Source organism: Mycolicibacterium austroafricanum, from assembly GCF_000612725.1.
Lineage (GTDB): Bacteria > Actinomycetota > Actinomycetes > Mycobacteriales > Mycobacteriaceae > Mycobacterium > Mycobacterium austroafricanum.
Genome location: NZ_HG964454.1, coordinates 20,109 through 77,779 on the forward strand (window position 1 = coordinate 20,109; position 57,671 = coordinate 77,779).

General features: G+C 63.2%; 38 protein-coding genes, 2 pseudogenes and 1 other annotated feature (1 of these 41 only partly in view). Of the genes and pseudogenes, 7 read left to right on the top strand and 33 right to left on the bottom strand.

Annotation, left to right across the window (positions count from 1 at the left end; translation table 11 throughout):
* The 3 genes from BN976_RS17215 to BN976_RS17225 all read left to right on the top strand — a co-directional run.
* A partial coding sequence (locus BN976_RS17215) for a hypothetical protein (protein WP_235622066.1) occupies positions 1-555 on the top strand: 555 nt, incomplete at its 5' end.
* A 231-nt stretch (positions 556-786) separates the two neighbouring features.
* On the top strand, positions 787-1,341 hold the full coding sequence (locus tag BN976_RS17220; RefSeq protein ID WP_036372440.1) for a hypothetical protein: 555 nt from the start codon (positions 787-789) through the stop codon (positions 1,339-1,341).
* A 236-nt stretch (positions 1,342-1,577) separates the two neighbouring features.
* Positions 1,578-1,859 carry a hypothetical protein gene (locus tag BN976_RS17225; protein ID WP_036372443.1) on the top strand — a complete coding sequence of 94 codons (282 nt, stop codon included), beginning with the start codon at positions 1,578-1,580 and terminating at the stop codon, positions 1,857-1,859.
* Between the two features lie 26 nt (positions 1,860-1,885).
* On the opposite strand, the gene BN976_RS17230 is transcribed toward BN976_RS17225, so the two are convergent.
* From BN976_RS17230 to BN976_RS17270, 8 genes are all read right to left on the bottom strand, one after another.
* Complete coding sequence (locus tag BN976_RS17230) at positions 1,886-2,584, bottom strand: hypothetical protein (RefSeq protein ID WP_036372446.1); 699 nt, start codon at positions 2,582-2,584, stop codon at positions 1,886-1,888.
* Positions 2,584-3,573 (bottom strand): DNA-binding protein WhiA, encoded by a 990-nt coding sequence (whiA, locus tag BN976_RS17235; RefSeq protein WP_036372448.1) that lies wholly within the window; start codon positions 3,571-3,573, stop codon positions 2,584-2,586. The genes BN976_RS17230 and whiA overlap by 1 nt, the downstream gene beginning before the upstream one ends.
* A 15-nt stretch (positions 3,574-3,588) precedes the next feature.
* Positions 3,589-4,224, bottom strand: a complete 636-nt coding sequence (locus BN976_RS17240; RefSeq protein ID WP_036372449.1) for a hypothetical protein — start codon at positions 4,222-4,224, stop codon at positions 3,589-3,591.
* An 80-nt stretch (positions 4,225-4,304) separates the two neighbouring features.
* Positions 4,305-6,239, bottom strand: coding sequence for a DEAD/DEAH box helicase (locus BN976_RS17245; protein ID WP_036373117.1), 1,935 nt, complete (start codon positions 6,237-6,239; stop codon positions 4,305-4,307).
* The gene (locus BN976_RS17250) at positions 6,236-7,000 is read right to left on the bottom strand and encodes a hypothetical protein (protein WP_145977961.1); all 765 of its coding nucleotides are present in this window, start codon (positions 6,998-7,000) and stop codon (positions 6,236-6,238) included. Before BN976_RS17250 ends, BN976_RS17245 begins: the two co-directional genes overlap by 4 nt.
* 5 nt (positions 7,001-7,005) lie before the next feature.
* Positions 7,006-7,794 carry a hypothetical protein gene (locus BN976_RS17255; protein ID WP_051558465.1) on the bottom strand — a complete coding sequence of 263 codons (789 nt, stop codon included), beginning with the start codon at positions 7,792-7,794 and terminating at the stop codon, positions 7,006-7,008.
* Entirely contained in the window at positions 7,791-9,062 is a 1,272-nt protein-coding gene (locus BN976_RS32115; protein ID WP_051558466.1) for an E3 binding domain-containing protein, read from the bottom strand. The genes BN976_RS17255 and BN976_RS32115 overlap by 4 nt, the downstream gene beginning before the upstream one ends.
* Positions 9,063-9,148: 86 nt before the next feature.
* A complete protein-coding gene (locus BN976_RS17270) occupies positions 9,149-9,661 on the bottom strand; it encodes a hypothetical protein (RefSeq protein ID WP_230022543.1) in 513 nt (170 codons plus the stop codon).
* Positions 9,662-10,246: 585 nt separating this feature from the next.
* Between BN976_RS17270 and BN976_RS17275 the strand changes: the two genes are divergently transcribed.
* The 4 genes from BN976_RS17275 to BN976_RS17290 are packed head-to-tail and all read left to right on the top strand — an operon-like array spanning position 10,247 to position 14,916.
* On the top strand, positions 10,247-13,018 hold the full coding sequence (locus tag BN976_RS17275; protein WP_036372454.1) for a DNA polymerase: 2,772 nt from the start codon (positions 10,247-10,249) through the stop codon (positions 13,016-13,018).
* A gap of 43 nt (positions 13,019-13,061) precedes the next feature.
* A complete protein-coding gene (locus BN976_RS17280) occupies positions 13,062-13,472 on the top strand; it encodes a hypothetical protein (protein WP_036372456.1) in 411 nt (136 codons plus the stop codon).
* Positions 13,459-14,241: a hypothetical protein gene (locus BN976_RS17285; protein WP_036372458.1), complete on the top strand. Its 783-nt coding sequence runs from the start codon at positions 13,459-13,461 to the stop codon at positions 14,239-14,241. Before BN976_RS17280 ends, BN976_RS17285 begins: the two co-directional genes overlap by 14 nt.
* Before the next feature lie 45 nt (positions 14,242-14,286).
* On the top strand, positions 14,287-14,916 hold the full coding sequence (locus BN976_RS17290; protein WP_131805294.1) for a hypothetical protein: 630 nt from the start codon (positions 14,287-14,289) through the stop codon (positions 14,914-14,916).
* Between the two features lie 15 nt (positions 14,917-14,931).
* Here the strand turns inward: BN976_RS17290 and BN976_RS17295 are convergent, their stop codons facing one another.
* The 25 genes and pseudogenes from BN976_RS17295 to BN976_RS17410 all read right to left on the bottom strand — a co-directional run.
* Positions 14,932-18,063 (bottom strand): type I restriction endonuclease subunit R, encoded by a 3,132-nt coding sequence (locus BN976_RS17295; RefSeq protein WP_036372462.1) that lies wholly within the window; start codon positions 18,061-18,063, stop codon positions 14,932-14,934.
* Between the two features lie 3 nt (positions 18,064-18,066).
* Positions 18,067-19,290 (bottom strand): restriction endonuclease subunit S domain-containing protein, encoded by a 1,224-nt coding sequence (locus BN976_RS17300; protein WP_062656855.1) that lies wholly within the window; start codon positions 19,288-19,290, stop codon positions 18,067-18,069.
* A pseudogene (locus BN976_RS17305) lies at positions 19,287-20,192 on the bottom strand (HsdM family class I SAM-dependent methyltransferase); the annotation flags it as partial. The pseudogene BN976_RS17305 and the gene BN976_RS17300, both read right to left, overlap by 4 nt.
* Before the next feature lie 67 nt (positions 20,193-20,259).
* Entirely contained in the window at positions 20,260-21,174 is a 915-nt protein-coding gene (locus BN976_RS33600) for a hypothetical protein (RefSeq protein ID WP_145977962.1), read from the bottom strand.
* A gap of 119 nt (positions 21,175-21,293) precedes the next feature.
* Positions 21,294-22,558, bottom strand: a protein-coding gene (locus tag BN976_RS17310) for an IS3 family transposase (protein WP_109489618.1) whose coding sequence is annotated in 2 segments (ribosomal slippage) — positions 21,294-22,252 and positions 22,252-22,558 — 1,266 coding nt in all. Because the reading frame shifts where the segments join, the coding sequence is not laid out codon by codon here.
* Positions 22,125-22,256: a sequence feature (AL1L pseudoknot), on the bottom strand. Its footprint overlaps the gene before it by 132 nt.
* 51 nt (positions 22,559-22,609) lie before the next feature.
* Entirely contained in the window at positions 22,610-24,475 is a 1,866-nt protein-coding gene (locus BN976_RS33605) for an NACHT domain-containing protein (RefSeq protein WP_145977963.1), read from the bottom strand.
* Between the two features lie 46 nt (positions 24,476-24,521).
* Positions 24,522-27,893 (bottom strand): DUF499 family protein, encoded by a 3,372-nt coding sequence (locus BN976_RS17325; protein ID WP_036372468.1) that lies wholly within the window; start codon positions 27,891-27,893, stop codon positions 24,522-24,524.
* Positions 27,894-29,096, bottom strand: a pseudogene (locus tag BN976_RS17330) (hypothetical protein); the annotation flags it as partial.
* 68 nt (positions 29,097-29,164) lie between these two features.
* Positions 29,165-30,955 (bottom strand): SIR2 family protein, encoded by a 1,791-nt coding sequence (locus BN976_RS17335; RefSeq protein WP_084182319.1) that lies wholly within the window; start codon positions 30,953-30,955, stop codon positions 29,165-29,167.
* A gap of 54 nt (positions 30,956-31,009) precedes the next feature.
* Positions 31,010-33,136, bottom strand: a complete 2,127-nt coding sequence (brxL, locus tag BN976_RS17340; RefSeq protein ID WP_084182320.1) for a BREX system Lon protease-like protein BrxL — start codon at positions 33,134-33,136, stop codon at positions 31,010-31,012.
* 10 nt (positions 33,137-33,146) lie between these two features.
* Positions 33,147-35,639, bottom strand: coding sequence for a BREX-1 system phosphatase PglZ type A (gene pglZ, locus BN976_RS17345; RefSeq protein WP_036372471.1), 2,493 nt, complete (start codon positions 35,637-35,639; stop codon positions 33,147-33,149).
* Positions 35,636-39,115, bottom strand: coding sequence for a BREX-1 system adenine-specific DNA-methyltransferase PglX (gene pglX, locus BN976_RS17350; RefSeq protein WP_036372474.1), 3,480 nt, complete (start codon positions 39,113-39,115; stop codon positions 35,636-35,638). Before pglX ends, pglZ begins: the two co-directional genes overlap by 4 nt.
* Complete coding sequence (gene brxC, locus BN976_RS17355; RefSeq protein WP_036372476.1) at positions 39,115-42,573, bottom strand: BREX system P-loop protein BrxC; 3,459 nt, start codon at positions 42,571-42,573, stop codon at positions 39,115-39,117. The genes pglX and brxC overlap by 1 nt, the downstream gene beginning before the upstream one ends.
* 6 nt (positions 42,574-42,579) lie before the next feature.
* Complete coding sequence (locus tag BN976_RS17360; RefSeq protein WP_036373136.1) at positions 42,580-43,179, bottom strand: DUF1788 domain-containing protein; 600 nt, start codon at positions 43,177-43,179, stop codon at positions 42,580-42,582.
* Positions 43,166-43,789: a DUF1819 family protein gene (locus tag BN976_RS17365; protein WP_036372477.1), complete on the bottom strand. Its 624-nt coding sequence runs from the start codon at positions 43,787-43,789 to the stop codon at positions 43,166-43,168. The genes BN976_RS17360 and BN976_RS17365 overlap by 14 nt, the downstream gene beginning before the upstream one ends.
* An 86-nt stretch (positions 43,790-43,875) precedes the next feature.
* Positions 43,876-44,073, bottom strand: coding sequence for a helix-turn-helix domain-containing protein (locus BN976_RS17370; protein ID WP_036372480.1), 198 nt, complete (start codon positions 44,071-44,073; stop codon positions 43,876-43,878).
* Positions 44,074-44,232: 159 nt separating this feature from the next.
* Positions 44,233-44,643 (bottom strand): hypothetical protein, encoded by a 411-nt coding sequence (locus BN976_RS17375; RefSeq protein ID WP_036372482.1) that lies wholly within the window; start codon positions 44,641-44,643, stop codon positions 44,233-44,235.
* Positions 44,640-46,781, bottom strand: coding sequence for a site-specific integrase (locus BN976_RS17380; protein ID WP_036372485.1), 2,142 nt, complete (start codon positions 46,779-46,781; stop codon positions 44,640-44,642). Before BN976_RS17380 ends, BN976_RS17375 begins: the two co-directional genes overlap by 4 nt.
* Positions 46,778-48,598, bottom strand: a complete 1,821-nt coding sequence (locus BN976_RS17385; RefSeq protein WP_036372489.1) for a hypothetical protein — start codon at positions 48,596-48,598, stop codon at positions 46,778-46,780. The genes BN976_RS17380 and BN976_RS17385 overlap by 4 nt, the downstream gene beginning before the upstream one ends.
* Positions 48,599-48,600: 2 nt before the next feature.
* Positions 48,601-50,091, bottom strand: a complete 1,491-nt coding sequence (locus BN976_RS17390) for a site-specific integrase (RefSeq protein ID WP_235622067.1) — start codon at positions 50,089-50,091, stop codon at positions 48,601-48,603.
* Positions 50,036-51,724 carry a DUF1156 domain-containing protein gene (locus BN976_RS32725; RefSeq protein ID WP_084182321.1) on the bottom strand — a complete coding sequence of 563 codons (1,689 nt, stop codon included), beginning with the start codon at positions 51,722-51,724 and terminating at the stop codon, positions 50,036-50,038. The genes BN976_RS17390 and BN976_RS32725 overlap by 56 nt, the downstream gene beginning before the upstream one ends.
* A 43-nt stretch (positions 51,725-51,767) precedes the next feature.
* Positions 51,768-55,175 (bottom strand): helicase-related protein, encoded by a 3,408-nt coding sequence (locus tag BN976_RS17395; RefSeq protein ID WP_235622088.1) that lies wholly within the window; start codon positions 55,173-55,175, stop codon positions 51,768-51,770.
* Positions 55,176-55,240: 65 nt separating this feature from the next.
* Positions 55,241-55,420, bottom strand: coding sequence for a helix-turn-helix domain-containing protein (locus tag BN976_RS17400; protein WP_036372492.1), 180 nt, complete (start codon positions 55,418-55,420; stop codon positions 55,241-55,243).
* A gap of 164 nt (positions 55,421-55,584) precedes the next feature.
* Complete coding sequence (locus BN976_RS17405; RefSeq protein WP_036372493.1) at positions 55,585-56,001, bottom strand: hypothetical protein; 417 nt, start codon at positions 55,999-56,001, stop codon at positions 55,585-55,587.
* Positions 55,998-57,671, bottom strand: partial view of a hypothetical protein gene (locus BN976_RS17410; protein ID WP_036372495.1) — the 3' portion only. 471 nt of this gene lie beyond the right edge of the window; only the last 1,674 of its 2,145 coding nucleotides appear in the window; its start codon lies beyond the right edge, outside the window; its stop codon occupies positions 55,998-56,000. Before BN976_RS17410 ends, BN976_RS17405 begins: the two co-directional genes overlap by 4 nt.

A 57,671-nucleotide genomic window follows, 5' to 3' on the forward strand; every position in this document is an offset into this window, starting at 1 on the left:
CCGGTTGCCGCTCCCGCGCCGGCCGCGCAGTTCCCGGTCGCACAGGCCCCGGTCGCACAGTTCCCGGTGGCCCAGCCCGCCGCTGCGCCCGTCGCCCAGGCGCCGGTCGCCAACGGGAATCTGGTCCCGTCGGCGGCGCCGGCCATCGGCACCATCCCGACCGGCTCCGGCGGAGGCATCCCCGACGAGCACTTCAACAAGCCGATTCTGTTCCGCTTGCTGTCCCTCGCCTCCCGCGCCAGCAAGTACGAGAAGGTCGACGTGCTCGCCCCGACGGTCGACTACATCGTGCTCGACCCGGCCACAGGCACCTTCGAGCAGGTGCAGAACGTCACCATCATGCAGAAGAACATCCGCAACGAGCTGGTGACCTGCTTCCAGCGCGGTGAGAGCGCGGTGACCGGTGTGGCCATTCAGGTGCCCGGTTCCAACGACAACGCCGCCAAGGTGCTGCGCGCCCTCGACGACACCAACTCGGGCTACGGTGCGCAGCAGGCGACCGCCTACCTGCGCGACGCGGCGATCACTCAGTTCGGTTGGTGGACCGCCGGCTGAGCGCTCCAGCGTCAGACTGCCCAACAACGGCCCGCACCGGCAACGGTGTGGGCCGTTGTGCTGTGCGGCCTGTGTTTCGCGCCGCCGTGGTGAAGTCGCCATGTGGAGCGAGGATTGACGAGCGAGCGCCATCGATGCATGCAGTGATGCCGATAGTGTTGCGTGCCGCGACTCATGCCTCGGCGTTCTAGCATCCCGGGGATCATCCGCCAAGGAAAGGCACACCCGACCATGAGCGCTCCGCAGAGCCCCACCTACTTCCGACCGGTCAATGCTGACACCGGAGAACTGACCCTGGCGGTGTACTTCACCGCGCCGCTGTTCGATCTGCTGAGCGCCTACGAGAACGACCCCAACAAGCAGACCGATGAGCTGGCCGCCGACGTCCGAGACGAGCTGGACCGCCGCGGAATCCCCATCCGTCCCACCATCGCTCACGGCCGTCTGCGCATCCTGCAGGAGACCGAGCCCGACGAGTTTGGTTTCAAGCGCAAGCCGATGGTGCACTCCACCGTGATCGCCTACCTGACCGACGCCGAGCCTGACGATCCGCGGCTGGCCGAGCTGGCGGCAGGATTCCGGGGTGAGCGTCTCGGGGCCACGGTCAGCTTCGAGATCCCCACGACCGACAGCGAAGCCGCTGCTGCCGAACGTGCGCGTGCCGAAGCCGAGGCTGCCAGCCAGTACCGGGCCCGGGCAGATACCGAACGCGCGGCTGCCGCCGAAAAAGATGCGCGCACCACAGCCGATCCGTTCGCCGACGATATGAGCGACCTGTTCGATTGACTACGTCGCTTGGACAACCCATCCAGCGACAGTGGCCGCACCCCCGACCAGATCGCTGCTGACACACTGCTGCACCGGGCCCAGGAACTGGAACGGGCCGGTCGCAACAATGAGGCTCAGGATCTTCGCGCGTCGGTGCACCGGCTGCGGACACCGCCGCCATCACGGTCATCCATGACCAGGACGTGACACCGCGGCGCATGGCGACCACAACACCATCGAAAGAGAGAGCACCCATGCGGCTGTCGAAAGCCCGAATCGAACGCCTTGCGCTGGCAGCGGCGATGTCAGCCGGCGCCGGCGGCGCCGCCACCACAGTCGTACCGGGCCTGCACCACTGGCCGCCGAGCGCAGTCGCCGCGGCCGTCGCAGTGGCGGTGGCCGCCGCCGGGGCGCTGCGCAAGCTGCTCACCGTCGCTTTGGTCGCCGTGGCGTCGACCGTGGTGATCGTCGCAGCTGACGCCGCACTCGGCGGAAAGCTGCGCAGCATGCTCGACATCAGCTCCCTGCTGGGCTGACGGCACACGCACCGCGGAACAAAACGTCAGTGTGCGCCCACCGCGCCCGGCAAGCGGATGCAGTCACCGAGAAGCCGCCGCGTCGATGCTGGAGCGCCCATTGTCAGTAGCAGATCCCCGACTGCGCGTGACTTGCGCACCTGCACAATCTCCACGGTGTGCGCGTCGGCCGCAATCTGGCCCCGGTGCGCGGTGATGCCGCAGCGGCGCAGATAGGCAACAAGCCAGCGTGCCGTGGATGGTCCGGGGCACGCCAATGACACTCGCACGCGGACGTCACTGCGACCGTCATCGGCGGCGGTCACGCTGACCTGCCCGCGGGCCAGAAACGCCGCGCGTAGAACCGCTGCGCCCTCGGAGTAGGTGCAGGTGTTCGGATCCAGGTTCAGATCTGGGATCGTCTTGCCGGCGGCGTCCAAGAGACCGACCCGGCGCGCCAGGTACGCCCCGCCGCGCACCACCTGTACGCGCGACAGGTGGGAACCGGCCACCACCACCGCTGTCCCGTGGAGACCGTGCAGGGCAACGATTTCCCCGCGCAAGCGGACTGCGGCGGTGTGGGTCCCGAACACCGCGGTCACTGCGGTGAGGCCGGACCACGACTGCACGCCGCCGCCGAAGCGCAACATCGCCGATGTCTCGGCGTGGCGGGCCGCCAGCGGTACAGTCGAGTTGATCGGCACGGCTGCCAACTCGTTGGCGACCATCCGCGTGACCGCACTCATCAGGGCGCCCCGGCCGTGACCAGGTTGATGTCCTTGAGGCATCCCCGCGCCGGCGCGTCGGTATCGGCGCTCACTTTGTCGGCCAGCGCCAGGAGTCGGCGCAACCGTCCGGCCACCGCGTCCTTGGTCATTGGCGGGTCGGCCAGCTGGCCAAGCTCTTCCAATGAGGCGGTGCGGTGACTGGTGCGCAACCGGCCGGTGTAGATGAGATGCTGCGGCGCGTCGGGACCGAGCACCTGCAGCGCTGCTAGCACACGGTCGACGGTGACAGCCGCGGCCCGCGCCGAGCGGCGCATGTTTGCCTCGTCGAGATTGGCCATCCGCGCTGCGGTCGCGTACATCTCGCGCTGGCTGACCCGGCGCTCCCAGCTGATGCGAGCCTCGTTGGCACCGACGAGGGTGAGCATCCGACCGATGTCGCCCTCATCGCGCAGCGTCACATGCGACATGCCGCGGGATTCGCGGACCAGGGGCTGCAACCCGATCCGGCGGGCACAGCTGGCCAGGGCGTAGGCGGCCTCGGGGCTGGGGCATGTGATGTCCAGTGCGGTGTTGCGGCCGGGGCTGTGCAAGGTTCCGGCAGCCAGGATGGCGCCACGCCATACAGCGATGACCTCGCTGATCGAGCCGCCGACCACCGCCGGGGCGAGCCCGGCCACCAGCCGCCCACGCCGGTCGACCATGCCGCACTGGTGTGCCAGCAGCGTTCCACCGTCTTCAACGCGGACGCGGTAGAACGCGGAGCGGCGCAGCCCGCTCCCGCTGTGCATGGTGACACCAGCGAGGTGGCCGTGCACAGCTGCAATCTCGCGGCGCAGGTGGCGGGCCAGTGCGCTTGTGGTGGTGACGGCTTCGACGACGAGACCGTCGCGGGCGACGCGCAGGTCAGCGGACAGCCGCAGAATGGCGGCAAGCTGAGCGGCGCGGCTGCCCGGCAAAGTGACCGGTACGCGGGCCAGCTCGTCATGGAGTTCACTCGTCAGAGACATATCGGACTCCTTCTGCTAGGCCACGGACCGGCTGAGCCGGCCGTTGGAGGTGAGGGGGAGGTCGACGCGAGCGCGCCCTGTGACAGCAGAGTGTGCGGGCGTTATCGGTGTCGGGGGCATCGGTGCAATCGGGTATTCCGGCATGCGTGCAGCTGGGCTCGCACCGCTTTCGACCTCATCGAGTGAGCGCCACAGGGCGGTGTCGGCTTCCCGCGGCTCGGCGTGCAGGGCGACGCGGTGCGCGGCAATGGCACGTGCAAGTACCGCCGCGGCGGCGTTGCCGAGGTTGTCGGAGCGGTGCTGATGGTGCAGGTCCAGCGCGATCTGGCAGGACAGCATCACCGCCTCCGACGACGAGATCCTCTTGCGCATGGTGGTCAGGTCGTCGCTGCCGTCGGCCAGAAGTGCAGCGCGCGAACGCAGCTCGGTGTTGACTCCGCGAGCGGCGATCAGCACCTTCTGGGCGACCTGCGGATCGGTGCAGAACCCGTCCACGGTGTCACGCTGTATCCGCCAGCACAGGGCGTGCAGAGCATGTCGCAGTTCGGCGGCACTGCAACTGCGGATCCAGTCCAGGTCGGTGAGCTTGGCGCGGAATGCGTCCCCGCCGTTGTCACGCCGGGTGCGAGCAGGTTCTGGGAGTTCGGTCATGTGTCGGTCTTTCTGTGAGATGTCAGCGGGTCAGCGGTGAAAGGGGAAGCGGTACAGCGGTTGAGCGGTTGTGTAGTGGGTCAGGAAACAGCGTCGGCAGTGGGGAAGTGGGGGAACCAGTGATCGGCCTGGGCGAGCGCGAGCATGTCGGACAGGTCGCGGCGGTCCAGAGTGTCTGCGTCGGGAACACCGAGCGCGCGAGCCAGCGACACCTGTGCCGGGCTGGGTTCGCTTCGAGCGGCATCGCGCAGGGCGCCGGGAAACAGCGTCTGGGACAGTTTGTCGGCGCTGGCCAGGTCGAACCCCTGCAGGTAGCACCGCGGTCCTGGTTCGGCCCACTGCCCATCGACACCGATCCAGAACATGCGCCGCGCCGTGGTGTCGTAGAACCCGCACGCCCAGTCTTTGCCAGGCACCGTGCCCTGCACGCCGCGCATGTCGGCAAGGATCAACACACCTTTGGAGCCGTCGCTGTGATACACCGGGCGGACCATGCCGCGCGGGTGTGCGGTCCACCGGATCGTCGCGGTGCGCACCGACCACGTCGAATCAGTGTGCCGACGCTTTGGAAGGTCCTGCGGCACACCGGAGACCGGATCGAAGGTCCGCAGCGGGTCCACCCGGTGGGTGTCGCACTGGCAGCCGCACCGGCACAACCCGAATGCCAGCGTGCATTCACAGGTGCACGGCACCGAGGAAACTTCGGGTTCGATCGGTGACCCGCCGGTCGGCTCGTCACCGCAGGCGCACTGGCAGGCGCATCCCTGCCCGGTGCACGACAGCACACAGCTGGTGCCCGCGCACGGCTGGGCGCACCCACAACCCAGGCCCCGATCCGTTTCCTCGCGGACCTCAGCGTCGAGCCTGGTCTTGACGATCAGCCCGAGCGATCCGGCACCGACCAGATCGATCACGAGGGCGTTCTCTTTGACAGTGCCGTCTTCGAACGTGTGCGGCCGCAGCGCACGGCCCACGCACTGCACCAGGCGAGGCTGGCTGCGTGTGGGCCGCGCCAGTACGACGACCTCGCACCGGGGGAAGTCCGCGCCCTCGGTGAGCACATCGACGGTCACCAGAACCTGTGTGGCCCCGGCGCGGAACCGCCGGTAGATGCCTTCACGGGCGCGCACCGATGTCGGGCCCACCACCACTTCGGCGGTCAGCCCCTGGGCTACCAGCGACTGCGCGAGCTGCTCGCAGTGCAACATCGACGCGCCGAACACAATGGTGGAGCGACCCCCGGTGCGGGTGAGGACAGCTTCGACCGTCGCATTGAGCGTGGTGTCACGCAGCATTGCCTCTTCGGCGGATTCATCGGTGATCTCACCGCTACGGCCAGTCGTCAGCGTCGAGGAGTCCAGCCCGACATCGACGGTCACGCCTTCGGGACGAAGCAGGAAACCGTTCTCGATGGCCCATGCCAGATCTCGTTCGAACACCACCTCCTGCCACACCATCCGCAGCGGTGGTTCGCCTTTACCGGGATCGTTGCGTGTCATCGTCGCGGTGAACCCGGCCCGGCGCCCACCCATCGCGGCGAAGTGGTCGAGCACATTGCGGTAGGTGCGTGCCACGGCGTGATGGCATTCATCGACAATCACGAGGTCGCGCGTGCCCAGCCGCGTCAGTGCCGTGGCGCTCTGCAGGGACTGCACTGTCGCCGAGACGATCTGGGCATCCGCATCACCGCGGTGTGGGCCGCCGATCTTGGCCGGCACGGGACCGGACGGGTTGACGGCGCACACTGCATCGGCCATCTGCTCGATCAGCTCGTTGCGGTGTGCCACCAGCAGCACCCGTCCACCGAGCACGACATCGCGACGGGTCAGCTCGGCGATCACAGTGGTCTTCCCCGACCCGGTGGGCAGGACAACGGCCGGACCGGGAACCCGGCGGCCGAACGCCTCCCACACCGCATCGGCGGCTTCGATCTGGTAGTGCCGCAGGGCCCGCGGGGTGGCCGCTGATGGGGGCGCCAGTGGATAATTCGACGGCACCTGCAGCGTGGAGGTCATGGGCGCCCCCACGATCCGCAGCTGAGCACGTAATCGCCGCCGGTGAGGTAGAGCCCGTCAGTCGCGGCGACCGTGAGGCCGCCGGGCGCGGACCGATCCACCGCCGCTGCAGCGGTGATGCCGCGACGGACGCCGAAGCGCGCAGCTGCGTGAGTGCCGGATCCGGCGGGCTCGACCACGGGGAGACCGCCGAGCGAGCGGACCAGTGAGGCGTACGCATCTCGAGCCATTTCCGGCGCCGACGCCGGCAATGTCCGCCGTACACCGTGCAGGCCATCCAACACTGCTCGCCGAACCTGGATCGCGCCCAGCAGGTAGGGCAGCAGCTCAGACTCCGATTCGACCAGCCCGTTGCGCAGCGCCTGACCAAACGTCAGCGGATCGGCCGTGGTCGGTCCCGTGTCGGGGTAGGCGACCGGACCAGCCGTGCGTACCGCCCAGCGTGCGGTGCCATCGGGCATCGCCAGGTTGGTGGCGATGTCGATGCTGCGGTAGTAGTCCTCGGTCGCGGTTGCCGCGTCGAAGGCCAGCCACAGCTGCTCGGCGTCGGCCAACGTCGTTGCACCGTCGGAGAACCCGAACTCGATGGCCGTCCCGGTGCTGGATTCGGCAGTACCGCATACAGCGGTGGGGTGGCCGTCGGAGCCGAACACCAGGTCGCCTGTACTCAGCGACGACAGCGCGACGAATCCGCGGGGAGTGGGTACCGCCGTGACGGTCGATCCGGAAGAGTCCGGGGCGCACACGGCGGCAGGTGTCATCGCGGTCACAGAACAGGTGCAGGCAGATGGTCCAGCCAGGCTGGCGGTCCACCGATAGCCACCGCGGCGGTCGCGACCGCCAACCGGATCCCGACTGAGCCGCGCAGCATCGGGGTGACGGTCCCTCCGCCGCGGGAAGTCCACGGGCAGACGACGGTCGCCAGATGATAGGCGGACAGCGACTGCCGCGTGTGCACGGTCAGAACCCGGCTGGTGTTGTGCTGGCGCACCAGGTGGTGCAGCAGCCGGAAGTCAGCGGCTTCGATGCGCAGGCACGTCAGCATGACCTCACCCCACCGCGGGCCGTACAGCTCCTCGAACACCGCGGCGCTGACAGCCAGGCGGCGCAGACGCGAAATGATGCGGGTATCCGTGCAATCCGAGGAGCAGTTCCATTCCTCGTCGGCGTTGGTCAGCGTCAGGATCTCCAGCAGTGCGTTGGCCACCGTCAGATCCCGCGAGGTTCCCAGTACGGCGCAGCGTAGGCACGTCACGCCGCTGGTCGGGTGCTGATGGGGGTGCTCGATGTAGTCGACATGGCCGCGCTGGATACGCGCAGCGGTGCGCCGTGCCAGCGCGAGGGTGTAGTCGATGATGAGCTGCATGTCCAGGACGGTCTCGGTGACGGTCTCGGTCAAGCCGGCCAGTGCAAGCGGTCCCGGCTCGATGAGGGGAGCGATGCGGACCGGGACCATGCCGAGCGCGTTGTCGTCGCTGTCGAGCGGCGAGAGCAGCGGCGGCAGCTGGGGGAAGTGTGCGGTCATGTCGATGTCCGCCAGCGTCGGAATGCTCACAAGGCCACCGTCGCGATCGCGGAGACGGTAACCAGCAGAACGGCCCCGTCACCGGTGAGTTTGAGCGACGCGTTCAGCACGGCCAAGTTGGGCAGCACGTTCTGGGCCATTCCCACGAGGTCGTCGGTGGATTCGATGAGGAGCGCGTGACCGCCGCTCAGGTCGATCGGCACCTGCAGTTCCACACTGGCACCTGCCGGTGCGGGTGACGGGATCGGCGTCGCCCGCGGAGCAACGGTTTCGGTGACCGGAGCAGGGGCAGGCACCGGCGCAGGCGCCGGAACGGGAGTCGGAACGGGAGCGGGAGCCTCAGCGCTCGGGGCAACCGTTTCGGCCGCAGCGGCAGGTTCCGGCGCGGGGGCGACCGGAGCAACCGGAGCAACCGGGGCAACCGGAGCGACCGGAGCGACCGAATTCGGCTGCGAGACAGGGCTCTCGGTCACCGCCGCGGCCTCCGGTGCCGGTGCTGTGGCCGACTCGGTGTGCGTGGGCTCCGGTGCAGCCGTCGCCTGGACGTCAGCGGCGCGTGCGGCGATCGCCGCCTCGACGTCGCGGCGAACGATGCGCCCACCGCGGCTGGTGCCGGTGATCTGGGACAGGTCGATGTTGTGCCGCTTGGCGTAGGCGATGACAGTATCCGAGGCGTTGGGGGCAGCTGCAGCTGCAGGTGCAGCTGCAGGGGCCGCCGCTGGTGCAGCTGCAGGTGCTTCGCCGGTGACGGGCGCAGGAGCAGCAGCGGGGACAGGTGCGGTCGGTGCGACCGGGAGCGGGTGCGCACCGGGGACTACGCCGGCGACGACCTCGCCGACAAACACCTGCGGGGCGACCGGCAGGGCCACCGCGGGCGTCACCGGGGCCGGAGCCGGGACGGACGACACCGGCGGCGCGTCAGGCGATGCGGGCAACGACACCGCCGCTGCCGCGGGAGCCGGTGTGCTGGCGGCAATCTCAGCCACCGGAGACAGGGCGGTGTCGTGGATCTGCGGCGCGACCGTCAGAGGTGTGCGATCCGGAGCAACCGGCGCAGGAATCGGTGCCGGTGCAGAGGCCGTGACCGGCGCCGGGACCGGAGCGGGGACAGACGCGGTCACCGGTGCGGCCAGTGCCACGGCAGGCACGACGGGAGCCGCCACTGCAGGCGCTACTGCGGGCGCGACGGGGGCCGCCACCACGGGCGCGATGGGAGCGATCGGCGTGACCGGCGCAAGTGCCGGCGGATGGGAGACGTCGGCCAGAGGGGGCGGGGCGACGGGGTGGACAGCGGTCATGGTGTACGGGCTCCTTGGGTTACTGGTGGGTGTGTCAGCGGTGAGAAAGCGGTAGAGCAGCGGTTTTTGAGCGGATGCGGAGGTGGTCAGCCGGTGTAGGTCAAGACGATTGACGGCTTTCCGACACTGACCATCTCGGCGTAAACATCGGGGTAGTTCTCCTCGAGGTCGGTGTAGGACAGTGAGCGCGACCCTGCCTTCGTCGCGACGGTGAAGCCGTCGTAGACGCCGGGGCGTCCGCCGGGGTGAGCGGTGTCGGCGACCGCTGCCAACAGCGCGGCCCGAATCTGCTTGAGCGTCTGCTTGCACGCGGCCTCAACGGTCGCCAGGGTCAGGCCCTGCTGCGCCGCTGTGCGCGACCTCGCGGCGACGGCCGTCACCAGCGCTGCCAGCTCACCGCCGGGATCAGCGGATGCGGCGAAGGCATCGGCCAGTGCCGCGGTATCCGGTACCGCGGATGGTGCGCTGGCGGGAACCTGGGCGACCGGTGCGTTCGAAGAGACAGCCGGGGAGTTCGACGCCATGTGAAACGGCGGCGGCGGGGGCAGCGTGACGGTCGGTGCGACCGTATTCAGCGGTGCCGCTGTGGTGAGAGTCATTGGTGCTCCTGTCGGGGTGTCAGCGGACGGTGCCGTCGGACCGGTAGCGCGTCCGCAGCTGTGTGAAAACTCATCAACATCCACGGTTACGACACCGGCATCTTGCGCCGTCGTTCAGAGGCTAATGCCATTACCGATGCACGTGCAACAGAACATGCAACGTGATCTTTGTACCCCCGGCGTGCGACACCTTCGATCACTTCGCGCGTGAGCTGCGAAAAACGCCAGAACATGTTGAGGATAACCGGCGTAAACCCAGGTAAATGTCACTTCTTTCGGCGCCGCCGGAGGGGTTCGTCTGCGTGTGAGCGCTTGTGTGGCCGATCTAGCTGCGAAAACAGTTGACTGTCACGTCCTTGTATCACTGGATTGCTGCGGCAACCAGCGCCCACGGTCACCGTGCCGGCGTCGAGGGTCCGCTACCGCGGCGCCAACCAGGTGCGGAGCGCGTACCCCGCTCGGGGCGTATCGCCTCCCGCGCGCGAGCCGGCTGAGAAACATGCATCGGAGTGCATCAATCGCGTGCATTCCGCGTGTCGTGCACAACCAACCGTCGACGTCGGTGCCCGGTGTTTAACTGCCGCGGTGTCCGTCGAACCCGCCGTTCCCACCGTGAATCTGCCCCGCGTCAACGCCGCGCAGTTTCAGCTCTTCGACTACAGCGTGTTCGCGTTCCTGGTGACCGACGACGATGCAATGGCCCGCTGGATCGATCACCTTTGCTCGGCTGCCCCCGGCACGGTGGCCGCGGACATCGAGACGCGGGGCCTCGACGCGAATAAGTTCTCCATCACCTGCGTATCTGTCGCATTCCAGCTCGGCGCCGACACCGTGGCGCTGCTGCTGGACCCCTTGCGGCGGTCGCATCATCGCAAGCTGCTGGCCCGAGTATTCGATCACGCCGCCCGCCTGGTGTTTCACGGTGCCAGCTTCGACATCGCACCCCTCTACGCGCACCGGTTGATGACGCGCGAACATATCCGCAAGCTCGGCGACACGCTGGTTGCCTCGCGGATGGTCGACACCAACGCGAAAGCTGGTCGTGCGCTGGAAGACCTGGCGACGGTGTTTCAGCTTCTCGACGACAGCCGCATCACCATGGACAAGGTCTTCGATGCGCGCGGGTTGAAGAAGGCCGATGGCTGGTGGAGCACCGACATCGACACGCCCACCTACGCCATGGGCGCAATGAGTGACACCGTGGCCACCCTGCGTCTGTGGGGTGAGCCGGGTGTGCACGGCCACGGGATCATGGCCCACGCCGCGCGATACCTCACGACGGCACAAGCCGGTTTCGGTGGCAAAGGCCGACTCAACTCCGCCGACGCCGAACAGCTGGTAGAAGACATCCAGCGCGTCAATGCCATTGTGCTGGAACGCAGTGCACGCGGCTACGCCGTCGACACCGAATTTCCTCAGCGCTACCGCGAGCAGACCGAAGCCACGGCCATCGCAGCCGCGCACACGCTCAAACAGGCGGGCATCCGTGCGGGCAACGGACGCGACTTGGTGAATGTGCTGGCCGCCCGCGGCGAGATCGACGCCACCATCTGGCCCCGCACCGACACCGGTCAGCTTAAGTCCGACAAGGAAGCGCTCAAGCACATCACCGACGAAGACTCCGTCCTGCACTCAGAGCTGGCGACCGCCCACCGCATCGTGGCCAACAGCGAGAAGGTGCGCGGCTACGTCGATAAAGTGGTCGCCAACGCCCGCCCCACCGGACGACTGCATCCCGAGATCAAGATTCTGGGCGCCAGCGCCACCGGGCGCATGTGCCTGCCCACCGACCAGCGGCTGCTCACTCGCCGCGGCATTATCGGCGCCGACGACATCCGGGAAGGCGACCACACCCTCGACCACCTGGGCCAGTGGGTGAAAGTCCGTGCGGTGCACCGCTACACCGAAGCGCCGATCGACAGGCACACCCTCAGCGACGGTACACAGCTGTCATCGACACCTGAGCACCGCTGGCTGTTGCACCCGCCCCGCGGATCACTGGTGTTGGCCCCGATGGACGCCGCCGGCGCCCACCACAGAGTGCAGGTGCGCCCTGATACCACCGCACCCGCGGCGTTGGCCCACCACGTCAACCCGGCGGCCTGTCCGGCATGCGATCACGCCTACCGCTTCGGCGAAGTCATCTCGGTGGAAGGCCGGGCTGAATCTCTTCTGCGCCGGGCTGGTTTTACGCCGATACTGGCCGCTGTCGGCGCAGCGGCGGTGCCGTGTGTCGATCCGCACCCCACGGCAGCATGGCTCTACTCTGCGGGGGAGCCGGAAGCGGCGCCACTGCTGGAGGTTCTGTCGTTCGACCTGACCCACTGCTACGCGTTCTTGTGTGGGCTCACCAGCCATGTCGGTCCCGATGATCATGACGTTCCCGTGCGCGTTCCGGGCGGAGCATTCCTGGATGCGGTGAAGCTGGCGGCATACCGCCTCGGCATTTCGATCGGGGTCATGGCGGATCAGGAGAGCTGGATGGTGCGCATGAGCACACCCTCCCCGGCGACGCGCATATCCACCGAGTCCATCGCACGTGATGACGTCTGGTGCGTGACAACGACTTCTGGGACGTTCACTGCGTGGGGAGCGCACGGCCCGTACCTGACCGGAAACTCTGCCAGCAAGCCTGAGATTCAGCAGTTCCCCTCCGAAGCGCGTGGTGTGATCCTGGCCGACCCGGGTGCACAGTGGATCTCGGCGGACTGGAAGTCGATTGAACCGGTAGTGCTGGCCACAGCGTCAGGGGACCACGGGTTCCTGGCAGATATGCGCGCCGGCAAAGATCCGTACGAGCCGGTCGGCGTCATGGCCGGCATCGACCGCAAGATGGCAAAGCGCAAGATGCTGGCCGACATGTACAGCCAGGGACACAAGGCAGCGGCGCTGCAGTTCGGCTGGACGCTGGAGCGTGCGAAAGAGGTCGCCTCGGCGATCCGCAACAGCCTGCCGATCCTGTACGCACTCATCGACGCGCTCAAAAAGCAGTCCGAGTACACCGGGTCGGTGACCACGCTGAGCGGTCGCGTCGTCGACCAGCGGTTCCGCTTCTGGGAGAACGGCCAGATGATGCAGGACATCGCCAAACGCATTGCACCCAACCACTTCTGTCAGGGATCAGCGCTGGACGTGATGCACTACTCGATTCTGGAGCTGGATCGCCGCGGCTTGTCCGACCATGTGCATCTGTGGATGCACGACGAAATCGTGGCCGACGCTGAGATCCAGCAGGAGCTGATCGAGGTCATGTCCACACCTCCGCCGTTCCTGGAGGCCGTTGCGCAGCAGTACGGCATGGAGGCGTTCCTGGCCGTCGACGTCAACCCGCTGGGGTCTCGGTGGCAGTACGTGTGATGCACCCGCCGGCAAACCGATCAACGGAGACGAGGAGCTGAACATGCAATACATCCTGGACGCCAAGAATCACGTGAAGCAGCTGCAGGAGCTGCAGCTGCGGTGGGCGGATTCGAGCCCGGAAGCCACCGCCGCGCTGGAGCGTGCGCGCACCGCCGCAGTGCTGCGGGTGCTGTCCCGGCAGGGCGCCGCTGCTGACGTGCAGCACGACATACGGGTCTGGGTGCAGGAACGTTGGACAGTCGACCGCGAGCGTGCCGCTGAATTCTATGTGGAGGCAGATGAGTCCGGCTGGTTGGACGCCGTGACCTGCGGCGACGGAGAGCACAAAAGCGCACTCGAGACTGCGCTCATCCTGCTCGAAGAACTGTGGCTCGATGTCGTGCTCGAGACAGACACGTGGGCGCAGCGAGTGCTGGCGTCACGCAGGGGGGACAACGATGCTCGGGTGTGACCCACTCACCGCACTGCTGGGTGCTGGCCTGGATCCACGGTCACCGCAGGTGGTGTGGAAGCGCTACCTTCGGGCCCTGGCCGAATACGGTGCCGCCGTGCGGATGCTGGGCCCAGATGTGATGCTCGCCGACGGTATCGACCCGGTAAGTGCGTCCGCATTGGTCGAGCTGGCGAAGCGTTACCCGCCGGGGGAGCCCATGCCGGTCGAATCGGCCGGCGTGCTGGCGGCGATGGGCCAGCTCGACGTGACCGGAGAGCGGATCAATGCTCGAGTCGCGGCGTACTTCCGCCATATCACCAAGGTCGTTGGAAAGGAACTGGCGGAGCCGCTGTTGAGCAGCGGGGCGATCACGGCCTCGGCGGGAATCCATGTTGCGGGTTCGCATCTGGTCGCGGTGCTGGTGCACGACGCCGAGCAGTTGACACTGTGGCGCACGTGGGCCACTCAGGTCAGTGGCGACCTGCGCGAGATGCACACCGCGCCAACCCTGGTCCTGTCCACGATGCCCGGGGGAGGCATCTATCTGTTCCGTACACCGGCGACTGCCGGTCCGGACAAGGGTGCCGATACACGGTTCGAACCCCTACCGGAGCTGCAGATGATGGTCGGGGGCTGCCTGGTCACCGCCGGTGACGTCACGGTGCCGATCCCGCCGACACGGATGTTCGGTCATCACGTGATGCGGTTGGGCTCCTGCCGCGCATTGCCCGCCTGGCTGGAGTCGATGCTGCGCACTCACGGCGCGCCGGCCGAAACCGCGGCGTAGGGCCGCACGGACGCAGCGCAAACCGGTCCGGTGTACCGTTCGCCGGTGACCAGCACCGCCCGCCTCCTCGCCCAGCATCCCGTTCCCGTCTGGCAGATCGACACCGAGAACGAGTTCAAGATCAGCGCAAACGCCGCCCTCTCCGCGCTCGAAACGTGGTCCATCGCGGTGATGATCGACTCAGCTCCGGACGAAGGGGATCACTGGGTCACCTTTCGCGGGGTGCCGCTGGCGCGGCTCGCGGACGTGCTGCGCAACGGAATCGATGTGACCCCGACCGATGCTCCCATCTTCTGCACCGACGGGGTCGACAAGGCATTCGAGTACGCGCGGCCGGTCGGAGGCGGGACCGGTCCGGGGCTGATTCTGGCGCTGCGTGGTCCCCACCTCGAGCGCACCTTCCGGGACCTGGACGCCGATGCCTCACCGGCCGAGATCGCCGAGACCCGCGAAACCTACCCGCACCCGGCCGGTAACCCGGGTGGGCGCATCCGGTTATCTCGGCTGGCCGACCAGACCACCCCGGGCTACGAAGAGGCCTACGGCTACTGGATCCCCGGCAACGCATGCGAAGCGTTGATCAGCGTCTGCGTGCTGGGACAGGGCACGGGGGTCGACGAAGCGGTGGCCGCCGCGTTGGCGGCGGGCCAGGCGGATCCGATCGCGGCGGACTGATCCTGGCCGCTGTTGTCACGTCTCGGCGCTGGCTGCACCGCTCTCGTCGGCGACCACCCGGTGAAACCACTTCGCGATGTCGGAGATCAGGCGGACACGGCCGGGGGCGTTGGTGAAGAAATAATCGCTCATCTTCTCGTGGGCGCCCTGGTTGTCGGCCACCGCACCGGTCACCGCATCGTCGAAGTCCGGTGACTCCACAAACTGCTTGGTGGAGTTCACTTTCGCCTGCTGCACCAGCGCGGCATCGTCGAGCAGCGACCGCAGCAACGCCTCCAGGAACGACACCTTTTGGGATTGGGTGAAGTCTTCGGAACCGAACAGGTCGTTGAGCCGGTCGAGCACCTGCTGGAACGCCACCATCGTCGGGTCGCGTGTCTCGCCGGACCCGACGCCGGTCATGCCGGTCAGGCCGATGCGTGAGCCGAGGCTGATGTCGGTCTTGCCGCGGTCGATCTGCTTGACCTGCTTGAGGACCACATCGGACAGGTCGATCGCCGCGGTGTAATTTTCCGGCCGAATCTTGGGCTCTAGCAGACGCAGATAGATCTGTTTCTTCTCCAGCGCAGGGTCACCGTAATTGATGATCTGGCTCATGAAGTCATACAGGCGCACGAACGAACCGACATCCTTGCGAAACAGGTCCAGCTCAGCCAGCGCCGCCTTATCGCCCTCGCCGCCGTTGTCGATCAACGCCGACTGATACAGGTCCGCGAATCGTTTGCGGCCAGGCTCTACCGCCGCCGACAGCTTGCCGTGCTGGCCGCGGAAGTGTGCATCTACGCAAGCGTCGATCTCATCGGGGGTGTAGATGGCGGCGGTGTCGAGCTTGGCTGACAGGTCGTGCACCAGGTTCGGGTCGGTGGTGGTCTCCAGGTAGGCGTCGGTGTAGTACGGCTCGAAGGCCTCGCGGATCGCGGCGGGCTCGTTGACGAAATCAACAACCTGAGTCAGCGCAGCGGTCTTCTGGATCCCCGACGGGGTGCGGTAGGTGCGGTTCAGCCGTGACAGAGTCTGCACCGCGGTGACACTGGGCAGTCGACGGTCGACGTACATCGCGCACAGCAGCGGCTGATCGAATCCGGTCTGAAACTTGTTGGCCACGATCATCACCCGGCACTGATCGCCGCGAAACGCTGTCCGCAGATCGTGTACGCCCGGGTTCATCGACGCCTCAGTGAAGTCCTCGGACCCCGACTCGGGATCCTGCACGGACCCCGAGAACGCCACCAGGGTGCCGTATCCATAACCCTTGCTCTTGACGAACTTGTCGATCGCCAGCTTGTAGCGCACCGCGGCTTTACGGGAGTCGGTGACCACCATCGCCTTGGCATGCCCGTCGAGCAGGTGCGCGACATTGACGCGGAAATGCTCCACGATGATCGCGGCCTTCTGCGCGATCGTCTGCGGGTTCAGCTTCACCCACCGCATCACCTCTTTGGTGGCCTGGGACTGGTCGACTTCGGTGTCGATGCCGGCGTTCTGTGCGATCTGGAACGCCAGCTTGAACGAGTGGTAGCCGGTCAGCACGTCGAGGATGTAGCCCTCAGCGATGGCCTGTTTCATCGTGTAGACGTGAAAAGGAGCCGGGTTGCCGCCACCGGCCGGCTCGCGGCCGAACAGCTCCAGTGTCTTCGCTTTCGGCGTCGCGGTGAACGCGAAGTAGGAGATGTTGGCCGACTCCGCACGTTCGGTCGCCTCCACTGCGAGCACCGCTTCGATGTCGATCTCGCCGCCGTCGCCGATGTCGTCGATCTCCTCCGACGTGAGCACCGATTTCAGCTTGCTCGCGATCTGCCCGGACTGCGACGAGTGCGCTTCATCGGCGATGACAGCGAACGTCTTTCCTTTGAGCCCTTTGTTCTTCCGGATTGCGTCCATCGCGAACGGGAACGTCTGAATGGTCACGACGACGATCAGCTTGCCGCCGGTCAGCGCCTGCGCCAGCAGGCCTGCCTTCGACTTGACATCGTCGCCGGCCTTGGCGATCGCGGATCGGTCAATGGCAACCACGATGCCGGCGTCGTTGTCGATCTGCTTGATCGCGTCCTGCAGTTGCGCATCGAGGACGTTGCGGTCGGTGATGACGATGACCGAGTCGAACACTTTCTTGTTGTCGACTTGCAGGCGCGCCATCCGGTGCGCTGTCCAGGCAATCGAGTCGGTCTTGCCCGATCCGGCCGAATGCTGAATCAGGTACCGCTTGCCGACACCTTCGGTGGTGACCGCGTTGGTGAGTTTGGTGACGACCTCCCACTGGTGGAAACGCGGGAATCGCAGCGATGCGGACCGGGTGGTCTTGCCGCTGATCGGGTCGGTGTGCGACTCGTGCTTGATGTACATGAGCCGGCCGAAAATGTTGAGCCAGGCGTCGCGCTGCAGCACCCGCTCCCAAAGGTAGGAGCTGCGGGGACCGGCGGGGTTGATCGGGTTGCCGGCCCCGCCGTCTTCGGCGCCACGGTTGAACGGCAGGAAGTGTGTTCTCTCGCCGGCTAGGGCAGTGGTCATCCACACTTCGGCTTCGGTCACCGCGAAGTGCACCAGTGCGCGGGCACCGGAGACGAACAGCGGCTGAATCTTGCCGGTCGCCGCGTCTTTTGGCTGCCGCGTTGTCCGGTACTGGTTGATGGCGTCGGTGATGGTCTGAGTGAAGTCGGTCTTCAGCTCGGCTGTCGCGACTGGGAGCCCGTTGATGAAGAACACCAGATCCACCGACCGCTCATCAGCCGTGGAGAAACGCACCTGGCGCATCACCCGCACCCGCACCGCGTCGTAATCGGTGTTGCGTTTCGTGTTCAGCGTGGACTCGGGTTTGAACACGCACATCTGAAACTTCGCGGACAGGTGTGAGAACCCTTTGCGCAGCAGATTCAGTGTCCCGCCGCCGTTGTCCATTGGTGTGTCAAGGACTTTGACGATCCGGTCAAGCAGCTGTGCCTGCTGCTTGGCGGCGTCCCCGGATCCGGGTTTGACGACCTTGGCCAGCTGCTCGGGCTGGGTGTCAGTTAGCCAGCCCACGATGTCTTCTGGGAACAGAGCACGTTCGCGGTCGTAGCCCTTGGTGGCGCCGGGGGAGTACAGCCAGCCGCGGGCGGCCAGGTACTCGGCGAATTCCTTCTCGAACTCGATCTCGTTGTGCACCGCCATGTCTCAGGCCACCTCGGCTCGGACGTCGATCTGACCGGTCACCGCGGCGGTGATCAACGCCGACCGGCGCTCCCGGGACAGTTCGATGAACTGCTCCGTCTCAGCGATCAGCGTGTCTATTGCCCGTGACCGATAAAGCCACTGCTCTACGTAGTCGCGCTGCTCAGCGATGCCCAGCACAGGAAAGGACAGTTCCCTAAGTGCTGCCACGTTGAAGTGGCCTTGGATGGCTCCGACTGAACCTTCGGTTATCCGCGTTTTGGTTGACGGGGCGTTCAGATACGCGACAAGAAAATTTGGGTCTACCTTGGGCCCAGGTCGAATTATCAGCAGGTCAATCGCGTTCGATTCGTCGAGGTCGGGCGGAACCACTGCGGCCGCGCCTGCTTGGCCGGTCCGAACGACAACCACGTCGCCGGTACGAAGGCGTGACTTCTCGTGCCGTGCGTCGCCCTCGGCTGATAGGTATACAAGATCGGTCGGATTGATGTATCCCGGGCGCACATTCAGACCTCGCAGCGCAGGCACACCACGCTCCACGTACCACGCTGCTGGATTAACCACGATTCCGACCGTTACATCGGCTGTTACGCGTTTGAGGGGGCACACAGCAGACGTACGACGAAGCAACTCATCTGCCACAGACCGGCGACGTTCCAGCAGCAGTTCGATCAGGTGTTGCTGCTCCTCGATGAGCGTCTCGATGCGGGCCGTTTCGCGGTCTAGGTAGGCGGCGATGGCACGCTGCTCTCCCGGCGGTGGGAGCAGCACCGGCAGCAGTCGGTAATCGTCGTTGTCGATCTCCACCTGGCCGATCCGAACACCGCGCGACAAGAGGGCGTAAGCGTGCGCGTACGGGGGAGATCGGAACAACCAGTTCAGATAGTCGGGGTCTTCGCTGTGGCGCGGCGCGAAGCAGATGTAGTGACCCGACACGATGCCCCGCAGCGAGGAGATTCCGACTGATCCTTGCCAGGCTTTCATTCTGTTGGTGACTAGCCACCCCGGGTGGACGAGCTGGTAGATGCTGCGGTTATCGGCGGTCTTGTTGAGGTTGTCTCGTGAGTCTTTGGCCACCACTCCGTAGTCACGGAACACTGACAGCATCTGTTCTTCCGGGTGGTCGATGTCTTTGATGCGCTCAAACATCGACCACAGCGGTCGCAGTGTCCAGCCGGGCTTGAGGGTCGGCAGCCAGTCGACAGCACTCGTCTCTACTAGCGTCACCCCTCCACCTCCCGCAGCAGTTCCAGGATCTTGGCGACCTGCTTCTCGAGGTCGGCGTCGATCTCGGCGAGAGGGCGCGGTGGCACGTACTTGTAGAAGTGGCGGGTGAACGGGATCTCGTAGCCGACTTTGGTTTTCTTCGTATCCACCCACGCGTCGGGTACATGCGGCAGCACCTCGGCCGCGACATACGCCTTTATCGTCGCGGCTCGGGCGGCGTCGCCGTCGGCGTTGCCGCCGTAGGTGAACGGAATGTTCTCAGTGTCACGTCTCTTCGGATCGGGTTTCGGATTGCCCTTGCTGTCTGTGACCAGGTTGCCAGCCTCGTCGAGCAGCGGCCGCTCGACGGTGATCGTCCAGTAGGCGAAGTCGTTGGCGGTGAACACTTTCGAGTAGTCGGGGTCGGCTTCGTCGAACGCGTCGTAGAGGCCCAGGATGCGGTCGCGGGCGTCGGCGTCGACCTCGCGGTTCTTCGACCCGAGGTTCTTTCGAATCTTGGTCCAGAACGCGGTGGCGTCGATCAACTGGACTTTGCCTTGTCGCTCAGCTCGTTTGGTGTTGTCGAGCAGCCAGATGTAGGTGGCGATGCCGGTGTTGAAGAACATGTTGGTCGGCAACGCGACGATCGCCTCCACCAGATCGGTCTCCAGCAGCCACTGCCGGATCTTCGACGGCCCGGATTCGGCCGCGCCGTTGAACAGTGGTGAGCCGTTGAGGACGATGCCGGCGCGGCCCCCGCCCTCGTGGGATGGGCGCATCTTGTGCGCGAGATGGGTCAGGAAGAGCATCTGCCCGTCGCCGACTGACGGCAGGCCGTGCGAAAACCGGGAACCCTGCGCGAGCGACTCTTTCTCGACTGTTTCTTTCGATGCCTTCCAGTCAAATCCGTACGGAGGTTCCGTGCAGGGTTTCAGCGTGTTGCAAAACTCCTCGTGGCAGCCTGGGCGACGGCCATGATCCGCTAGACAGCTACATGAAGACGTCCGGCCACGGACGGTCATAACTTCCTGCCGCGGTGGGCCAGCCGAGGCGTTCCCCCACCGGTTTTGGTGCGACCAGTTTCCAAACGCCACGCGCCAGCAGAGACCGTGCAGCCCAATCAGTGGAGTTGAGCCTGCCGAGGCAAATATCAAGAAGCTCGGATGCGTCGGGGTCGTTGAGGACGTCCTGGAGCTTCGGCATGTTGATCAGGGTTGGTTCCACAACAGGCCATAAATCGCCCGCGTCTGTTCGGACCAATTGAAGTCTGTTGCATTCGGATAGTGCTTCGTCTACCAGTGTGGCCTCTGGAAGTGCTTCGTGCTCAAGCCACTCCGCTAGATGAGGGCGCAGCAATGAGGAAAAAGTGATCTTCTCGCCGACTCCGCGGTAGATCCACATGTCGACGGATCGCTGCACTTCCTCGGTTGTGTAGCTCCCCGGAATCCGTGAACTGAACGATCCGTGTTTGATCAGCGCCAAGGCCACTGCTCGGTGGACTGACCCTTGCTCAAGGGCCTTCGCCATTGCGTTTCTGATGATCGCAAGGTGTTTGGTATTCGCGGCACCCGCTACTGTGAGACCGAGTGCTAGAGCGGCAATCTCCTCGGGCATCGGCCCCGCTAGACAACGTAACGCCACCTCGATCAGTTGTTTCTGAACGATTGGGCGGTTCGCTGCGAGTCCGTCGTCGAGCATGTGCGCAGCGAGCTCAGGGCCTGCGGGATACAGCCAGCCCGGCCACAGGCCCGCCAAGTCACACTGTTCGACGACTTCGATCACCAATCGGCTCCGGTGGTCGGAATCGGCAAACAGCCGTCCGGCGGCGAACAACCATGCGTTGCGCCATGCGGGGCTGCAGGCCGAGGCGGTTAAGTTGCGTTTTATCGACTCATCGTCACCCATGACGAGTGCGCGGCCAGCCATCAGTTCTTGGAGACTGCGGACATCAAAGGAAACAGTGTCATCCTTATCTGCAACGAGGAGAACAAGTTGACACGCTCTGGTTCTGCCGGAGGCTCGGGCTATTGGATTTCGACCAGGGTTTGGTCGGTCCGTTGTGCATCGTAGAACGCGGCTTCGTACTCGGCTGGCGGGATGTCGTTGAGGTAGCCGTGGAGGCGGGCGGTGTTGTGCCAGTAGACCCAGCCGAGGGTGGCCAGTTCGACGTCTTCGACGGTCTTCCACGGCCCGGTGCGGGCGGGCCCGTAGATCAGTTCGGCCTTGTAGTAGCCGTTGACCGTCTCTGCGAGGGCGTTGTCGTAGCTGTCGCCGATAGTCCCGATCGAGGGAACCGCACCGATCTCGGCGAGTCGTTCGCCGTAGCGGATGGATGTGAATTGCGACCCGGCGTCGGAGTGACATCTCAAGCCCGGCAACAGATTTCCGCGTGACCAGCGGGCCATCTCCAGCGCGTCGAGGACCATCGAAGTCCGCATGTGCGAGGCGACCCGCCAGCCCACAATCATCCTCGAGTGCGCATCAATGATGAAGCACACGTAGGCCACCCCGGCCCAGGTGGGCACGAATGTCAGATCCGTGACCCAGAGCTGATTCGGCGCGGAGGCGGTGAACTGCCGCCCTACCAGATCGGGATGGCGGGCCGCGCCTGGACCGGGTCTGGTGGTGCGGACCCGTTTGCCTCGCCGCGCCCCTTCGATGCCGGCGGCACGCATCAGCCGGGCCACCTGATCCCGACCGACATCATGACCCGCCCGACGAGCGGCTTTCCACAGCTTGCGCACCCCGTAGACGCGGAAGTTGTCTTCCCAGAGCTGCCGCAATGCTGGCCCGAGCACCGCGTCACGGCGGGCCCGCGCTGACAGTGGCCGCGTCTTGGTGTCGTAGTAGGTGCTCGGGGCCACCGTCACCCCTGCGCTGCGCAGGACGGTGATGATGGGCTCGACCCCGAACTCTGCCCGTTGGGCGTCGATGAAGGCGACTATTTCTTGTGTTGGCGGTCGAGCTCCGCCCCGAAGAAACTCGCTGCTCTCTTGAGAATCTCATTGGCACGCTTGAGTTCTCGGATCTCTTGCTCAAGCTCTTTGACTTTCTGCGACTCGGCGGTCGTCACCCCAGGTTCGTAGCCGTCGTCAATGTCAGCCTGGCGCACCCAGGACCGCACCGACTCGACCCCATAGCCGAGCTGGTGAGCAACCCGCGACACCGTCCCTTGCTCGGTGCCGAGTTCGGAACGTAACGCGCGCACCATCCGCACGGCTGCGGCTTTCTCCTCCGGGCTGTACCGGCGACTGGTCGGCTTCTTCCCCGATGACGATTCCGTGGGCATACCTGCATCCTCGTTTCCAAGGTCAGGAGCCTCCGGGATTTCCAGAGCGTGTCAAAGTCTCTGGGTCGCGACCTCTAGGAGCCGGTCGGTGATCGCCGTGGCTTGACTGTCGTCATAGTCGAGCTCAAGCATCCGCTGATGCGCCAGACGGTGCAGATCTGACAACGGAAGCCGGGCCCTGGCCTCACCAGTGATATCGGACTGGATCTGTAGCAGCAGGCCGACACGTTGATGTAGTTCGGTGATGTCTTGTTCGTGTTCGCCCAAAAACGTTCGGTGTGTGGTGAGCTTCGCGGCCTCGCGCTTCAGGACCGTTTCGTAGTAGTTCCAAAACAGCAGGTAGCGATTGGCCGGCAGTGCACCAGAGTTGCTCAGAATGATGGTGAAGATCAGTACCTGCAACGGCGTCTTGAGAAGGCGCTCGGCCGAGGCGTTTGACAGGGCAGACTCGAAGCGGGACAAGACTTGTGCACCAAAAGATGGATCGTCGTAGAACCGCTGTGTGGTGATATGGCGGCCGTAATCAGCAGCTTCGGTGGGGTCAAAGTAGTCCAGATCGAGCTGATCGAAGTGCTCGGGCAACAGGCGCTCGGTGTAACCAGTTGGGCGAGTGGTGACTACGAGGAGAACGTCTGCGTCTGCCGCGTCGAGATGTTCGAAGAAGCCGGTGATCTCGCCGAGAACGCGTTGACGCAACCATGGAGACGTGACTTCGTCGAGTCCGTCGAAGAAGACCACGCAGGGCCAAGCCTTCATCCAGTGGTCTAACGTCACGGGTTGGATGTTGATGGACGCATTTTCGGTGATGCGGTCGCACAGCCAACGCCGCAATGTTGGCCCACCTGCTGGGCCCATCTCGGCTGCCATTTGGGCGAGTTCCACCCGTAGCGGCCAACGCCGGCTCGACGGGGTCGGGACGCCGATTCGAAGCAGGGATTCCCTGGTATTGGCGCACAATTCGGTGATTGTCGGCTGGTTCGTCTCATCTTCAATGAACTGCGAACGATAGACCTGAGTCAAATATCTGGTCAGCGTGCTCTTGCCGTTGCCGGGTGCGCCGGTGATAACGAGGTGACGTGGACCAGTCGACAGCCAACTGCTTCTCCGAAGCACACTGTCGCCGCGTTCGATGCAGTGTCGCAGCACCGATAGACGTTCGGTGCCGTCGTGGGCAGGTAGGTCCACGATCACTCGATCAACGGGTCTGCGGGTAGACGCGGAATCTCCAGCCTCATCGAAACGCACCCATTGCTCGTGACGCAGCGTTGTTTGGGCGTGGTCAACCAGAACGGGAGCGAACTGCTGTGCCTCGACGAATCCTGGCAATGCAGTTGCCCGGGTGAGTATGTCGCCAACTGTGAGCAGCATGGGAAACGCCGCCCGGACGTCGGCGTCATTGGAGATTGCCGCGTTCAGATAGTCTCGATGCCAGATCTTCACGTCGCGAAGGCCACGTCCGCGGAGCGTCCTCGGCAGGTCGCCATCGGAGCTGTGTTCGTGATCCAGTTGGGCCTGCACATATCGATGAATCTGATCAACACCTCCCCTGCCAGCTTCAGCAGACAGTCGCGCATTAGTCACGAAGAGGACGTACTCGGGGAATCTGCCTCGTTTGCTCTCGGGCTTCATCCACCTGGCGAACTCATTCCTGATCTCGATCTTGAGCCAGTTCAAGTTGTCAGCGGGCGAAGCTACATGTTCGCGCTGTTTCGCCTGGATCACGGTGTAGCCGTCCCACCGGCTGTCAGGGTTGGTCTTCGACCATTGAATCGGACCGTCGAATGTTGCTTCTCGGCCCCCGTCCTTACCTGAACCATAAACTTCGATGCCGGGGCCGATTACTGTCCTCGCCAACGCAACCGTCAGTTGCTCGAAGGCGCGGGGCCCGAGCTCTTCCAACGCGTAATCACTGGCCACGATCAGCGAACCTTGCCGTCTTCTTATTGGAGGATTGTGTTGGCAATTACTCAGCTTCGAATGCCGACTGTTCGAACTTGAGGGTTTGGGAGTTCTCCCTAATAGTGCGAACCTTCGATTCGTCGAAGCCGCGGTCGGCGACGGCGGTGATGTCGAGTCGGACTTCCAGGTGGACCCCGTCGACGGCAGCCAGGTGCTGGATGACTTCGCTGGTGATCTTGCCGAAGTCGCGTGCGTAGAAGTCGGGGTTGAGTTTCACCGTGCCGAAATACCGCGTCAGTTCCGGCCTCGGTGGTGACGGTGGAACCGGCGGTGACGTCGGGCCGGGCCGCTGAGGGCCGGGACCCGGACCAGGAGGTGCTGGCCCCGGCGGTTCGGGCGGCGGTACGTCGCGCTCGCGCTGCCGCTCAGCTCGCCGTGGTTGCACAAGGAGGAGTCCATCGACGGTAGCGGGGATAGCGCCGTCTGGGTCAGTCGGCAGTACCAAACCGTTGTAGCGCGATCCGTCCCAACCGTCGGCTAGGGCGAAACCTTGGTTCTGCCAGTCGATTGGCGTATCAAGCACCGATAGGATTCCGTCTTCCAGGACTTTCCGATCGCGGAGTCTTGCGAGATAGGGGTAAGTGGTGAAGTAGTCCCACAGGGTTCCCAAGCTGATGTGGCCGTCGCGGTCGAAGACCGACGCCAATGTGGTGTCGAGATCGAGTCGGATCGCAGCTGATGCCCGCTGCAAAACTAGCTCGGACTTCTCCATGAGCCGGGCGGCTGTTCGAAGTGCCAGATTGTCTGGGCTACCTTCGGCTTTGATCGCTTCGAGTTGCAGCGGACGGGTTGGGTCGGGTTGCGCGGGCACCAATGCCCAGTGGTAGGCGCCCAGCAGCCTGTCTTTGGCGGTGCGGTTCGAACGCTCAAGGCGCTCGACAGCCTGCTGACGCTGTTGGGAGGTGAGGTTGAGAACGCCATCGGCGTTGTCGCGGACGTACTTCCAGGCCAGGTAATCGCGGATCGAGGCCTGCAGTTCCTCGTATCGTGCCGCATCAGCGGCAAGAAAGACCAGCATGTTGCGGTTGGTGCGGACGCCGGTGCCGCGCCGTTCCAATACCTCGTGCGACCACTGGTAGGCCGGTGAGTCGGTTCCCTGCCGGCGTTCGTGGACGTGGGCTGGAGGCACGATCACGAGCCGTGCTTCCTGTCCGTCGGGAACATCGGCCGAGGAATCAGGGGCGACGTGCACCGCAGCGAAGCCGTTGGCCGCTGGAGTCCGGTGGTCCTGTAGACGACGCACGACTTCAGCCCACACCTCTTCGGGGTGAAGGCGTTCGGCGTAGTCGCGGGCGGTGCGGGTGGTGTTGGCCTGGGTGTCGAACCAGTACTGCTCGGCGGACGAGTAAAAGTACGTTGCTCGGTCGGCGAGCTGGTTGAGCGCGGAGTAGAAGTTGCCCGGTATGTCACCGGGCAAGGCGGTGCCGAGGAATACCCGCTGCTTGTTAACGCCTTTGTGGGCGCTGTTGAGTGTCGGTGTGGCGCCGACGAACACGGTACGGGCCAGCCGTTGGGTGATGAACCGCTTACCCAGTAGATCGGGATTGTCCCGATCCACTTGGGAAGGAATGGCATTGGCCCCATCGACATCGGTGTCGATAATGACTTTCCACTGGTCTTCCAGATATTGGGTGATTTCGGTCATAACTTCTGAATCGCGCAGCGGTACCGAGCCGGGCATGATCAGCGGCGCGGTGTCGTTGCTGCGCCACAGCGACCCAACGATGGTGTTCATCAGCCGCAGCACACCGCGGGTGCGTTGGAAGCGTTCCAGGGTGGACCACTCCTGGTAGAGCCGATCGAACAATTCGGGGTGGATCGGGTAGGTACTGCGGACGCGGTCTATGTAGGCGTTTTCGGTGACCTCGTTGGGGAATTCGGCGTGGTGCTGGCGGTAGAACTTGACCACCGCGTTAGCGGTGGCGTTGATCTGGGCCAGGTCCTCCCCATCGGGGGCAATAAATAGTCGGCGCTTGACGATCTCGAAGGACTCTTCCGGGTTTGCCGCCTTCCACTGGTCAGCCACCCGGCGCACGATGTTCTGCAAGCGGCGTAGCGCTTCGCGTCCATTCTCGCCGCCGACCTCTTCCTCGCTGATGAGACCGTCCCCGTCAGTGTCCCGCGCTGAGGCGGGGATGGAGATGACGACAAGCGCCCCCGGAACGGCTTTGGCAGTCTCAGTGAGAGTTTGGGCGAAGGTGAACTGGGTGTCGAAGGTGCCGCCGGGTAAGTCGTCGCGTCCGTAGAGTTGGCGTGCATAGGCTACCCATTCGTCGATCAGGATGACCGCGGGGGCATATTGCGCGAGCAGTTGACGCAGGCTGTCGCCGGGATTGGTGGAGGTGCGGTCGGCTTCGGCGACGACCTCATAGGCTTCGCTGCCGCCCAGCTGCCAGGCCAGCTCACCCCAGAGGGTGTTGATCCTAGTCCCGTCCGGTTTGGGTTTGAGCCCGGACGGTTCGAGATGATTTCCAACCAAAGCGACGCGGCGGATAGTGCGGTCAAGTCGGATCGGGCCGAGCAGGTCCTGAATCTCCTGCGGGTAGTCGGTAACCGGCCGACCCGACGCGAGGTGCCACAGCGCAAGCATGGAGTGGGTTTTGCCGCCGCCGAAGTTGGTCTGCAGGTTGATCACTGGAGAGGCGTTCATGTCGCTGGAGAGCCGACCAACGGCACGGGTAATCAAATCACGCAAGCCCCCTGTGAGGAACGTGCGACGGAAGAACTCGACGGGGTCGGTGTACTCAGGATCGCCCTCGCCACGGGCCACCATCGCCAGGTCGGCGGCAAATTCAGCGGCCCGGAAATTTCCCCTGGCCACGTCGTCATGGGGGCGCAGTACCTCTCGCCACGGTAGAAGGCCAGTAGAGCCGACCTCCGTCGCGCCGGCGGCCTTGACTACGCGACGGTCCTCCTGCTCCGAGGAAACGCGGCGCAGGTCGACGCGAGACCGCTTGACCTCATCTGCAGCATCGGGCGCCCCGATGGCCCGCAGGAGACGCTCGGCGGTATCCAGTGCGCGATAGGCGTCGTCGGTGGAGAAGGGCTCGTGGTGTGCCTCGCGGTCACGAACTTCCCGCATCTCGCTGGCCAAGCTCTGCTCTGCGCGAGATAGTCTGTCCCCGAAAGGATACCAACCCGGAATAGCCTTGCCGGTGATGTTCTCGGTCAGCATTCGTAACCCGTTCTGCGGGTCGACGGGGTTGTACTTCTTGTCGGCATTGGCCCCTTTGCCGGCGTCTTTGGCCGCTAGCAGCAGCGTCCAGTTTTTGTCCGGCGGAATCTTGTCTCGCGTCGCCCCGGTAATGAATGTGTCCAGCGCCTGGCCGAGCAGTTCAAGTGCCAGCCGGATACGTTCACGGTTACTCGTAGCCACTTACGCCCCCTCGAAATCCATGGTTGATTGAACCGGCTGCGAGACCGCTATCGTTGCGCCCGAGGAAATTTCGTTCCACGCAGTGCCCAAGGCGTTGAAGTCAACCGCCAACTTCGTCTCCTTGCGAACTTCCGCAATTGAGAAGAGCAGAAATGCCAACTCCTTACAGAGATCTCGTTCGATCGATGCCGGCACCATAGCCAAGAACGTCGAGGCAGCAGGGATTCCGTCTGAAGCAAGCAACCGCGTGAGGTGCATGACCGCTTCCCAAGTACTAATGGACGGGTCTGTCGCGGGATCATATGCAGGGTCCAGCCTGTCCGGGGCGACAAGAGAAACCTTGCCGGCCCGACTGGTCAGGATGCCCGCGTGGTCCAGATGATCAATCGAGGCATTTCGAGCGCGGGCAATGTTGTCCGCGTCCCCGTAGGGGCCCCCGCTGAATCCGTACTGGCGGAACCAAGCAATGGCGAAACGGGTATCAGCGTCGAAGTCACCCTCCTGGGCCATGAGGACCTCGTCCAGGACCTCATTGATCCGCGCAAGCGCAGACCGGACGGGCATTTTTGACCCATCATCTTCAAGAACGGCTGAGTATCTCGAAAACACGGCCATGCCGGGCCCAATCGCCGCTTGCGGCAAATCGACCGGCGCTATTGCTCCTTGCTGCAATTCCTTCAATGTGCCAGGAAGTTCGGCCTTCAGCGTTGCGATGAATCGGCGACGATCCGTACGGGGAGCATCAAGCGGCCGGGGTCGAAGTGCCAACAAGATTGAGGAGGCCAGAGCGTTTGTTCCGACGCTGAGCAAACGCACACCCCGCTCACTCCGGACCGGCCATGTCGCCGTCACCGCCCAGCCAGATTGGATCATTCCTTCGAGGAGGGTCTCCCATCCGGTGGAAGCTTGACCGCCCTCGGTGGTCTCAGATTGTTTGAACGCGTAGTAGACGGTAATCGGGAAATCAGGCAAAGCCGTCTCACGTGCCCGACGGAAAACCTCACGGAATCCTTGTTCGAAGAAATCACGCGCACCATCCTTGCCGTTGTGCCTGAATGGGTTGGCGACGAGCTCCTGCACCTTTGGAACCAGCAAGGTACTGAACAAGTCCGGGTGAATGTTTCGGAGTGAGCGGCGCAACCAAACGTAGAAGTAATCAGAAAGGTCCGAATAGCCAATGTTGTCGTAGTACGGCGGTTCCGTACATGGTTTCGGCGTGTTGCGACCGCTTCACTATGAAGCACTGACTGGCGCCGAATCTTTCGTTTCCTTCAGCCCCACCGCCGGTAGTGTCCGAGCGTCTCGCGGTAGGTGTCCAGTTCCTGGTTGTCCCACGTACCGTCGGCCGTCAGCGTTGCCCAGGGTCCTGGTCCGCGAGCCTCGATTTGTTCCCTCAAGCGGATCTCGGCATAGGGACGTGTTGGTTCGCCGTGGTCCCATTCGCGGTCCGCGACAAACTCGCCTGAATTCGCACGCAAGGCCCCCTGCTCACGAGCTAGCTCCTGCACTAGTCCGGTCCGATACTCAACGTCATCGCAGACCGTACGGTAGCGGTCATACCCCGTCAGGTATCCATCGAAGATCGTCTGCAGATCGCTACGTAGAAGATGACTTTGGGGATATACCCACCCCGGGCCGCCGCCCCAGCGTGGAAGACGGTCGATCCAGGAATCAAGGACCACCTGCATGTGGAGCACATGGGCGGTGCGCTTCGGTCCACCCGAGTTCGCCGGGCTGTGCCACTGTGGGGTGGTGAGTAGGTATAGGAGAAGTTCGTCACGGTCGCGGTGGACGGCGACGATACTCATCGTTCGCAGCGCGAGCAAGGCGGGGTAATGCTGCAGTTTAATCAACGCCTCATTGCCCGAGAGTGTGCGGCGGGCGTCCAGTAATCGTTGCAGGACGTCGATCCAAAGCTGGCTATGCGCACCTTCGATGTCGTGATGCACCCCGTCAATCAGGAGGTGGAGTAGAGGCGTAGTCGCCGCCAGCAGTTCGGTGAGTCGTTCATCCAACGATTCGTACGTGACTCCGCCGTCCACGCGAAGCTCATCAACCACGGATGCGACCTGTTCGGTTTTTCCCATGACGAGGTCGTGCAATTCGATTCTTCGGACCGGGTCGGCGAGGCATCGCTTGAGGCGTGCTACCGCGATGGAGGTAGTCAAAGGGGGTTCTGCTAGACGGTCAAGGGCGTCAACACTGGCGGCCAAATCCGCAAACAACTCGTCGGCAGAAGCAGCGGTGATTACGTGACCCCGGTGTAGGGCGAGTAGTCGTTGTGCGACATCACCTTTCGCCGAGCGGCTGTCCCAGTAAAGCGGGTAGCGCAAGGGTGCGGCTTCGAGCGAGGCGACGAGGGCCTTGTCCCAATCGCCGGACCATCCGGAAATCAGCAATCCGTACTCAGAAAATATCCGTGCGAGGAGGTCGCTCCATTCCGCCGGATAGCTGGTGAGCTCATCCACGGTGTTTCGCGTGTCCAATTCGGCGTAGTCACCGTGCAGTTTGATGAGGGTGACATGGGCGTGGGTCAGCGGCGTCATGCCACCAACGGCTTCGGCGCGTGTGATTATCTGGGGTTGGATTCCGGCGCCGTCTAGCGCCTGTTCCATCAGTCGGTCGAAGTTCGTGGTGACGATGACTTTGATGGTCCCACGTTTTACCAATTCAGCAATCGCTCGGTGTCCAGGACTGGGGATCTTCAAGCCCAGCTCCTGGTCAGCTTCGGTGGGGGTGAAGTACTCACGCAGAAGACCTTGTCTTGCCGAGGGGGTTGGTGCCAGTGCAGCAAGTAACGATGAGTAACCAAGATCGCCCGACCCGTGTGCAGTCCACCATGCTTCGGGATTCTCCGCAGCGAGGCGATGCGACTCATGGTCATCCGGGCTGTCGGCGACCGCGGCCTTCTCCACAAGGTTGGTTACAACCCCCCAGCCAGTCGGCATGCCTGCGCCGGTCGAGATACCGGACCCAAGTAGAAGCGCATTGACACCGGGTTGGGCATGCATAGCGGTCGCGAGCATGACGCGCGGCGACAGGGCATTACGGGGCGCATTCATTGGTAGTCCTGGTTTATCGGGCAGACAATGGCAGTAGGTTCGAGGCACAGGGTGTCATCGCGCGGTCTCCGTTGTCTCGCGGATGTAGGTGACTCCAAAGGCGACGACCTGCCTGAACTCCTGTCGGCGGCTCCCGATGTCGAATTGGCTACCGGACCCTTTTTGGAAGATGTCGAGACCCCGGCCCAGCAGGATCTTCCATCCGGTGTCACTGCGGATGGACCGATCGTGGATGCTGCTGTCCCAGTGGACGTTGAACTTGATCCCGACCGACGCCGCGCCGTCTTGAATGGTCTTGAGCATCAACAGTTGCTGTTGTTCGTACTCCGGTTTGTCTTCCTTAGTCACCAAGGTCACCGAGATCTCGTCGGCGGGGTCTTTCGCCGAGGCCAGTATCGCGAGCAGGTCAACAAGGTTGCGACCCTGGTGCGGCGCACGGATATACGGGTCGACGATGGTGATCTCGGTGGCGCCGCGCAGGTAGGGCAGCAGCATGGCCTCATAGGAGACACCGCGCTGGTTCTCGTGGAACTCACGATGGCCCTCGAAGAGCTCGGCTGGCTCTGAAGGAGCGGTAGTCGTGGCGATCTCGGGCTTGGTTGCCTCGACCGACGAGGAATCATCTGTCTTCGTGTCCTCGCACTGCCGCCGGTGGTAATAGGCGGGGTACTCGTCCTCTTCCAGTGTGGTGACGCCATACCATTCACCGGCCTTGTCGAGATAGCCGAATTTCACCTCCGCCATGGTGGTGTCGATGCGAAGAATCTGGTCTTTGACGCGCTTGCGACCTTCGACGGCGAACCGGAGGACTTCCTCGACCTGGTCCTTCGACGCCTCGCCATGCGGGTAGAGGATTTTCATCAGGCCGGAGAACGTCTTGTGGATGCCGTCGCGGTCGCGGGTCGAGATGTCGGAGCCCAGCGTGAAGTGCTGCTGGTAACGGTCGGAGAAGTCAGCATCGCGCATGGACTTGAGGATCTCGGCGATGTAATCGACGACGAAACCGTAGCCGTCGGAGAACATTTCACCGCGGATTGTGTCGACTTCCCAGCCGGGGATGTAGAAATGCAGGCGGTCGAGGTAGGCCGAATCGTGGTAGCTCTCGGGCAGTTCGTCGAAAAGATCGGAGTGCTTGAGCATGTAGGGGACGTTGTGCGATGTGTTGCCCACGAACACCATTGATGCTTCCGCGCCGAGGGTCTCGACGCCCCGGGAGAACGATTTGTTGGCCATGTAGTTCTTCATGATGTCGACGAGCGCCTTGTCGGTGCGCTTCTTCTTGCCGGCGAACTCGTCGAAGGCGACGACGTCCCAGTAGCCGACCAGGCCGATGCGGCCGTTGGAGTTGTTGACGAAGAGTTTAGGGACGGTGACCTCGCCGCCTGAGATGAGCATGCCGTGCGGTGAGAACTCCGAGAAGATGTGCGATTTACCGGTGCCCTTCGGCCCCAGCTCGACGAGGTTGTAATTGCGCTCCACGAACGGGATGAGCCGAACCAGTTGGATGAGTTTGGCGCGCTTGCCGAACAACTCCGGGTTGAACCCAATCGACTGGATCAGCAGATCAATCCACTCGTCGGTGGTGAACTCTTGCCGGGACGCCAGGTAGCTCTCAAAGTCGAAGTTGGACAGCTGAATGGGTTTGATTGAACCGAGAATCCACGGCACGACCTTGGCGTTCTCGCTGTGAAAGTACTCAATATCGCAGATGCACCACACCCCGCCGACAAGTAGTTTGGGGTGCGCCGTGATCGTGGCCGGCTCGACGATGACCTGCTTGATCCCGAGGTTGGCGAATGTCGCCTCGTAGACGTCATCCTTGTCGTTGAGCGTGACGGTGACCTTGTCGATGATCTTGTAGCGTCCGCGTTCGCGGATGGTCGATTTCACCAGCTCGGACTGATTCCGGTGCACGTAGTGATCGGCGAGGATCTGCCGGACCGCGTCGATGCCGGACTGGATGGTGGCTTCGTCGTCGGAAGCCGCGTATTGCCCGAGCAGATACTCCAGCACATAGGACGGCACGATCGCGTTGCCCTTGACGGCTTTCACGAGGTCCTTGCGGACGACGACGCCGGCGAAGTGCTCGTTGATCTTGCGGTCGAGTGCCGACGCGGTTGGCGCTGCGCCGGAAGGCGCTTGGTCAGCGATGTCCTCGCCGATCTCACTGACTTCGCTCATGGTTGCCCTCCTAGAAGTCGAAGTCCGAGGCGAAGGACCGCTTGAGCGTGTACATCGCCTTGGCGTAGGCCCGCCACTGCTGGGTGTTCGGAATGCGTTCTTCGAGCCGGAATTCGACGGCCCGGTTGTTGTACTCGTTGGCGTCCTGGCTCAGCAGCATGCGCGCGTTCTGGTAACGGTCCCGCTTGTCGGTGGAGGTCTGGTCAAAGGTCAGCTCAATTTGGTTGGAGATCAAGGTCTCCCCGACATATAGGCCCGCGCGAAGGGTGCGCGGTTGGACTTTTTCGCTCACCGGTTCAGCTTGAAACATTCGGACGACGACCTGTCCCGTGGTGATCTTGTCGGTATCGGGCCACACCTCGACGTTCACCGGCCGGGTGTCACCCTTGCGCTTCTTGTTGACTGCGAGAACCGGAACGACGATCTCCTGAAGCGTCGCGCCGCCGTGCACGAAGCGCGTGCCTCCACCGGGCAGTCGGAGCCGGTGGATCGACTTGGGGACCTGTACCTCCAAGTCGCTGTCGAGTCCCAGTTGCGCGGAACTAAACGTGTTGAAGGCGATGTCGATCTTGAGGCCGTGCCCGAGGACGTACCGCCGGTTGACGATCTTGATGTCATCGCCCTGCGGCTGGGTTGAGAGGAAGAACGAGTCAGCCAGGGCTTCGTCCTGGAACAGGAATCCGTGATCGGCCGTGATGAAGATATTGGTGGCGTTGGCGCTGGCGAGCTTCTTCACCAGGTCGACGATGTCGCGCAGGGTGTCGTCGACGGCCTCGAAGACCTGCCGCTCCGTACCCGGCTTGTCGCCGGTGGCGTCGATGCGGTTGTGGTACACGTACAGGACCCGATTGGCCTTATAGAGTTCGCGGCGTTCGTCTGGGCTCAAGGCTTTGAAGTCCTCGGCCTGTATCGCCGAGCCGCCCACGGTCGCAAGGATTTTCCCGCGGAATACGGTGTTGTTTGTGGGCTGGCCGTCGGCTAGGACGACATTCGCGTCGGGGGAATGCTTGAGAGTCTGGTGCGGAAGCAGTGCCGCCATGCCCAGTTGGGTGTAACTCGGCAACACACCGAGAACCGCGTCCAGCGAGGCGTCGAACCGATCCTCCTGTCGAATGCGCGTGCGCAATTCCTCGGCCACTTCGTAGCGGAGGGCGTCGGAGATGATGACGACGGCTTTCTTGTTGTCGCGCAGGATCCTGTCGATGTAGTCCTTGTAGAAGGACGTCTGGGGCCGCAGTGCTGGCGATCTCCAAGTCTCCACGTCGTCAATCTGCTGTTGCCATGCATTACCCAGCTCGTAGACGAACTTGTTGACGTACCGCTTTTCGACCAGTTGGCGCAGCGATTCGAGGGGGTGCGGGCCTTCGTAGCTCTTGTGAGCGAAGGTGAACTGGCGGTAAAGCTGGTCGATTCGGAACCACTCCCGGCGGTAGCGGTCCAAGGCGTCGTCGAATGACGACATGGCGAAGTCGATGGTGGCCAGTTCGGCCAACAGCTCCGATGCGCAGGCGATGGCCGTGTAGAGCTGCTTGTAGTCGTCAATCCACACGCTGCTTTGGCGTTCCCGCACGATCTCACTGACGTCGCGCGCGGTGACGGTCTGCTCGGCCACCGCGCGAGCCAGATCGCTGATGATCTTCTGGTCGGTCTCCTCGAATACGTCTACGTCGACGAGGTTGCGGAAGTCGGCGTCCTCAATCTTGGTCTGGTAGTCGAGGTCGCGTGCAGCCCGCTTGGCAAGCGTGGCGAGGGCGTTCTGGCTGCGGCGGTCGTTGCGCAGGCTCGCGAAGTCGAGCTCGATGTTCCGCAGGCCCCCCGGTCGGTCCGACTCGAAACCGTCGATCGCCTTCCGAAAGAGCCACAGCACAAAGTCATCGACACTCGGTGAGGTGGACTCGTAGCCGTAGATCGAGGCAACGCCGCGCCAGTAGAAGTCGTCCAGCCCGTAGTCGACGAGAGCATCGTACTTGGCTCGTTGCCCGTCGGCGTTTTCGATCAACAGCTTGCGAGTGATCTCCAGGAGGGAGTGTTCGCTCTGCCCCAGAGCGACCGCGGTCATCTTGGCTCGGAGCTTCGCCCCGTCGTCGTCGGGGTTCAGGAGGGCCTTGAGGCTCTGAATCCGCTTGGTGGCGTTGAAGAACCTTTCGTGGTCCCGCACCGCGTCGTCGATGCCCTCGCCGGTGAGGCCGAGATCCTGCGCCACCAAAGAGGTGTGGTCCGCAGTGAATACGCCGTAGGCGAGTTCGAGGTCCAGCAGCCAGTTTCCGATGCCGGCCGGAACCTGCCCCGTGCGGTAGACGAGAAACTTGTCGGTCGGATCGGCGGTCAACAGCCGGTTCTTGATCCCGTATTCGTTGTTGGCGATTCGGATCGTTTGAACGTCCGGCAGATCCAGGGAGTCCAGGTCATCGCTGTACTGGCCTTCCGGGTCGTGCCAGAAGACGATGTCCTGGTTTTCGAACCTCCGCTCCAAATGCGGGCGTACCGCAGCGACGGCACTCATTCCGCGGCTTCCAGGCCCGCGATCTTCTTCAGTGCGGCACCGAATTTCGGGTAGTTCGCCTTCACGCCGTCGTCCAGGTCGATCTCGATCTGCTGGGATGCCAACGGGTACAGGACATCGTGCTCGTACTCATCGAGTTCCAGCAGAACCTTGCGCAGGCGGTCGGCTTCTTTCTGCGCCGCGGCCTGCTCGCGTGCGGTCCCGCCCCCGGCGGCCAAGCGCTCCTGATTCTCAACGCTCGCCGCCAGCTTGGCCTTGTACTCGCGTAGATACTCGTTGAGCACCGTCGAGACCGTCGATGGTGTGTAGCGGTGCATGTAGATCAGTGCGTTGAACGAGCCTTTGGGACTTGAGAAGAGCCAGTAGATCGGGCGCTTCTTGTAGCGTTGGACGTGGTCCTTGTAGAACGACTTGACGAAGTAGTCCCGCAGGTTCTTCACGCCGAGGGACTCGGTGACGAAGCGCAGGTTCTCCTCGAAGTGCTCCTCGCCGAAGGCAACCCGCAAGAACTGGCGGAACCGCACGACGATGTCGTCCTCGAACCAGTCGCCGTCGACAATGGGGATGACGTTGTCGGCGTCGGGCATGAAAGTGGGCGTTGGGACTTTGGCGAGATAGTCCTGCAACGTTGCACCCTGGTCGGCGAGTATAAGGCCGGGTTCGTCGAGACTGTAGCGGCCGAGCATACACCCGACGGCATAGGAGACGAGGCCTTCGGCATGTTCACGGCATCGAATGCCTTCGCTCGCTGGTTCGGAAAGACGAACAACAGTCTTGGTTGACTGCTCGCCTAGGTAGGCCGAGGCGAAGAATTTGTCCAACTCTTCCTCAGCGACGGCAAGTGCGTCGGCGTGTTCGTCCTCAGCGCGGCAGCAGTCGTCGACAGCCGCGGCAAGCGATCGACTTGAACCAAGTAGCGGTGAACCCCGGAAGCAGGCCGATAGTTCGTTGGCATCCCACGCCAGCTGAGACAGGTCGATGCATCGGGACACTAGCTCCGACACTTTAGCGCTTTCCCGTACCCGTACCGGCAGGCTCAGCACGTGACCGAGCTTGAAGTCGAGCCGCGGAGCGAGTAGGCGCATGAATTGAGTTGCCGTTGAGCTGTTCAGAAACCCTTCGAGCACGAGTAGCTCATCATCGCGATTCGGAAAGGCCATCGGGCCCTTGGCGTCGAACATGAATCCACCCTCGACATGACGCACGGCGAACCCTTCGCTAGAGATACCGGACCAGCTGAGGCCCCGCTTGAACCCGTACGTCCCGTTGTAGTTGTGCGAACGGACTCGCCCACTCGCCTCATCGATGTTGGCCCGAACTCGCTCGCCGTCGTCTTCCCAGTCGACAACGAAGTCGAAATTGCCGTACCAGCGCCGTGACGAACCGCCTTTCTGGTAGGGGAACCAGCGAGCACCGCTCGTGACGCTGCTCTCCGTGGATTCGATCCCGAAGCCGATCTGGCGATTCGACACCTCGTACCAGCGCCGCAGAAACCGATCGTTGTCTCCCGTTGTAAGGCCTTCCCTGGCCTGAAGCAGCTCGCCGAGATACGGCCCTTTGCGTAGTGCAGCGATTTCGTCGTCGGACGCCCAGTACACGACTGGGGTATTGGGCACATCGAGAAAATCAGACACGCTGCGCACCCAGATTCTTTCGGCGTCGTAGCCAGACGCCGCGCTCTTCACTACATCTGCCTTGGCCCCTCCCTCAACATCGGCTGCTCTGATGAAGACCGACTGTGAGGTGTCCTTATTGCATGCGTCGGACACGAAGGCAACGGTCGAAACCACCTCACCTCCGATCGTGTCAAACGCTGACGTTCCCAGATGGGCAAGCGTCACAAGGGAGCCGCGGTTGAGCAACCAAGATCGGTATTTGGCATAGGCGCCGAGGAACATCCAGCTGTCCTGGGTGACCATCGCGACAGCGCCAATCGAGTCAACTAGGTCGAAGCAACGATCGATGAACATCGCATAGAGATCGATTTTTGCCAGGGCGTATTCGCTTTTGGCGAAGTCGGAGAGCTCGGCTTGCATGTTCCCGCTGCCCATGTACGGAGGGTTTGCCACAGCTACGTGGTAGATGGCGGCAAGCACCTCGGACTGACGTAGAACTGTATCTGCTTGGTCTAGAACGTCAGCCGCCAAGATGTCGCCATCCGTTGCTGTGGCCTTGGCGTGCGCGAGACCTCGTTGAGCATCTTTAAGCGTGGTTCGCTTCGGTTTAGTCAACGAGCCCGTGACAGATGCACTTGAGAATTGGTTCCAGAAGCAGGTCTCTTCATCGCGGTCACCGTCGGGCGTGAGCAAGATGTCGATTTCCCGCGGGGTGAACCGGATCGGTTCCAGTACACAAATATTCGGTTCAATCGTCTTGTTGAAAAAGGTCCGCTGCCGCCCCCGCGCCTTCATCGTCAACGCGAACGCCGCCAATGCCCCAGCCCGCGGATCGATCTCAGTGCCAACGAGGTTCTTCGTGAGAATCAGCCCCGGGATCTCAGACGGCGCGTACCCCTCCTCCGCGTAGATCGCATACAGCAGGTCGAACGCATACGTGAGCATGTGGCCCGATCCGCAAGCCGGGTCGATGACCGTGAGTTCCTCGGGCCCATCGATACTGAGGAAGTCGGTCTCCTCGTCGACCGGGGCGATGTAGTACTCCATCTGATCGACCAGGCGCGAGTTCGGGCGGTTGAGCATCCAGAGCCGTCCGAGCGAGTTCTCGACGAGATAGCGGACTATCCAATCAGGCGTGAAAAGCTGTGTCGCCGCGGGGATCTCGGCTGCCCCGGCCTTCTTGCCCTTCTTGAATCCGGCGAAGACCTCGTCTTTGCGCTCCGAGATGTAGAACTGGTAGAGCCAGCCGATCACCTCGACGTCCTGGCACACGTCCTCGGTCATCACCGTGACCGCTCGGTTCAGCACGGACTCATCGGCGAGCAGGTTGGCCGGCATCAGCAGCTCGGTGAAGTCGCCCGCACGCTCGAACATGAACGGCATGGCGCGATGCCAGTGACGGCAATACTCGGCGAGCAGCAGCGCGTAGGCCTCGCCTTGCGGATCGCCGCTCTGACGCGTTCCGTCAAGCAGGGCCGAAACGGTCTCGCGGACCGTTGGGCCCACCACGTCAACATCGAAGGCGCCACGTTTGGCATCGGCGAGAATCTCCGGCTGACCCACCTCGACTCCGGACTGCGGAGAGACGACCCCGATACCGGTGTAGCCGTTGGCGTCCATGAAGCGCAGCGCGATGATGCGGTTGAACCAGGTGTAGGCAACCCGATCCGCCACTGCCGCACGACCGGCGTCGCCACCCCCGGCGGCGTCGATGGCCTTCTCCAGCGCAGCAACGGCGCTGCGCTGCTCGATCCGTTCGGACGAACCGGGAGCGAGCACCACGGCGATGCGTGCGGTGACCTCATTGATGAGCGCCGAGCGTGCCGACGGTGCAAAAGATTTCAGTGGTGCGGTCTCCATCAGAGCGAGATTCGCTTTCCGTCGTTGAGCGTCTGAATCAGCGCAGCGCGCAGGGCAGCGAGATACTTGTCGACGTCATCGTCGGATTCGAGAACGCCGGACGCGCCGAGTACGGTGACCGTCTTGATGGAGACCGTCTGCTTCGGTGGCGGACCGTCACCGCCCTGCGGGGATGTCGCGAGCTGATCGAGCAGCGCGGGATAAACGCTGCCGTCGAAGTCGGTGCCCATCTGCCGTAGAACGGCGACCTGACCTTCCACGCCGACCCGTGCGAGAGCTTGATCAACCGACCGGACAACACTCTGCTGGGCGTCTGTCGTGGCCTTTTCGTAGTACGCGCTGGCAAGCAGCTCGGCCTTGCGCGCTTCAATGGCCGAGGTGACGGCCGCGCGGTTGGTCGCGACGACATCGTCGATCAGGGGTCTGAGCGTGTCGGTGGCCGCTTTGAGTTGCGCCATCCGATTGCCACGGAACGCATTCGGGTCTGCGAGTGCACTGCGCACCGCGTCATCGCTGCCGCTGGGCAGATAGCTGAGGTTGCTGCCGTGGGTGGCGAGCAATTCCGCCGCGTCGTCGTAGATCTTGTGCTGCGCGCCGCTGAGGAAGGACTGGATCGGGTCCAGCACATTCTCCTTGGCCTCCATTAGATCGTCGCCAAGGCTGAATTCGGTGAGGTACCAATCGTTGCCCTTACCCACCACCTGTTCGAGCAAGCCGATCGGCCCGTTGAGTTGCTCAACGAACGGGTACTTCGAGTCGCTGACCGTGGCTCGTAGGGCGTCGAGCTTGGCCTTGAGTTTGTCGGCGCCGTAACGCGCCAGTTCCAGCGGATCTTTGGGCGCGCTCGACTCGTCGAAGAAATCCGTGCAGAACTTCCGGAACGCGCTCACCTTGCGCTCGTCGAACGTCTTCTGCGGAGCAACAACGATGTGCGCGTGCTTCTGCGTGTTGCGCAACGCGGCCGCCACCTCGCTGCGCTTCAATACATTGCCGTCCACCGTCAGCGTCAGCTTTGAGGCGCCGACCAGATAGCCGATCACCACCTCGATCGAGCCGAGATCCCAGCCATACGGCTTGGTTTGGAAGGTGTCGACGATTGTCTTGACGGTGACCTGCTCACCGCGACCGTCCTTGCGGACAACGGTCGACAGCACGTCCGCACCGGGAATCGCAAGCTTGCTCAGTTCGTCGGCGGAGAACAGACCGTCCTCGGGGTTTGCTGCAGCGGCGACTTGCTTCTCGGGGTACATGACACCACCGAGCAGCTTCAACTGGGTGTAGGTGCGGCTGACCAGATCCTGGAAACCGTCGGTCACCCGGGCGACCGCGTCAGTCGAGCCCGATGGCACATCGGCGGCATTGATGATCAGTTCCGCCTGGCCCACTGCGCGGCGGACACGCTCGATCAGTTCCTTCTCCCGGGCGTCGTTTTGCGCGGCCTTGGCTTGCAGGATCTGACGCTCGACTGCTGACAGCGAGCTGGTCTGTTTGCGCTTGGTGTACTTCTCGGTCTTGATCAGCAGGCGGAGGTCGGGCAGTACCCTCTCATCGGGTTCGAGGACGACCCGCAGCTCGTCCTTTCCGGCGCTGTGCATCCGGATCTCATCGAGCGAGTGCGCGTATTCGGGAGTGATGAAGTGCATCGAGAGCTCGCGCTGCGGACCGTGAACCTGATCGTCGAGCTTGAAGCCGAACGAAAAGTCTTGTCCGTTCTTGGCGTAGCGGAGCTTGTTGGTCTTGACGACGTCGCCGGAGAGGATCTTGAACAGTCGGCCACCGACCTCGGCGCCGTCGGTGTCGACGTTCTTGATCTCTTCTTCGATGACCTGCTCTTCGTTGGTCAGGTACTCGTAGATGTTGCCGTTGCGCTGGATATAGGTTTGCGTTTCCAGCTCGGTCAGCGCCTCCTTGACGGCTGCCGACAACGCAGGCAGGTCGGCGCCGAAGCGGTCGTAGACCAGCACGGTGAGGTTGCGCGGCGTGGCCTGAAAGCCCTCGACGTACTTGACCAGAAAGAGCGCCTTGAGCAGTCGGATGGCCAACGGGTTGTCGAGATTGCGCTCGGCGACATCGATGGAGCGCTGAGCCGCGGACTTCAGCGATGCTCGGATGCCGGCGAACATGCGGTCGAAACTCGCCAGGTACCCGACCTCGACGTTGCCGATGTCCTTGGCGACCTGCTGGACAACACCGAGCATCGACCGCTCACCGACCGAGCTGTTGCGGCCCTCGAAGACGTTGTGGTCGGAGATTCCCTCAATTGCGGCCTGGAAGAGCGGGAACTGGTAGCTGACAAAGGGATAGGTGCCGATGAAGTGGGTCTCGTCGGTGTAGTTGCGGTAGGATTTGGCGCCATCGACGAAGTCGAACAGCGTTTTGAAGTTGGCTGACTCCTTGGCGTAGATCGAACTGAGTGCGGCTGCGCCAGCGTCGTTCTTCTGCAGCAGGCGCTTGCGGATGACTTCTTCCACGTCCGCACTGGTGAGCTTCACGCGGGCCTTAAAGCGGGCTTGGATCTTGGAGAAGTCGTTGCCCTGTTGCTTTGTGCGATCGCCGAGCACCTTGTCCATATCCTCCTGAGAGGTCACGAACACCCAGGACCGGCCTTGACACTTTGTGTTAAGGCTCTCGGCGATCGTCTGGAGATTTAGCATCAATTTGATGTCCGAGCCGATGAACTGGCCCACCTCGTCGACAAAGAAGTTGAGTCGAAATCCTTTGTCCTGCTTGTCTAGCCATGCCTTTACCTCGTCGGCGAAGTCTTCGATCGACACTGCATATGAGGCGCTGTACTGCTTGATGATGCCCTCGGCCGCACTCCCGTCGACTTCGGTGAAAGCGGCGTCGATCTTGCTGGCGTCAAGCGCCGTCTGTTCCCGGCCCTGCGACCACGGAATGCCGGCGATCCGCTCGAATGCGGCCTTGAATGCTTCGTACTGACCGCGTTGATCGAGGTCGCGTTCGAAGCGTGCGACATGGCCCTGATTGCCGTAGTAGCCGCGACTCTCGTCGAAGACCTTCACGAAGACCTTCAGCAGGGCATCGGTTTGATCCTTGCTGATCAACGTCGCCTTCTGGTCGATATTGAACAGCAGGCTCTTGGCCGGGATGCGTTCAGCCTTCGTCAGGCTTGCCGGTAAGAAGGCGCCAGTTGACTTGGTGTGGAAGCTTTTCGAGACCTCCGCGCGGTCGAACTCCTGGCCCTCGACGTCGCCGAGGAGATGGGCCAGCATTTTCAGCAAGTGCGATTTACCGGACCCGAAGAAGCCGGAGATCCACACGCCATTGGCGTTGGTGTAGTTGGTGTAGGCCGCAAGGACCCCTTCGAGCTCCTTGGCCGCCTCGTTGGTGAGGACGTACTCCTCGACCTCGGTGCCCAGGTGCGCGCCGTCATCCGCCTTGATGACCCCTTCGATCGGGCGTTGCACATCTTTGGCGAAGATCTCGTTGAGCAGCATCGGATTTCACGCTTCCTGTTCCCGAATGTCCTTGGCGCGGTAGTACTGGTCGTCTTTGAGCAGTCCGAAGAGCACGAGGGTGGAGCCGAGCGTTTCGGACTGGTCGTAACGGCCGGGGAAGAACATGAGCATCGGCTTGCCGGTGATGACGCTCTGCAAGTTGTTGAGCACGTTGTGCGACCGGATGTACGGAAAGACCTCGCCGATGCCGGTGAGGAAGAGGATGTCGAAATCGCCATCGGCGATCTTGGCGCCGATGGCCGGCGCGACATGCAGCTGCGGATCGAGCATGCCCTGCAGCATCTCCCGGAAGTCGTCCTTGTCCTGCTCGGCCTCGGCCGCGAGAACCCGCTCCCAGACGCCGCGTTCCTTCAGGATCTCGACGGACAGGTCGTACAGGTTGATATCGCGAACATGGATGCCGGTCTGGTTCAGTTTGTTCGTGATTCGCTTCTTGGCCTGCGCGACGGCGGGTGCGTCCTCCGGCGCATACGGGTAGATAAAGAACGGCACCTCATTGCCGAGGCCCTCCATCTGAAGAAAGCGTTTCCCGCTGAGCACCTTCACCAGGTGCTCCTCTTGCTTGGTCAGGTCAGCGCGGTTCATCAGCACCACCTGCGGTGGGGAAGAAGCGGATATCGCTGGGCGTGCGGGCCGACAGCGCGGCGAGGACGCGGGTCGACAGCGTCGCCGAGAGAATCCGACCGTCCTCGGTCAGCAGCCCTGCCTCAACGAGCATCCGGAAGAGATTCGAGCGCAGTTTGCGCAAGGTGGAGTCCTTGAGCCCGGCGATCTCGTCGTGCCACAGGGCCTTGCCACGTAGGAAGCTGTCGAAGTCGTCATGCCCGAGCGTCGGAGTCATGAGGAGGAATCGCTCGCGCATCACTTCCTCGGCGAACTCACCGACCAGGTCGTAACGCCGGCACGCGGCGACCCACAACAGCTGGCCGCGTTCCGAGGAGGTCGCGGCGACGAGCAGCTCGAGTTCATCTTCATTGAAGACGGCCAGCCGCTGGGTGACCTCGCGTGCCAGGCGATGTCCGGTCGAGACGGTACGAGCTTGTAAGAGGTTGCCCGCCTCCAAGCGCTGACGGACCGCTGCCCAGCTGGATTCTTGCAGGTAGATCGGGGCGGCGATGAGTGCCTCGCGCATGAGAAGGGAGCCGCTGGTGAACGACAGCGCATAACGGGCGGCATGAGGCGTGTTCGCCACCATGTGCACTCCCTTCAGGTCTGCGCGGCAAAGTTGGTCAGAATATCCCCGCCGTCCGACAATTCGGACTGGCGGGCAAAGGTGCGGGGTCAACCAGTCGTCGGCTCCTCCGACACAGCCGCGCCTCCGCTGCGAACCCATTCGTCAATCTCGCTTGCTTGGAACTTCCAGAGCCTGCCCACCTTGTGGGCGGGCATCGCCTTGTCCGCGATCCACGCGTAGACAGTGTCTTTCGTGACGCCGAGGTGGGCGGAGATATCGTCAGCCGACAACCAGGGCTCAGACATGGCGGTGTGAACCTCCGCTTCATCGTAAAACTGGGTGTGACCGGGTTTAGCAGAGCTTAGCCGAGGGTGGTGGCGGTTTTGTGGGAAACCCGATTGGAGAGGATGGGAACGGCCCGCGGGCGGCCTGGCGCTCCGCCGTCTGCGCCTCGGGCCGATTCATCAACCCGGAGTACGCAACGGCACGACCTTCCGCTGGCTTGCGCTGGAAGATCGAAGTTCATGGTTCTCGAGTGCGAGCACCTGGATGATGCGTTCGAGTTGGTGGATTGTTGCAGTGAGGGCTGTGACATCAGCGGTCAGTGCCTTCACCTTCTTCAACGCCGCCGTCTTCTCCTCCTGCACCGCGCGTATTGCCGGGGGTTCCACGTTGGTATTCGCGATGCGTGCGCGGAACTCCTCCTGGAGGTCGGTGTGGCGATGAGTGAGCAGCCATCGCTTAACGCGAGCCTCGTCCGCCAGGGACTTGATAGTGAGCTTCCCGTCGGAGTACAGCGTCTTGCCGTCGATGAGCCTGTCCATCGCCTCCCGGATAGCTCGGCGCTCCCGAGCGGTGTCGGAGGTGCCGGTCACTGCCCACCTCCCTTCTGTCTGTGTTTGTCGATGATCGCTTGAAGGGTGATCACCCGCTGTTCGAGGCGTGCGCGCAGCGGCAACGGTGTTGCGGCAGAATCGATCTCTGATAGATGCTGCGCGACTGCCGCTTCCGCACGGGCGATGTTGGTGTCGGTGCGCGCGACGTTGCCACAGTTGGGCCGGCAGTTGGTGATGTCGGGTGTTCGTTCAACGTTGCCTGAGGTTTGGCGTTGCGGGTGGCATAGGGCTTTGGCCTGGTCGTAGCAGCAGGTGACGAACTGGTCTTCGTTGTCGTAGATGCGCAGTTTGGGGTTTGCGCGCAGGGCTGCGGCCTGCCGGCCGGTGAGGTGTCTGCCGCCAAACATATTGTGATAGAGCTGGATGCCTTCGGTGTATCGCTCGGCGGCTGGCCCAGTGACTTGTTCGCCTTCCTGCAGACGAGTGTGGGAGTCGGTGAGGAACTCGGCCGCGGCAAGGGCTTCTTCCATGGGAAAGACATCCCGTAGCCCACTTGATACCCGGGAACCGTATCCGTCGGTGGTGTGCCCCCGGAGATGCCCGTATTGCACGCCTAACGCGATGCGGCCGCCCGGCTTTCGGTAGACGAACCAGGCCAGTGTCCGCCGGAAGCGGCGAGGTACTACCGGACCCTCGGAGTCCTCCGGGATTACTTCGTGAACCCGGCCGCGCAGCTCCGCCTGTTGATTGCACCAATCAATTAGTTCTGCGATGCGGTTACGGATCGTGTTGGCCGTCACCGCGTTCGCGGAGCCTGCGGTAAGTGTCTGGGCCGCGAATGCTTTGGCGGAGAAAAGCAATCGGCTGCCGGGCTGTAGTCTCTCCATCACCGCCACCGCCTGTGCAACCGGCGCGATGGCCTGCCAGGGTTGTTCCCGCTCTGCTCCTTCAGGGATGGTGTTGCCCTCGGCGTCGAGGGCGGCCTTGAATGTTCGTCCGATAAGGAGATATCGAGTCTGACCTGTTCGTGGGTTGTGGATTGTCCGACAACATCCCTGTTCCAGCGCGCGGCATTCCTCGCCGCGCATCCCAGTCAGGTAAGCGACGATGACAAAGCAGGCAGTCGCCAGCAGGCGGCACAGCTTGTCGACATCGTAGAAGTTGATGGATTGGGCCCACGGTTGGCCGTCGATGGTCCCCACCACCGGCAGCGGAAGATCCGCGTCCTCGGTAGGGTCGAGATCCGGCACACGAACGGACAAGGCCATGGATCGCCCATATCGAGCCGTAAGGCCCAGCTTCCACGCGATGTACTCATTCGCCGGGACGTTGTGGTCGGAATCACCTCGCGTCGGCAAGTGTCCCGGGATGGTGCCGGTGCTCTGTCGGCATTGTTCGAGGTAGCGCAGGAAGCGCTTGTAGGGCGGCAAGGCGCCGAGTTCTGGGCCGGGGTCGGCCGGCGTGCTGGTCAGCGTCTTCGAAGCGATGATGTCGCCGCTGAAATCGTTCACAAAACGCATGGACCAGACCAGCAGTGCGGACATCGTTTGTGGATGGATCGGAGGTGTCCGGTTCTCTGCTGACCAATTGGCTTCGCCCAGAGCCTTTTTACGGGCTTCACCGCCCTCCCACGAGGGTCGTCCCAGGCGATCCGACTCGGGCAAGTAGGGCGCGTAGAGCCATGTTCGGGTGACAGCGAAGAGGCGATTCGCCTGGGTCGACCGATCCAATCCGAGGGCCGCGACGTGCGCCGCGTACAGCTCGAAGTGCTCAGGGGTGACATCGACAAAGGAAGTGACGCCTCTGTCGGTCAACCACTGCATCCAGTTGCGGAGAAGATGGCTGTTGGCCATAACCGAGCTGGGCGCCAACCGGGTGCGTGTGGCCGTCGACCGATCCAGTTCCTCAATAGGCGTGGCCAGGTTCAGTAGCGCCCAAACCACTCTTTTCGCAGTGGCCTGGAAACAGGCCGGGAACGCTTCGAAGCTGATCGAACGGCAGTCGCGGACCGTCGATTTCCGCCACAACGGGGACAGGTCCCACCGGGAGTCAGCCACCACCGAGATGGGCTTTGTGTAGCCGGATGCGATCCGGGTGCGGTCCTCGATGATTGGCCGGGCGCCGTCGAGGTCTATGACATTGCCGTTCGGGCCGGCAGCCGACACAGCGTTGTTCATGCGTCGAGCCCCCTTTTTACTAGTTGGGTGATCATCTCTCGTTCGGCCAGCGCGACTGTCCTTCTTGCCTTTTCGATCTCCGGCGCAGTGGTGTTCGCCGCTATGGCTGACCGAATGCGTGCGTAGTGCTGCGCATATTCGCTTTCCCAACGACTGCTGGACACGACGGAGGCAATGGAGTCCAGCGCGTCAAGAAGAGCGACGAGTCGAGGCAGATGGCGTGGGGTGAGGATGGCGTTGGAGCAAGCAAAACATGCGAAGAAGGACGCCGGACACGGAACGGCCGACTGGGTGGCAAAGGGGCTGTTGAAGAAGTCGACGCACGCACCGGTCGGGGTGTCCAGTTCGCCTGCCAGAAGCATCTTCAGCGCCGTCACTGTGATTCCGAGCTGGGCCGCGGCCGCTGACGGATCACGCTGCGCGGCAGCCACATCAGCTGCGGTCATGGAGCGGACGTGCATGGTCGCGACGGCATGGGCGAGGGCGTCCTCCTGGCCTTGCTCCACAATCTCCATCGCAGCCTCTGCGGTCGTCGGATCCGGCCGCCGATAGATATCTTCACTGACCGACTCACTGTTCTGACGGGCACGCTGGCTGAGGACCTGCTCGGAGAGCCGCAACCGCTGAAACGTCACTCTGATCGGCCGGCCCTCCGCATCCCGGGGAGCACTCTCGTCGCTGTGGCAGTTCGCCAGCTGGCTGCTAGTGAACTCGGATCGAAATGGACCCTCACCTCGAATATTCTTGTGGCGGTGCGCTATTAATAGCTTATCCGTGGGAGTGCCACTGGCCTCCAGTGCGTCTCGACAAGGCTGGGTAAGCCGCACCGCACGCTCCCACAGCCTTCCCGCTTCGCCGGCAAGGATCTCATCGGAATGCCGTTCGCCGCCGCGGCGGGGCTTGTCGACGGCGACGGTGTGGGTCGGCGACTCCGCCGCGGGCTCGGATGACCGGAACGACGAAACGGTCAGGTTCAACATCACGGACAGGTTGAATCCGCGCTCGCAGACGAGAAGAACCATCAGCCAGTAGAGTTCCTCGATCGAGGGGAACAGCGCTTGCGCGGGGTTGGACACACCACGCATGTCGACGAGCCCCTGACGTTTGGCGCAGAGCGCCAGGTATTGCGACGGGAACATTCCGACCTGCGACAGGTGGTGCAGTAATGCTCCCGGCGTCCACTCCGAGCCCAGTGCGCGGATGACAGACCCGGCGAAGTTTTCCTCACCAGACACGTAGGCACGTAGGACCGTGGAGTTAGTGTCGATGCGCCGAAGCGCCTGACTCACATGGCGGTTCGCGACCGTGCGGATCGCATTGAATTCCGCACTGCTGTAGGCGTCGTTCACAGGTAACCGGGCGCGCGGCTTGGTTTCCCGTGCACGCATCGCCCGGCGGGCCGCGTCAGGTAGCTTCGCGGACTCTGACAGCAGTGTGCGCATGATGTTGATCTGGCCCGGCCAACGGAGGTGGTTCTTCGTTGCCCGCCATGCCCACCACACCTCCGGCCCCACTTCGGATAGCGTCGTTACCGCGGGGAAGTTGGTCGTCAGGAATTGCGCCATTCCCTTGGCCGCCTGCTCGGCCGAGACTACGGACGCGATGCTCTGCCAACGGCCTCCGGGCGCTGCGCCGCTGGCGAGGGCCTCGAGAAGATCGTCGATCAGGGTTGGTGCCGCCGCGACGCCGCTGAAGTCGAACGTCTTGCTCCGCCCGGTGTCATCGACGAAATGCAGCTGGCGGCTCGGGCGGTCGAGAGCCTTTGGTCGCGTGTATTTTTCGGTCGGCAACGTGGCTGCGGTGCGGTCTCGTCCCATCTTTACTCCTCGACGTCACGGATCTGCGGAGACATTTGCGCAAAGCGGGTGATCAGGTCGCTCACGGATGAGTCCTCGGCCGGGTCGTCATTGAGGAAGAGCTCGACCTGCAGTCCGGAGACGGGCTCGAGATAGCAGTCCCGAGTGGTGGCTATGTTGGCGTGGCCAAGCATGGTCTGAACGAGCACCCAGGGATCGCCGAATAGATGGCGGTACTCGCGTCGCTCCTCAGCGGTGATACCCATTCGTCGATCGTGGGCGTACATGATCGCTATCAGCATCCTCAGGGCAAAGGAATGACGAAGCATGTGTGGGTGGCAGTGAATGTCGACGCCAAGACCCCGGCAGCGCCGATTCGCGGTAGCGAAAACCGCTTCCCACGATCTGTATGGCAGCGGCAGACCACTCTCCGACAGCCATAGCATCCACGGCTCGAGCCCGTCGTCGCCGTCGACATAGAAGTGGAGCCGGTCGTTGCAGTCGAGGCTGTCCAGCGAAACTTTCCCTGATTCGCCGCGTAGCGGAGTGTAATGAGCCACTCTGCGGTTGTCGATCTTGGTGATGACGTTGACATTCGCGAGTGCCTCATACCGGCCCTCCCGGTGGGCGCGTTGCACGGCCTCGCGTCGAGTCGAGAACCGGTAATTGTCAATCTGTTTGACGGTTCGGCCCGAGATCCAGAAGTCTCGGCCGCGTCCCTTGGCCACCGCTTCCCCGATGCGGCCGCGACCGAACTGCGTTTCGCCGTCAACGTTTGGAATCTCGGTCACGCCGAGGGTCCCGCCCTCGCGGAGGCGCAGGCCGCTGGACCACAGGGTGTCGGCCAGGGCGAGATTGCGGCCATCGTTTCGTCCGCGCCAACCGTCGTCGCGCGTGCTATCGGACGAGTAACCACCGAGTCCGACGTCACGCCAACGGCGATACGCTTTCGGGGTGAGCCATTTGACCCGGTAGGACCGGGTGGACTTGGGCCGCAGCGCCGGGCCCACCGCGGCGTCGCCAGACCGAAGTTTGCGTTCGGTCATCTCGACCGGTGATTTTTCGACGGTTCCGTGTTCACACTGCCAGCAGTAGAACTTGTTGATAGCGGCCAACTCTCGCGTGAACTTCGACGGGCCGATGCGGTCGGGATTGCGATTGTCGCGACGACGCCAGAACTCGAAATCAGCCAAGTCATCGCCGGTCGTCGCGCGCCAATCCTTGTCCTGGGTGCTCAGGAAGGACAGGAAGACCTTCAGGTCCAGGGCATACGACGTTTGCGTGTCCGCTGCCAGACATTGAAAGGACGGTGAGGTGAGATAGAGCAGTACGTCCAGGTCTGGTCGACCATCGGGACGCAGTAGGAACGGTTGGCCCGGCCGAACCCCAGCCGCACGTTCACGATCATCGAGATCCGGATAGTCGGCGATCGAGGCTGATCTGAACTCTGAAAAGCGGCTAGGCAGCCTGGCGTAACAGAGGCGCCAGTCCCGTCCGTTGAGGTGATGTCCCACAGCAACAGACGCTGCCATAACACACCGACAATTTACGGAAGGGCGGGTCCGTCGATATGAGACAGCCCTCCGAGTCGACGGACTGGGCGTCGCGCTGGGTGGCGGTTCCGGTGCTTGTTGCCGGGACGCAGGCGACGACGCGCGCCGCCGCTTCGGTCATGCGAAGGTGTGTGCCGGCTGATTCTGCGAACATGTTTCCCTCGGCGAAATCCCATATCATCGGGAGTGCTTGACGGCCGAACACTGAAACCACTATCTCCATCTGGGGATTACTTGCCCACCTAGCGAGTGAAGAGTGGTATTCCGTGAGACGCGACACAATTAGTCCGAGGTAGGTAGCGACAGCGTCGGCGTAGGCGGCCGCTCCGCTTCCTCCGGCCTCAAGTCGGTCGCCCTCAGCCATGCCGGCGTCAAGGGCATCTTCGAGAACGTGTTGCCGCGCCTCGCCGACGAGATCACTGAAGGTCGTCAGGGCGGCCAACTGCCGTCCAGTAAAGAGGTCAGAGTAGTTCTTGAAACCATAGGCCTGCACCCTGAAACTCGGGGCCTGTGGCGGGATCTCGCCATCGGGCGCATCATGAGGGCGGCCAACCTGCGCTGCAGCTGTTTGGTCGGGAGACGGTGGCAAGTAGATGCGGTTACGGTTTCCCTCGGCAACCGTTGCCATCAATTGCTCGCCTAAACGACCCGCCCGGCTCTCGCTGCGAACATAGCCAAGTTCCACGACGGCTCTACAGCCAATACACGTTGCCCCGGTTCGGTCTACGGTGCCGTCGTTCTGGGCGGTCGGCGCATTATCGGGATCTTTTCCGATTGTGAAGTGGACTGTGCCGTTAACCACGGATGGCACGACGTACGCCTCCTTACCCTTCTTCTTGCCGAGCCACCAAGAGCGGACCAACGGCATGGAGATGCCGCATGCAGGGTTGGGGCATGTGACCGTGCGTGCCCATATCCAGGCGATCACAGTGGCGTCTGAGCCGTCGGGCAAGGCGGCTTTCGGATATAGGTGGCCGATGCGTTTTTCGGCCTCATCGCGCATCCACTGGCCGTAGCAGCGGATATCCTCGGCTAACCCTGTGGCTTTTGGCCAAGGGTGCGTGAGCTGATCGCGGGCAACGTCGGGTGAGACCGGTGGGCGGCCCGCGAACTTGGGTGGAATCTCGATCAGCGCTTTGGTGATGAGGATCGCCACTGGATTTAGGTCGGAGCCATTTGCTTTAAGTCCAAGCCGTTCGGCTTCCAACGGAATTGTTCCGCCACCCGCGAAGGGATCGAGTATTGGGGGCGGGTGGCCGCCTGTGGAGTCCAAGATTTCCTGATGTGCCTTTGCCAGGATTTCCGCGTTATTTGAGTTCTCCCAGACTACGAGCTGCTCTATCAGATCATGCAGACGTTTGCGCTCGAGCGCAACATCTTCGTCAGTAGGAAATCTATCGGGATTCGACGATGGGTCATCGACCAGTTGAGCAAACAAGACTGCTCGGGCGGCGGCAAGGGGACGTCTTGCCCACCAGAGGTGCAGGGTCGAAGGATGGCCGTGGTGGATGTACTTTTCCCGCGCAGACGCCTCGTTGATGGTCTTGAGCGGAATACCGACCTCGATCAGCTTGCGTTTGGGGGTGGCAGTCACCGGTGGTGTCCTTTGGGTGGTCGGTTTGTCGGGATTTGGGTGGTCAGCATGGCGGTGTTCCTTTGGCCCAGGTCTTGGCCCAGTTGAGCCTTACGTCGGTGGCGGCGAGGTCGCCGAGGTTGATGCTGCGGAAGTGTTCGGCGATGTAGCGGAGTCTGTCGTGTTCGGTGCCGTCGGGGCTGACCTCGACGAGGACGAGTCGGTGGGCGGCGGGCACGTTCTTGCCGAGGAGGACTTCGTTGAGGGTGATGGTGACATCTTCGGCGCCGGCGATGCGGCCTTTTACTTCGATGAAGACGGACTCGCCTTCGGGTGTGGTGGAGTGGATGTCGTAGCCGGTGTTGTTGTGGGGCATTTCGATTGGTTCGCGGCCGAGGGCGCGTTCGGCGGCCAGAGCAGCGTCGACGGCGCGACGTTCGATGCCCGCGGTTTCTTTGGCGTACGTCGCGATTGGGCCGGCGACGAGGCCAGCGGGAATGACGAGTGCGGCGCCGACGACACTAGGTGGTCGTGCAGCCAGTTGGGCTTCGGCATCGAGTTGGGCCGTGCGGCGTTCCAGTCGGGCTTCAAGGTCGCGAGCACGGACTTCGAGACGGTCGGGGCTTTGTCGGTTCTTACGGGATCGTCCTGTCTTGCCGGAACTTTGGGCATCACGGAGCCGGGCGGCCTCAGCATCAAGGAAATTGATCTGCTGCACTAGCCGTTGCCGTACCGCAGCCCTTGTTTTCTCGATCAGGGGAAGCAGTTGTTCGCGGACTTCTTCGAGGTGCTGTGGCTGGGCGTTGGTTACGGCCCACGATGTCGCCAGCTGTTCGACACCGGTTTTGAGCCAGTCACCGGTGAGGGCGGATTGGGCTGCGGGGCGGGCTTGTGCTGGCAGCGGCTGCAGGTCCAGGTAGGGGGCAGCGCCCGCGAGCATTGCGCCGCCGGTGCCGGCGAGGGTGACGAACTCGAAGCGTTTGGACACCACCGTCCCTGTGCCGTCGACGATCTCGGCAGTCAGCGCCACAATGAGGCGTGGTTCGGTGCCGGGGTCCGTCGGGTCGAACAGCAGCGTCCCGGACTCCAGGGCATTGCGGTGGCTTTCGATCGTGGCGTCCAAAACGGTGTCCATCAACGGATGCCCGGGGGCCAAGAGTTCGGCGCGACGAGCATCATCGGCGTCGACGCAGTCCGGTTCGAAGGTGGTCCGTTCGTAGCGGGTGGCTATGGGAATTACCGCCCCGGGGCGCTGGCGCGTACGGATGGTGGCCGGCACGTTGGGTATCTCGTAGCGGCCCTGTTCGCGACGACTTATGCGGCCCCCGAACCGTTTGAATGCATCGCGAAAGAACAACTCGATGTAGTAGGGCTGCAGCCGCCGGGCGCGGGCCTCGTCCATCTGTCGGCGCAACAGGTTGAGCTGATGAGGAGTTAGCGACTCACGGGCCAGGGCGCGTTCCCGCAGAAGGTCTTCGGTGCCTTTGGCGATTTCGGCGTCGACGACCCGCTCCAACTCGGCGCGGCGGGCGGGGTCATCGCCGTAGCGGATGGCTTCCATGAGCAGCTTGCTCAGCGGCTGATCGTTGAAGGCATCCCCGAGTACGTCGAACAGTCGGCCCCCGTAGGCTGTGCGTTGCGCTTCCATCTTCTCCAGTAGCCGGGTGAAGACCTGGCCCTCGCGGGTGTCGTCGGCGACTAGGTTCCATAGTCGGCAGGTTTGCTTCTGGCCGATGCGGTGAATGCGTCCGAATCGCTGCTCGATGCGGTTCGGGTTCCACGGCAAGTCGTAATTGATCATCAGATGTGCCGCTTGAAGATTCAAACCCTCTCCAGCGGCATCGGTGGCCACTAGGACACGGACGTCAGGGTCGTGGGTGAAGGCCTCGCGGACTACGCGGCGTTCATCGCGTCGGGTGCCGCCGTGGATCGTGACCACTGCATCGGCGCGGCCTAAGACGTTGCGGATCTGGTGGGTCAGATAGTTGAGGGTGTCGCGGTGTTCGGTGAAGATGATCAGCTTGCGCGGCCCGTTATCGCTGTGTAGTAGTGGCTCATCGAGCAGCAGGGACCGCAACTCGGTCCACTTGCGGTCCTCGCCGCTGTCGCTGACCGATTTGGCGAGGTTGACCAGGGCGGACAGTTGAGCGATCTCAATGTCGAGTTCGGCGACCGTCTGCGCTGCGGTCGCGGCGTCGACGACGGCCTCTTCCAGGTTCTCGGTTTCCTCGGCGTCGAGTTCGTCGGGGTCTTCCAGCCGTGTCCACGGCAGGAGGGACATCTCGTCTTCCATCTGCGAGAAGCGTGGGTTGAGCATCTCCTGGCGTTTGGCTTCCAGCCGTTCACGTCGGCGCTGCAGCGAGCGCAGGATCGCATGGGTACTGGAGGCCAGCCGGCGCTGGAGCACGGTCAGGGCGAAGCCGACGGTGCGGGCGCGAGGGTTGTCGGTGCCGAGCCGCTCAGCCCGGTTCATTTCCTCTCGCACGTAGTGGGTGACTTCGTCGTAGAGGTGCTTTTCCCCAGGGGAAAGTTGGTAGGGCACGGTCTCGGCGATGCGCTCGGGGAACAAGGGCTTGCCCTCAAATGTGAGCAGCTCTTCTTTGACCATCCGGCGCATTAGGCCAGCGGTGTCAGTGGTGTGTGCTCCGGAGCGGTATTCGCCTTCGAATCGGTCGGGGTCGAGCAGGGCCATGAATGCTTGGAAGCTGGACTCGCTTCCCGCGTGTGGCGTGGCGGTCATGAGCAGAAGGTGCCGAGTGATCGCGCCCAGCCGCTGGCCCAGCTGGTAGCGGCGAGTGGTGTCGAGCTCTCCGCTGTAATAATTCGCCGACATGCGGTGGGCTTCGTCGACCACGATCAGATCCCAGTCGCTGGCGTCCAGCAGCGTTAGCAGGTCGTCGTTACGGGCAAGCTGGTCCATTCGGGCGATCAGAATCGGATAGCGGGTGAATGGGTTGCTGTCGACCAGGCTGGTGATCATTTCGCGGGACAGCAGTTCGGCGGTGATCCCGAATTTCGCGGCAAGCTCGTCCTGCCACTGCTCGACTAGGCTGCCCGGGGCGATGATGAGCATCCGGCTCAGATCTCCCCGCAGCAGCAGCTCCTTGGCGTACAGTCCGGCCATGATCGTCTTGCCGGCCCCAGGGTCATCGGCGAGGAGGAACCTCAGCGGGATCCGCGGCAAGAGCTCGCCGTAGACGGCGCGAATCTGGTGCGGCAGGGGGTCGACCGCGCTGGAGGACACGGCCACCATCGGGTCGTGCAAGCCGGCCATCCGGATCCGCAGCGCCTCGGCCACCAGACGAAACTCGACCGGGTCAGCGTCGAACTGCCAGCGGCTGGCTGGGGTCTCGATCGACAGGGATGGTTCGTCAGCCCGATACAGCAGGCGCTGGCCCAGGCCGCCATCGGCGTCCTGGTAGGTCACGGTAATGGCGTCAGCGCCATGGGACAGCACCGCCACGATCAACACCGGCTGCGGCAACAGTCCTGATAGCCGTAGGCCGGCTTGAAGGTCTTCCAAGCGTGTGCCCACGTTTATTTCGCCCCTGTCCCGCCGCTGCGTACCCAACCGTCGACCTCGCTCGCCTGGAACTTCCATAGGCGGCCGACCTTGTGGGCGGGCATCGCTTTGTCGGAGATCCACGAGTAGACGGTGTCCTTGGTGACTCCGAGGTGGGCAGCGATCTCCTCAGCCGACAACCAAGGCTCCGACATCGCTACCTCCGCTCCGGCGATAACCCGGTGTAATCGGGTTTGAGCGAGCTTAACGGAGGATGGTGCCGGTTTAAGGTGTATCGGCACGTCGCCGCGGACGCCGTAGATTTCAGTTGCGCTGACCGTTGAAGTCCTGTGATTCGTGGTGAATTGCTGTCCCGTTGTCATCCTGAAATGTCCGTGCTGTGTAGAGGGACGACTTTGCCTACGCCAGATCCACCAGGCGCGAGTTTGTGGTTCTCTAGTGCCAGCACCTGGATGACTCGTTCGAGTTGGTGGATCGTCGCTTTGAGGGCGGTGATATCGGCGGTCAGTGCCTTCACCGTCTTAGCGGCCGCGACCATTTCTTCCTGCAGTGCCCGTATCGCCGGCGGTTCCACAGAGCGCTTCGTGATGCGTGCCCGGAATTCGTCCTGCAGGTCGGTGTGCCGGTGAGTGAGGAGCCATCGCTTGACGCGGGCCTCCTCGGCGAGTGACTTCACGGTGAGCTTGCCGTCAGAGTGCAGTGCTTTTCCCTCGATTAGTCTGTCCATGGCGTCGCGGATCGCGCGGCGCACATCATCGTCAGCCCGATCGGTCATGACAACTCCTTAGCGTCATGGTGCTCGTCGACAATGGCTTGGAGGGCAGTGATGCGTTGTTCAAGCCGGCCTCGCAGCGGTATCGGCGTTGTGGGCGAGGCAATTTCGGCCTGGTGCTGAGTGACTGTGTCGACGATCTGGGCGATGTTCTGGTCGGTTCGGGCGATGTTGCCGCATCCGGGTTGGCAGTGCGAGACATCAGGTGATCGGCGCTGGCTGGCGGTGACCTGGCGGTCGGGGTGGCATAGGGCCTTGGACTGGTCATAGCAGCAGGTGACGAACTGCTGCGGGTTGTCGTAGATGCGCAGCTGCGGGTTGGCGCGCAGGGCAGCTGCCTGCTTGTTGCTCATGTAGCGGCCGCGGAACTGCCGGTCGAAGAGATGGATGGCCTGGGTGTAGCGGCCTGCGGCCGGGCCGCTGACCTGCTCACCGTCTTCGAGGCGTTGATGTGCGTCTTCGAGGTAGTCGGCTCGGGCGAGCGCTTCCTCCATCGGGAAGACGTCTCGGAGGCCGCTGGCGACCCGTGATCCGTAGCCGTCGGTGGTGTACCCGCGCAGGTGTCCGTACTGCACGCCGAGGGCCACTCGGCCGCCTGGTTTGCGGTAGATGAACCAGGCCAGTGTGCGCCTGAACCGCTTGACGGTCACTGCTTCCTCGGGATCGGCGGGGATCACCTCGTGAGGACGTTCGAGTCTTACGGCGGCGCGATTGCTCCAATCGATCAAGTCCTGGATACGGTCGCGCACCATGCGGGCGTGCACGGCCTTTCCCGCGTTCACATCGCAGGGCCATAGCGAGAACGCATCGATCGGAAACAGAAGGTCGGTGGTGGGGTTCAGTGCTTCCATCGCGGCGACGGCTTTCGCCACGGGTGCGATGGCCAGCCACGGCTGTTCCCTCTCGACGCCGGCGGGTACTGCGTTGCCCGACTTATCAAGTGCGCCTTTGAAGGTTCTTCCGTGAATGCGGTAATGGAGTTGCCCGGTCGTGGGGTCAGTGTGAGTTCGGCAGCAGCCACGCTCCAATGCGCGGCACTCCTCCCCGCGCATCCCGGTCAAATACGCGACGACGACGAACGCGGCGGTGGCCAGGTGACGGCAGAGCTCCTCAACTTCATAGAAGTTGATCGCCGGGGCCCAGTCCTTCGCGTCGACGGAGCCTGTGATCGGCATCGGTAGGTGCGCTTCGTCGCTGGCACTCAGGCCGGCTATCGGCCAGTGCGGGTTCATCGCCATTGTTTCTTCGGGAGACAGACCGAGCTGCCAGCCGATGAATCCCTTTGCCAGAGAACGCATATGCGGCCGGTTAGAAGCCACCCAACCAGGCACCGTCTGTGAATCCTGACGCCGCTCTTCAACATACGCGCGAAACCGTTGATAGGGCGTCAGGGCCTGGAGGCACGCCGGGACGTCACGGGGTGTGGCTTTCAGTGACTTTGCGGTAAGGATGTCGTCGCTGAAGTCGGTGACGAAGCGCAGTGCCCAAACGAGAAGGCCCGCCATCGTCTGCGGGTGGATTGGGGTGGTCTTGTTCTCGCTCGACCAGTTCGCAGGACCAAGAATCGATGTGCGCCCGATGTGACTGTTTTCCCACGGTGGGCGTGCGAGGCGGTCGGCGTCGGGGAGGTAGGGAGCGTAGAGCCAGGTACGGGTGACAGCGAAGAGTATGTT

Coding starts and splice junctions, on each gene's coding strand:
- pglX (WP_036372474.1), bottom strand. CDS start 39,115: ATGGAGACCGCACCACTGAAATCTTTTGCACCGTCGGCACGCTCGGCG.
- BN976_RS17370 (WP_036372480.1), bottom strand. CDS start 44,073: ATGTCTGAGCCCTGGTTGTCGGCTGACGATATCTCCGCCCACCTCGGC.
- BN976_RS17230 (WP_036372446.1), bottom strand. CDS start 2,584: ATGAGTGCGGTCACGCGGATGGTCGCCAACGAGTTGGCAGCCGTGCCG.
- BN976_RS17400 (WP_036372492.1), bottom strand. CDS start 55,420: ATGTCGGAGCCTTGGTTGTCGGCTGAGGAGATCGCTGCCCACCTCGGA.
- BN976_RS17385 (WP_036372489.1), bottom strand. CDS start 48,598: ATGGGACGAGACCGCACCGCAGCCACGTTGCCGACCGAAAAATACACG.
- brxC (WP_036372476.1), bottom strand. CDS start 42,573: ATGCTGCTCAACGAGATCTTCGCCAAAGATGTGCAACGCCCGATCGAA.
- BN976_RS17295 (WP_036372462.1), bottom strand. CDS start 18,063: ATGGCGGTGCACAACGAGATCGAGTTCGAGAAGGAATTCGCCGAGTAC.
- BN976_RS17280 (WP_036372456.1), top strand. CDS start 13,062: ATGCAATACATCCTGGACGCCAAGAATCACGTGAAGCAGCTGCAGGAG.
- BN976_RS17285 (WP_036372458.1), top strand. CDS start 13,459: ATGCTCGGGTGTGACCCACTCACCGCACTGCTGGGTGCTGGCCTGGAT.
- BN976_RS17245 (WP_036373117.1), bottom strand. CDS start 6,239: ATGACCTCCACGCTGCAGGTGCCGTCGAATTATCCACTGGCGCCCCCA.
- BN976_RS17225 (WP_036372443.1), top strand. CDS start 1,578: ATGCGGCTGTCGAAAGCCCGAATCGAACGCCTTGCGCTGGCAGCGGCG.
- BN976_RS17250 (WP_145977961.1), bottom strand. CDS start 7,000: ATGACACCTGCCGCCGTGTGCGCCCCGGACTCTTCCGGATCGACCGTC.
- BN976_RS17365 (WP_036372477.1), bottom strand. CDS start 43,789: ATGGTGGCGAACACGCCTCATGCCGCCCGTTATGCGCTGTCGTTCACC.
- whiA (WP_036372448.1), bottom strand. CDS start 3,573: ATGTCTCTGACGAGTGAACTCCATGACGAGCTGGCCCGCGTACCGGTC.
- BN976_RS17360 (WP_036373136.1), bottom strand. CDS start 43,179: ATGAACCGCGCTGACCTGACCAAGCAAGAGGAGCACCTGGTGAAGGTG.
- brxL (WP_084182320.1), bottom strand. CDS start 33,136: ATGAGCGAAGTCAGTGAGATCGGCGAGGACATCGCTGACCAAGCGCCT.
- BN976_RS17405 (WP_036372493.1), bottom strand. CDS start 56,001: ATGACCGATCGGGCTGACGATGATGTGCGCCGCGCGATCCGCGACGCC.
- BN976_RS32115 (WP_051558466.1), bottom strand. CDS start 9,062: ATGACCGCTGTCCACCCCGTCGCCCCGCCCCCTCTGGCCGACGTCTCC.
- BN976_RS33600 (WP_145977962.1), bottom strand. CDS start 21,174: ATGGGTGACGATGAGTCGATAAAACGCAACTTAACCGCCTCGGCCTGC.
- BN976_RS17270 (WP_230022543.1), bottom strand. CDS start 9,661: ATGACTCTCACCACAGCGGCACCGCTGAATACGGTCGCACCGACCGTC.
- BN976_RS17220 (WP_036372440.1), top strand. CDS start 787: ATGAGCGCTCCGCAGAGCCCCACCTACTTCCGACCGGTCAATGCTGAC.
- pglZ (WP_036372471.1), bottom strand. CDS start 35,639: ATGAGTGCCGTCGCTGCGGTACGCCCGCATTTGGAGCGGAGGTTCGAA.
- BN976_RS17335 (WP_084182319.1), bottom strand. CDS start 30,955: ATGAATGCGCCCCGTAATGCCCTGTCGCCGCGCGTCATGCTCGCGACC.
- BN976_RS17380 (WP_036372485.1), bottom strand. CDS start 46,781: ATGAACAACGCTGTGTCGGCTGCCGGCCCGAACGGCAATGTCATAGAC.
- BN976_RS17240 (WP_036372449.1), bottom strand. CDS start 4,224: ATGACCGAACTCCCAGAACCTGCTCGCACCCGGCGTGACAACGGCGGG.